Source organism: Streptomyces sp. NPDC059169 (assembly GCF_042755225.1).
Classification (GTDB): Bacteria; Actinomycetota; Actinomycetes; order Streptomycetales; family Streptomycetaceae; genus Streptomyces.
In genome coordinates this window covers 171442-227914 of sequence record NZ_JBHZCF010000008.1, presented here as the reverse complement: position 1 = coordinate 227914, position 56473 = coordinate 171442, and the positions used below count along the sequence as shown (strand labels likewise).

The 56473-nt window shown below is 71.7% G+C and carries 50 protein-coding genes and 3 tRNA genes (2 of these 53 running past the window's edge); 25 read left to right on the top strand and 28 right to left on the bottom strand.

Going from position 1 to position 56473, the window contains the following annotated elements; translation table 11 throughout:
• Both ACFXOM_RS17420 and ACFXOM_RS17415 read left to right on the top strand, forming a co-directional pair.
• Positions 1–437, top strand: the 3' portion of a protein-coding gene (locus ACFXOM_RS17420; protein ID WP_384931285.1) for a YidC/Oxa1 family membrane protein insertase. Its footprint begins 316 nt before the window's first position; only the last 437 of its 753 coding nucleotides appear in the window; its start codon lies beyond the left edge, outside the window; it ends in the stop codon at positions 435–437.
• Between the two features lie 153 nt (positions 438–590).
• Positions 591–1451, top strand: a complete 861-nt coding sequence (locus ACFXOM_RS17415) for a fumarylacetoacetate hydrolase family protein (RefSeq protein ID WP_384944956.1) — start codon at positions 591–593, stop codon at positions 1449–1451.
• A gap of 142 nt (positions 1452–1593) precedes the next feature.
• Here ACFXOM_RS17415 and ACFXOM_RS17410 read toward each other — a convergent pair whose 3' ends face one another.
• Positions 1594–2043: a heme-degrading domain-containing protein gene (locus ACFXOM_RS17410; protein ID WP_384931562.1), complete on the bottom strand. Its 450-nt coding sequence runs from the start codon at positions 2041–2043 to the stop codon at positions 1594–1596.
• Between the two features lie 65 nt (positions 2044–2108).
• The gene (locus ACFXOM_RS17405) at positions 2109–3206 is read right to left on the bottom strand and encodes a Gfo/Idh/MocA family oxidoreductase (protein WP_384944955.1); all 1098 of its coding nucleotides are present in this window, start codon (positions 3204–3206) and stop codon (positions 2109–2111) included.
• 387 nt (positions 3207–3593) lie between these two features.
• Here ACFXOM_RS17405 and ACFXOM_RS17400 point away from each other — a divergent pair, with 387 nt between their 5' ends.
• The 6 genes from ACFXOM_RS17400 to ACFXOM_RS17375 all read left to right on the top strand — a co-directional run bounded on the left by ACFXOM_RS17400 (position 3594) and on the right by ACFXOM_RS17375 (position 9689).
• Entirely contained in the window at positions 3594–4445 is an 852-nt protein-coding gene (locus tag ACFXOM_RS17400; RefSeq protein WP_384931294.1) for a hypothetical protein, read from the top strand.
• Between the two features lie 296 nt (positions 4446–4741).
• On the top strand, positions 4742–6280 hold the full coding sequence (locus tag ACFXOM_RS17395) for an alkaline phosphatase family protein (RefSeq protein ID WP_385038372.1): 1539 nt from the start codon (positions 4742–4744) through the stop codon (positions 6278–6280).
• A gap of 81 nt (positions 6281–6361) precedes the next feature.
• Positions 6362–7144 carry an HAD-IIA family hydrolase gene (locus tag ACFXOM_RS17390; protein WP_384931299.1) on the top strand — a complete coding sequence of 261 codons (783 nt, stop codon included), beginning with the start codon at positions 6362–6364 and terminating at the stop codon, positions 7142–7144.
• Between the two features lie 69 nt (positions 7145–7213).
• Positions 7214–7876: a hypothetical protein gene (locus tag ACFXOM_RS17385; protein ID WP_385038369.1), complete on the top strand. Its 663-nt coding sequence runs from the start codon at positions 7214–7216 to the stop codon at positions 7874–7876.
• A gap of 5 nt (positions 7877–7881) precedes the next feature.
• Complete coding sequence (locus ACFXOM_RS17380) at positions 7882–8553, top strand: class F sortase (RefSeq protein WP_384931305.1); 672 nt, start codon at positions 7882–7884, stop codon at positions 8551–8553.
• A 131-nt stretch (positions 8554–8684) separates the two neighbouring features.
• Complete coding sequence (locus ACFXOM_RS17375; protein ID WP_384931308.1) at positions 8685–9689, top strand: glycoside hydrolase family 6 protein; 1005 nt, start codon at positions 8685–8687, stop codon at positions 9687–9689.
• An 85-nt stretch (positions 9690–9774) separates the two neighbouring features.
• Here ACFXOM_RS17375 and ACFXOM_RS17370 read toward each other — a convergent pair whose 3' ends face one another.
• The 3 genes from ACFXOM_RS17370 to ACFXOM_RS17360 form a co-directional block, all read right to left on the bottom strand.
• The gene (locus tag ACFXOM_RS17370; protein ID WP_384931311.1) at positions 9775–11727 is read right to left on the bottom strand and encodes a galactose oxidase-like domain-containing protein; all 1953 of its coding nucleotides are present in this window, start codon (positions 11725–11727) and stop codon (positions 9775–9777) included.
• Complete coding sequence (locus ACFXOM_RS17365; RefSeq protein WP_384931314.1) at positions 11724–13652, bottom strand: glycosyltransferase family 2 protein; 1929 nt, start codon at positions 13650–13652, stop codon at positions 11724–11726. Before ACFXOM_RS17365 ends, ACFXOM_RS17370 begins: the two co-directional genes overlap by 4 nt.
• Before the next feature lie 369 nt (positions 13653–14021).
• Positions 14022–14095: transfer RNA gene (locus ACFXOM_RS17360), tRNA-Lys, on the bottom strand.
• 151 nt (positions 14096–14246) lie between these two features.
• Between ACFXOM_RS17360 and ACFXOM_RS17355 the strand changes: the two genes are divergently transcribed.
• From ACFXOM_RS17355 to ACFXOM_RS17335, 5 genes are all read left to right on the top strand, one after another.
• On the top strand, positions 14247–15635 hold the full coding sequence (locus tag ACFXOM_RS17355) for a peptidoglycan-binding protein (RefSeq protein ID WP_385038367.1): 1389 nt from the start codon (positions 14247–14249) through the stop codon (positions 15633–15635).
• A gap of 45 nt (positions 15636–15680) precedes the next feature.
• Entirely contained in the window at positions 15681–17249 is a 1569-nt protein-coding gene (locus tag ACFXOM_RS17350) for an SPFH domain-containing protein (protein WP_384931319.1), read from the top strand.
• Between the two features lie 126 nt (positions 17250–17375).
• On the top strand, positions 17376–17963 hold the full coding sequence (locus tag ACFXOM_RS17345) for a lytic polysaccharide monooxygenase (protein ID WP_384931322.1): 588 nt from the start codon (positions 17376–17378) through the stop codon (positions 17961–17963).
• A 26-nt stretch (positions 17964–17989) separates the two neighbouring features.
• Positions 17990–19654 carry an AMP-binding protein gene (locus tag ACFXOM_RS17340; RefSeq protein WP_385038364.1) on the top strand — a complete coding sequence of 555 codons (1665 nt, stop codon included), beginning with the start codon at positions 17990–17992 and terminating at the stop codon, positions 19652–19654.
• 196 nt (positions 19655–19850) lie between these two features.
• A complete protein-coding gene (locus tag ACFXOM_RS17335; protein WP_384931328.1) occupies positions 19851–20342 on the top strand; it encodes a phospholipase in 492 nt (163 codons plus the stop codon).
• 304 nt (positions 20343–20646) lie between these two features.
• Here ACFXOM_RS17335 and ACFXOM_RS17330 read toward each other — a convergent pair.
• The 6 genes from ACFXOM_RS17330 to ehuB all read right to left on the bottom strand — a co-directional run bounded on the left by ACFXOM_RS17330 (position 20647) and on the right by ehuB (position 25196).
• A tRNA-Lys gene (locus ACFXOM_RS17330) sits at positions 20647–20720 on the bottom strand.
• A gap of 135 nt (positions 20721–20855) precedes the next feature.
• The gene (locus tag ACFXOM_RS17325) at positions 20856–21614 is read right to left on the bottom strand and encodes an IclR family transcriptional regulator (protein WP_384931331.1); all 759 of its coding nucleotides are present in this window, start codon (positions 21612–21614) and stop codon (positions 20856–20858) included.
• Between the two features lie 466 nt (positions 21615–22080).
• On the bottom strand, positions 22081–22887 hold the full coding sequence (gene ehuA, locus ACFXOM_RS17320) for an ectoine/hydroxyectoine ABC transporter ATP-binding protein EhuA (RefSeq protein WP_384931333.1): 807 nt from the start codon (positions 22885–22887) through the stop codon (positions 22081–22083).
• Complete coding sequence (ehuD, locus tag ACFXOM_RS17315) at positions 22877–23527, bottom strand: ectoine/hydroxyectoine ABC transporter permease subunit EhuD (RefSeq protein WP_384931336.1); 651 nt, start codon at positions 23525–23527, stop codon at positions 22877–22879. The genes ehuA and ehuD overlap by 11 nt, the downstream gene beginning before the upstream one ends.
• Complete coding sequence (ehuC, locus tag ACFXOM_RS17310; RefSeq protein WP_384931339.1) at positions 23527–24267, bottom strand: ectoine/hydroxyectoine ABC transporter permease subunit EhuC; 741 nt, start codon at positions 24265–24267, stop codon at positions 23527–23529. The genes ehuD and ehuC overlap by 1 nt, the downstream gene beginning before the upstream one ends.
• On the bottom strand, positions 24264–25196 hold the full coding sequence (gene ehuB, locus ACFXOM_RS17305) for an ectoine/hydroxyectoine ABC transporter substrate-binding protein EhuB (RefSeq protein WP_384931342.1): 933 nt from the start codon (positions 25194–25196) through the stop codon (positions 24264–24266). The genes ehuC and ehuB overlap by 4 nt, the downstream gene beginning before the upstream one ends.
• Positions 25197–25396: 200 nt before the next feature.
• Between ehuB and ACFXOM_RS17300 the strand changes: the two genes are divergently transcribed.
• The gene (locus tag ACFXOM_RS17300) at positions 25397–25888 is read left to right on the top strand and encodes a DUF3830 family protein (RefSeq protein WP_384931345.1); all 492 of its coding nucleotides are present in this window, start codon (positions 25397–25399) and stop codon (positions 25886–25888) included.
• A 154-nt stretch (positions 25889–26042) separates the two neighbouring features.
• On the opposite strand, the gene ACFXOM_RS17295 is transcribed toward ACFXOM_RS17300, so the two are convergent.
• On the bottom strand, positions 26043–27476 hold the full coding sequence (locus ACFXOM_RS17295; RefSeq protein WP_384931348.1) for an amidase: 1434 nt from the start codon (positions 27474–27476) through the stop codon (positions 26043–26045).
• Positions 27466–28419: a D-2-hydroxyacid dehydrogenase gene (locus tag ACFXOM_RS17290; RefSeq protein WP_384931351.1), complete on the bottom strand. Its 954-nt coding sequence runs from the start codon at positions 28417–28419 to the stop codon at positions 27466–27468. The genes ACFXOM_RS17295 and ACFXOM_RS17290 overlap by 11 nt, the downstream gene beginning before the upstream one ends.
• A 101-nt stretch (positions 28420–28520) precedes the next feature.
• On the opposite strand from ACFXOM_RS17290, the gene ACFXOM_RS17285 reads away from it, so the two are divergent.
• From ACFXOM_RS17285 to ACFXOM_RS17275, 3 genes are all read left to right on the top strand, one after another.
• Positions 28521–29321: an aspartate/glutamate racemase family protein gene (locus ACFXOM_RS17285; protein WP_384931565.1), complete on the top strand. Its 801-nt coding sequence runs from the start codon at positions 28521–28523 to the stop codon at positions 29319–29321.
• The gene (locus tag ACFXOM_RS17280; RefSeq protein ID WP_384931354.1) at positions 29318–30070 is read left to right on the top strand and encodes a decarboxylase; all 753 of its coding nucleotides are present in this window, start codon (positions 29318–29320) and stop codon (positions 30068–30070) included. The genes ACFXOM_RS17285 and ACFXOM_RS17280 overlap by 4 nt, the downstream gene beginning before the upstream one ends.
• Before the next feature lie 86 nt (positions 30071–30156).
• The gene (locus ACFXOM_RS17275) at positions 30157–31254 is read left to right on the top strand and encodes an LLM class flavin-dependent oxidoreductase (protein ID WP_384931357.1); all 1098 of its coding nucleotides are present in this window, start codon (positions 30157–30159) and stop codon (positions 31252–31254) included.
• 154 nt (positions 31255–31408) lie between these two features.
• On the opposite strand, the gene ACFXOM_RS17270 is transcribed toward ACFXOM_RS17275, so the two are convergent.
• Positions 31409–33334, bottom strand: a complete 1926-nt coding sequence (locus ACFXOM_RS17270) for a putative bifunctional diguanylate cyclase/phosphodiesterase (RefSeq protein ID WP_384944939.1) — start codon at positions 33332–33334, stop codon at positions 31409–31411.
• A 314-nt stretch (positions 33335–33648) separates the two neighbouring features.
• Between ACFXOM_RS17270 and ACFXOM_RS17265 the strand changes: the two genes are divergently transcribed.
• Positions 33649–34914 (top strand): M6 family metalloprotease domain-containing protein, encoded by a 1266-nt coding sequence (locus tag ACFXOM_RS17265; RefSeq protein ID WP_385038362.1) that lies wholly within the window; start codon positions 33649–33651, stop codon positions 34912–34914.
• 185 nt (positions 34915–35099) lie between these two features.
• Here the strand turns inward: ACFXOM_RS17265 and ACFXOM_RS17260 are convergent.
• The 7 genes from ACFXOM_RS17260 to ACFXOM_RS17230 all read right to left on the bottom strand — a co-directional run bounded on the left by ACFXOM_RS17260 (position 35100) and on the right by ACFXOM_RS17230 (position 41558).
• Positions 35100–35173, bottom strand: a tRNA-Lys gene (locus ACFXOM_RS17260).
• On the bottom strand, positions 35164–35832 hold the full coding sequence (locus ACFXOM_RS17255) for a bifunctional DNA primase/polymerase (protein WP_384931365.1): 669 nt from the start codon (positions 35830–35832) through the stop codon (positions 35164–35166). The genes ACFXOM_RS17260 and ACFXOM_RS17255 overlap by 10 nt, the downstream gene beginning before the upstream one ends.
• A 275-nt stretch (positions 35833–36107) precedes the next feature.
• Positions 36108–36461, bottom strand: coding sequence for a hypothetical protein (locus tag ACFXOM_RS17250; protein ID WP_384931367.1), 354 nt, complete (start codon positions 36459–36461; stop codon positions 36108–36110).
• Between the two features lie 83 nt (positions 36462–36544).
• Positions 36545–37879, bottom strand: coding sequence for an AAA domain-containing protein (locus ACFXOM_RS17245; protein ID WP_384931567.1), 1335 nt, complete (start codon positions 37877–37879; stop codon positions 36545–36547).
• Between the two features lie 8 nt (positions 37880–37887).
• Positions 37888–39477, bottom strand: a complete 1590-nt coding sequence (locus ACFXOM_RS17240; protein ID WP_384944938.1) for a hypothetical protein — start codon at positions 39475–39477, stop codon at positions 37888–37890.
• 94 nt (positions 39478–39571) lie between these two features.
• Positions 39572–40708 carry a hypothetical protein gene (locus tag ACFXOM_RS17235; protein WP_384931371.1) on the bottom strand — a complete coding sequence of 379 codons (1137 nt, stop codon included), beginning with the start codon at positions 40706–40708 and terminating at the stop codon, positions 39572–39574.
• Positions 40638–41558: a phosphatase PAP2 family protein gene (locus tag ACFXOM_RS17230; protein ID WP_384931373.1), complete on the bottom strand. Its 921-nt coding sequence runs from the start codon at positions 41556–41558 to the stop codon at positions 40638–40640. Before ACFXOM_RS17230 ends, ACFXOM_RS17235 begins: the two co-directional genes overlap by 71 nt.
• Before the next feature lie 171 nt (positions 41559–41729).
• On the opposite strand from ACFXOM_RS17230, the gene ACFXOM_RS17225 reads away from it, so the two are divergent.
• On the top strand, positions 41730–42326 hold the full coding sequence (locus tag ACFXOM_RS17225; RefSeq protein WP_384931375.1) for a histidine phosphatase family protein: 597 nt from the start codon (positions 41730–41732) through the stop codon (positions 42324–42326).
• Positions 42327–42333: 7 nt separating this feature from the next.
• Here the strand turns inward: ACFXOM_RS17225 and ACFXOM_RS17220 are convergent, their stop codons facing one another.
• Positions 42334–43716 carry a tetratricopeptide repeat protein gene (locus tag ACFXOM_RS17220; protein ID WP_384931378.1) on the bottom strand — a complete coding sequence of 461 codons (1383 nt, stop codon included), beginning with the start codon at positions 43714–43716 and terminating at the stop codon, positions 42334–42336.
• Between the two features lie 283 nt (positions 43717–43999).
• Here ACFXOM_RS17220 and ACFXOM_RS17215 point away from each other — a divergent pair, with 283 nt between their 5' ends.
• Positions 44000–44458 carry a hypothetical protein gene (locus ACFXOM_RS17215; RefSeq protein WP_384931380.1) on the top strand — a complete coding sequence of 153 codons (459 nt, stop codon included), beginning with the start codon at positions 44000–44002 and terminating at the stop codon, positions 44456–44458.
• A 130-nt stretch (positions 44459–44588) separates the two neighbouring features.
• On the top strand, positions 44589–45458 hold the full coding sequence (locus tag ACFXOM_RS17210) for a spermidine synthase (RefSeq protein WP_384931382.1): 870 nt from the start codon (positions 44589–44591) through the stop codon (positions 45456–45458).
• Between the two features lie 62 nt (positions 45459–45520).
• Here ACFXOM_RS17210 and ACFXOM_RS17205 read toward each other — a convergent pair whose 3' ends face one another.
• Positions 45521–46060: a hypothetical protein gene (locus ACFXOM_RS17205; protein WP_384931385.1), complete on the bottom strand. Its 540-nt coding sequence runs from the start codon at positions 46058–46060 to the stop codon at positions 45521–45523.
• Between the two features lie 69 nt (positions 46061–46129).
• Here ACFXOM_RS17205 and ACFXOM_RS17200 point away from each other — a divergent pair, with 69 nt between their 5' ends.
• The 3 genes from ACFXOM_RS17200 to ACFXOM_RS17190 all read left to right on the top strand — a co-directional run bounded on the left by ACFXOM_RS17200 (position 46130) and on the right by ACFXOM_RS17190 (position 49862).
• Positions 46130–46819 (top strand): response regulator transcription factor, encoded by a 690-nt coding sequence (locus ACFXOM_RS17200; RefSeq protein WP_384931387.1) that lies wholly within the window; start codon positions 46130–46132, stop codon positions 46817–46819.
• Entirely contained in the window at positions 46816–48222 is a 1407-nt protein-coding gene (locus tag ACFXOM_RS17195; protein ID WP_384931390.1) for a sensor histidine kinase, read from the top strand. The genes ACFXOM_RS17200 and ACFXOM_RS17195 overlap by 4 nt, the downstream gene beginning before the upstream one ends.
• Positions 48223–48377: 155 nt before the next feature.
• Positions 48378–49862, top strand: a complete 1485-nt coding sequence (locus ACFXOM_RS17190) for a cellulose binding domain-containing protein (RefSeq protein WP_385038359.1) — start codon at positions 48378–48380, stop codon at positions 49860–49862.
• An 88-nt stretch (positions 49863–49950) separates the two neighbouring features.
• On the opposite strand, the gene ACFXOM_RS17185 is transcribed toward ACFXOM_RS17190, so the two are convergent.
• The 5 genes from ACFXOM_RS17185 to ACFXOM_RS17165 form a co-directional block, all read right to left on the bottom strand.
• Entirely contained in the window at positions 49951–50790 is an 840-nt protein-coding gene (locus tag ACFXOM_RS17185; protein WP_384944935.1) for an alpha/beta fold hydrolase, read from the bottom strand.
• Entirely contained in the window at positions 50784–52184 is a 1401-nt protein-coding gene (locus tag ACFXOM_RS17180; protein WP_384931399.1) for a GH1 family beta-glucosidase, read from the bottom strand. Before ACFXOM_RS17180 ends, ACFXOM_RS17185 begins: the two co-directional genes overlap by 7 nt.
• A 64-nt stretch (positions 52185–52248) precedes the next feature.
• On the bottom strand, positions 52249–53100 hold the full coding sequence (locus tag ACFXOM_RS17175) for a carbohydrate ABC transporter permease (RefSeq protein ID WP_384944933.1): 852 nt from the start codon (positions 53098–53100) through the stop codon (positions 52249–52251).
• Positions 53097–54137: a carbohydrate ABC transporter permease gene (locus ACFXOM_RS17170; protein WP_384931405.1), complete on the bottom strand. Its 1041-nt coding sequence runs from the start codon at positions 54135–54137 to the stop codon at positions 53097–53099. The genes ACFXOM_RS17175 and ACFXOM_RS17170 overlap by 4 nt, the downstream gene beginning before the upstream one ends.
• On the bottom strand, positions 54134–55447 hold the full coding sequence (locus tag ACFXOM_RS17165; protein WP_384931408.1) for an extracellular solute-binding protein: 1314 nt from the start codon (positions 55445–55447) through the stop codon (positions 54134–54136). The genes ACFXOM_RS17170 and ACFXOM_RS17165 overlap by 4 nt, the downstream gene beginning before the upstream one ends.
• A 222-nt stretch (positions 55448–55669) precedes the next feature.
• Here ACFXOM_RS17165 and ACFXOM_RS17160 point away from each other — a divergent pair, with 222 nt between their 5' ends.
• Positions 55670–56473: the 5' portion of a LacI family DNA-binding transcriptional regulator gene (locus tag ACFXOM_RS17160; protein WP_384931411.1), read on the top strand. It continues 279 nt past the right edge of the window; the window shows 804 of its 1083 coding nt (coding positions 1–804); the start codon lies at positions 55670–55672; the stop codon falls past the right edge of the window.

Sequence of the window (56473 nt, the reverse complement as noted above, 5' to 3'; positions counted from 1 at the left end):
CCTTCCTCCTCATGTACCACCTGTTCTCCAGCGGGGGCACCAGTGGCGAGGCGACCGGACTCCTCGGCCACAGCCTGCTCGCCGCCCCGCTCGGCGACCGTTGGGCGGACGCCCTCGCGGGCGGCGGGGTGCTGGGCCCGGCCGGGCTCGTGTACCTCGCGCTGTTCGGGATCGTGGCCGCCGTCGCCACGTTCACGTACGGGCGGACCAAGCGTCAGCTGACCGCCGCTGACCCCGGCGCGCTGCAGCAGCTGCCGGGCATGGCCACGGTGACCAAGGTGATGCCGCTGCTCTCGTTCGCCACGCTCGTCACCGTGGCCGTCGTCCCGCTGGCCGCCGCCCTCTACGTGGTCACCAGCACCGTCTGGACCGCGGTGGAGCGGACCTTCCTCTACCGGGATGCTCCGGCCGTCGCGGCCACGGCGACGACCGGCTGACGTCCACTGGGCGAACAGGGCCTTGCGGGTCGCCCCGACGTCGTGGAAGATCGGCCAGACCTCCGATGCTGCACCTCCGACGAAGCCGCACCTTCGCCCTGCCCACGGTGGGACCCCTCAGCCGGGAACCGCCTCGACCTCAGGGAGAAGACGATGAAGCTGCTGCGTGTCGGTACGGCGGGGGCGGAGCGCCCCGCGCTGCTCGACGGCGACGGTGTCACCGTGCGGGACCTGTCCGCCCTGGTGACGGACATCGACGGCGACCTGCTCGCCGACGCCGCCGCCCTCGCACGGATCGGACGGGCCGCCCGCACCGGCGAGCTCCCGGTGCTCGACACCGCGGGGCTGCGCATCGGGCCGCCGCTGGCCCGGATCGGCAAGGTCGTGTGCATCGGGCTGAACTACCACGACCACGCCGCGGAGACCAGCGCGGCGACCCCCGCCGAGCCGGTCGTCTTCCTCAAGGCGCCGGACACGGTCACCGGGCCGTACGACACCGTGCTGGTGCCCCGCGGCAGCACGAGGACGGACTGGGAGGTCGAGCTCGCGGTGGTCGTCGGGCGCACCGCCCGCTACCTGGAAACACGGGAGGAGGCCCTGGCGCACGTCGCCGGCTACGCGGTCGCGCATGACGTCTCCGAGCGGGAGTTCCAGATCGAGCGCGGCGGCACCTGGGACAAGGGCAAGAACTGCGAGACCTTCAACCCTCTGGGGCCCTGGCTCGTGACGGCGGACGAGGTGCCCGACCCGCAGGCGCTGTCGCTGCGGCTGTGGGTCAACGGGGAGCTGAAGCAGCACGGTTCCACCGCGGACCAGATCTTCCCGGTGGCCGAAGTGGTGCGGTACGTGAGCTGGTTCATGACCCTCTACCCGGGCGACGTCATCAACACCGGAACGCCGGCGGGCGTCGCGATGGGGCAGCCCGACCCCAAGCCGTACCTACGGGCCGGGGACGTCGTCGAGCTGGAGGTCGAGGGGCTCGGACGGCAGCGGCAGCGGCTGGCGGACGCTTGAGCCGCCCGGTGCCGTCGCCGCCCGGGTAACCGCGGGAGGCGCGGGCGGGCGCACCGGTCCCGGCGCTGTGCGCGGCGGTGGCGGGGACTCGTTGCGGAGAGGAGCCGCGGAGGAGGTGCGGGGGATTCACCCCCTCCGCGGCTCAGGTGGCGACGAGGCGCTCGAGCGCCTCGACCACCAGCCCGTGGTCCTCGGCCTGGGAGAGGCCGGAGACGGTGACCGTGCCGATGACGCCCGCGTCGGCGATCCGGATCGGGAACGAGCCGCCGTGCGCCGCGTACCGGTCGGGATCGAGGCGGGAGGACTCCTCGAAGGTCGTGCCCTTGGCACGGAACCTGCTGCCGACGAGCAGCGAGCTCTCGCCGTAGCGCTCGACCACCCGCCGCTTGCGGTCGATCCACGCGTCGTTGTCCGCCGACGTGCCCGCCAGCGCGCAGTGGAAGAGCTGGTGGGCACCCCGCCGGATGTCGATGGTGACCGGGGCCCGCCGCTCACGGGCGAGCTCGACGAGGATCGAGCCGAGCATCCAGGCGTCGTCGTGGGTGAAGCGCCGCAGCGCCAGGCGCTGCTCCTGGATCTCCAGGGCGGCGATGTCGGGGGTTCCGGCGGGCGCGGAGTGGGGAACGGCCGGACGCCTCGGGGAACGCGTGCCGCCGCTCACCGGTCGAGCTCCACCGTGGCGCCCAGCCGTGCGGAGCGGCGTGCGGCTTCCAGGACGTCGAGCGCGTCGGCCGCTTCGTGGGCGGTGACCGGGGGCGGGGTGCCGTCGCGCAGTGCTCGGGCGACCGCTGCGTAGTACGCCGGGTAGTCGCCCGGAAGGGTCGGCACGGGCCGTCCGCCGCCGGTCAGCGGCGACTCCCCCGAGCCGATGCGGCCCCACGACGCCTCCGGCTCCGCGCCCCACGGCTGACCGAAGGCGGGGCGGCGGCCGTCGCGCAGCGCGGCTTCCTGCGGGTCGAGGCCGTACTTCACGTAGCCGGCGGTGGAGCCCAGCACCCGGAAGCGGGGACCGAGCTGGGCGGTCGTCGCGCTGACGTACAGGTGCGAACGGACGCCGCAGGCGTGGGTGAGGGCGATGAACGTGTCGTCGTCGGCCTCGGCTCCGGGCCGGCGGACGTCGGACTCCGCGTACACCCGGACCACCGGACCGAAGAGGACCAGCGCCTGGTCGACGACGTGGCTGCCGAGGTCGTAGAGGAGACCGCCGATCTCCTCAGGGGCGCCGGACTCGCGCCAGCCGCCCTTGGGCTGGGGCCGCCAGCGCTCGAAGCGCGATTCGAAGCGCTGGACCTCGCCGAGTTCGCCGTCCGCGAGGAGCGCGCGAAGCGTGAGGAAGTCGTTGTCCCAGCGGCGGTTCTGGAAGACGGAGAGGAGCAGGCCGCGGTCGCCGGCGAGGGCGGCGAGTCGGCGTGCTTCGGCGGGGGTTCCGGCGATCGGCTTGTCCACGACGACCGGGAGACCGGCTTCGAGGGCGGAGGTCGCGACGGGGACGTGCGTCTTGTTCGGGGATGCGATCACGATCAGGTCGAGCTCGTCGGCGCGCTCCCACAGCTCCGTGGGCGAGGCCGCGAAGCGGATTCCCGGGGTCTCGGTGCGTGCCTGCTCCCGGCGTTCTTCGTTCGAGGTGACGACCGTGTCGAGCACGAGGCCCTCGGTGGCGGCGATGAGAGGGGCGTGGAAGACGGAGCCCGCGAGGCCGTAGCCGACGAGTCCGACGCGGAGGCGGGACCCGGTGGGGATGGCGGTGCCTGTCATGCGCCCCACTTAAGCAACACTGTTGCCAAAGTGCAAGCGGTGGACCCGCTCCGCGGACGTCGGACGGGACCGTGCGGCGATCGGAGGTCGGGGCGGTGCCGCACCCGATCACTCCGCGCACCTCGGGCACCCGGGCGGACGGGTCGGCCGCCGGACCGGACGACCCGCTCGGCGGGCGGTACCCGCGCGGGCCCCGGCGGCGCGGTGTGGTGGAGGGCGCCCCGCCGACTGTGCTCCACTGCCTCCGGCGCGCCCCACCGCTGCGCCAAGAGTGCGTATTTGTGTGATTGTTCGGCCGTCTGGGGGCGTGCCGGGAGGGGTGGAGGTCCGTGTCGTGGCAGCGTCGGGAACGACGACGCCCACGCCCGTGATCTCAGAGGTTCTTCCATGCGCCTGCGCCCCGTCCTCGCCGCCGGAGCCGTCTCGGCCGCCCTCGCACCGGTCATCCTCGCGGGCCAGCCCCCCGCGCGCGTCGCAGAACCGCCACCGTTCGCGCGCGCGGCCCCGGGGGCCTCAGCCCTCCCCGTCGCCGCCACCCAGCAGCCGAGCTGCGGCGACGCGCGCTCCACCGGTTTCCCCATCTCCACCAAGGTGTTGACGGGGCCGGTCGAGTACCGGGCCGGCGCCGGTGCCCAGGAGTTCACCGTCGGGCTGACCAACACCACCGCAGGGGCCTGCCGCAATGTCCACCCCGTGGTGGTGCTCACCGGACGGGACCAGGCGCTGGCGCCCGACCACATCCGCATGGAGTTCTACGACGGGGCTGCCGGAACCTGGCGGCCCGTCGTCCTCGTGCCGACCGATCAGGGTGAGGCCGTCGGAGCCTTCGGTGCGGAGCCGGGAACGGGTTTCGCGGGCTTCGCCCTGGCCGGCCACGAGGTCGTGACCGTGCGGGTGCGCCTCGCCTTCCTCGCGGACGCCCATCCCGGCTCGGTGGTCGCCAACGCCGCTGTCGTCCAACGGCGCGGCGCGGACGGCGACTGGGTGGGGGAGTCCGACGACTACCGCTTCAGCGTCATCGCGGCCGGTGCCGCCCCCCGGCCCAGCACGTCCTCCCGCGAGCCCAGCGGGGACCCCGACGGACGGCGCACGCCTCCGCCGGCGCCCCACGAACTCGCCGCGACCGGTATCGCCTCCCGATATGCGATCGGGCTCCCGGTCGCCGCCTGTGCGCTCCTCATCGGGGCGGTGGCTCTCCGCTCCGCGGCCCGCCGCTTCCGCTCCGGCGGCTCTCACTGACCGCTGCCCCGACGGCCGGAGGATTCCGCCGGCGTGCCGGGGCCGTGCCCGCCCACGTGCCCACCGTCCGCATCCGGCTTCGCGGCGGCGAGTCGGGAGAACCACTCGCAGGCCGCCACCGGGGATCCGCCGCGGATCACCGAGAGTTCACCGTACGCCCCTGGCGCCCCACGGGAACGTCGCGGTAGATACGGGTGTGGAGCGCACCCAACGCCTTTTCCTGCACAAGGTGTTGGGCTGTCCCACGGCACGCCAGGCACCAGGCACGTACCCCCGACACCCTCCCGGAGGACCCGATGCCGACCCACGGCGTACACCGCCGCGCCCTGCTCGCCGCAGGCGCGGCGACGGCCGCAGCCGCCGCCACCGGAACACTCGCCACCGCCGCACACGCGGCCGCCCCGACCCTGCCCGACGGCACCAGCAAGGACAAGGTGCTGGTCATCGGCATGGACGGGCTCCGCCACGACCGCATCGACGCCGCCGACGCCCCGAACCTCAGGGCGATGATGGCGAACGGCACCTACGGAACGTCCCTGCTCTACGCGCACCCCATGGCCCGGACCTCCTCCGGGCCGGGTTGGTCGACCATCTCCACCGGTGTCTGGCCCGACAAGCACGGTGTCCGGGACAACACCTTCATCGGCCGCAACTACAGCCGCTACCCCGGTTTCCTGGCCCGCCTCGCCCAGGTGCGGCCCGAACTGTCCACCTACGCCGCCGTCGACTGGAAGCCCCTGGACACCCAGGGCACCGTCACCGCCGGCGCCGACGCCAAGCTGGTCCTCGACGGTGATGCCGGCGGCTACGCCGGGCACGACGCCACGATCGCCGCCGAGACGGAGTCGGTGCTGCGGAACCAGAACCCGGACGTGCTCTTCGTCTACTTCGGCAACACCGACGAGGTCGCCCACAGCGTCGGCACGGGCCAGAAGTACCTCGATGCCATCGCCGTCCAGGACGGCTACGTGGGGCGCCTCCTCACGGCGATCAGGGCCAGGCCTTCGTACGCCACCGAGCGCTGGACCGTCATCGTCGCCACCGATCACGGCCACAAGGACGCGGGTGGCCACGGCGGCAGCTCCATCGAGGAGCGCAGGACGTTCGTACTCGCCCAGGGGCCCGGCATCGCTGCGGGCGCCCGCCCACTCGACACCCGCCTCGTGGACGTCGCCGCCACGGTGTTCAAGCAACTCGGCGTGGTTCCGGACCCGGACTGGGGCCTGGACGGCAAGCCGGTCCAGGAACGCTCCGCGGACCCCTTCGACGCCCTGGAGCCGTCGTTGACCGGCAGGGTCGACGAGGCCGGCATCCCCGCGTCCGTCCTCGGCTTCACGCACACCGCCCCCCGCGGCTGGTCCGTCATCAACAACGCGATGGGGACCGGCGGGGTGACGGAATGGCGAGGCTGGTCCTTCGCCACCGACGAATTCTGGTCCCGCACCCAGCGCGACCAGTGGCGCGAGCTGAACGTCCGCGCCCGTGGTGTCTTCGCCGTCGCCGACTCCGACGAGTGGGACGACAGGGCGAACTCGGGCGGCTACGACTCCACGCTGGTCAGCCCGGCCTACGACGTGACCGGCCGGGACGGCGTCACCCTCGCGTTCACCACGTTCTACCGCCAGGAGGGCAGGCAGACCGCACAGGTCCTGGCCTCCTTCAACGGTGGCACGCCGACCGTGGTCAAGAGCTACACCCGGGACGTGGTGTCACAGCCGCAGGAGGTCACGGTGCCCGTTCCGGCCGGTGCTTCCAGCGTCGGCTTCCGCTTCCGCTACACCGGGGCCAACAACTGGTACTGGGTCCTCGACGGGGTCAACGTGACGACCACCTGACTACGCTGGGGGGCGCCGGTACACCGTTGTGGCGGCGCCCCCAGCACATCGCACGATCGCGTACGGCAGGAGTCCCGCTTCATGGCAGAGCGCAAGCCGATCGAATCCTGGCTCACGGACATGGACGGCGTCCTCATCCACGAGGGCGTTCCCATTCCCGGTGCGGACGCCTTCATCACGAGGTTGCGGGAGTCCGGCACACCGTTCCTCGTCCTCACCAACAACTCCATCTACACCGCGCGTGACCTGCACGTGCGGCTTTCCCGCATGGGCCTGGACGTGCCGGTGGAGAACATCTGGACGTCGGCGCTGGCGACCGCCCAGTTCCTGGACGACCAGCGGCCCGGTGGCACGGCCTACGTCATCGGCGAGGCCGGGCTGACCACCGCCCTGCACGACATCGGGTACGTCCTCACCGACCAGGAGCCCGACTACGTGGTCCTCGGGGAGACCCGCACCTACAGCTTCGAGGCACTCACCAGGGCCATCCGGCTGATCAACGACGGGGCGCGATTCATCGCCACCAATCCCGACGAGACCGGCCCGTCCGCCGAGGGGCCCCTGCCCGCCACCGGTTCGGTGGCCGCACTGATCACCAAGGCCACGGGCAAGGCACCGTACTTCGTGGGCAAGCCGAACCCGCTGATGATGAGAGCCGGCCTCAACGCCATAGGGGCCCACTCGGAGACGAGCGCGATGATCGGCGACCGGATGGACACCGACGTGCTGGCCGGGCTGGAGGCGGGAATGGAGACGTTCCTCGTGCTCACGGGCGTGACCACCCCTGCGGACATCGAACGCTACCCGTTCCGCGCGTCCAGCGTGGTCGACTCCATCGCGGACCTGGTGGACCGCGTGGTCTGACCCGTCCGGGGCATCCGGAGATGCGAGATCGGGCGGAACGAGTGAATCTGCTGGTACAGGAGGTTCACAATGCGTTCAGTTCTGATTGCTCTCCGTATGGCGGGGGCGGGCGCCGGCGCGCTGGTGCTGGCCACCGCCGGGGTCGTGCACGCCATCGAACAGGACGGGCAGGCCCGGATCCGGGTCCCGGCCGCCCCCGCCGCCTCCGCGGGCGGCCTCGGGGGCCCGGAGCAGCAGCCCGAACCGTCGCAGCGGCCGGACCGCGAGCAGCAGGGTCAGAACCAGGACCGGCAGAGCGGTCAGAAGCAGGAGCAGGACCGGCAGAAGCGGGAACAGGACCGGCAGAAGCAGAAGCAGGAAGAGGACCGCCAGAGCGGCAAGCAGCAGGACAGGGAGCACCAGACCGGTCAGCAGGACCAGGGCCGGGACCGTCAGAGCGGCAAGCGGGACCACGAGGACCAGGGCGGGGACCAGGGCCGCGAAGACCCGGATGACGAGCAGGACGACACGGATGCCTCCGACCCGGAGGCGACCCCGCACGCCCCGGTGCGGGCCGGCGGCGGCGGTGCCGCAGCCGAGCTGGCGGCGGCGCAGAAGGCCAAGTCCGAGGAAAGCCGAGGCCCCGGGACCCCGCACACCGTGATCGGCCTCGTCCTGGCGGCGGTGGCGGCGGTGACCGTGGCCTTCCGCAGCGCCGCCCGCCGCCGCGTCGGTTCGGGCGACGAGGACTGAACGCCGTGTCCTCCTCCGGTGGACGCAAGCCCGGCGGCGGACGCCGGCTGACGGGTGTGGCCTGGGCGGTCCTGCTGCTCGGCCTGTGGTTGTGGGGGCGCGGTGCCGGTGAGGGGCCGCGTGGCGCCTCCGCCCCGACGACCGGTGACGTGGCCGCGGTGGGCCGTCCCCTCGGCGTGCCCCTGCCCCCTGCGCACGCCCCCCTGCGGCCCGCCCTGCCCAGCAAGGTGGAGATTCCGTCGATCGGGGTCACCGCCCCGGTCGTGGCGCGCGGCCTGGACACGACCGGCGCGGTGGATCCGCCGCCGTACGCGACCCCGCAGACGGTCGGTTGGTTCGGCCCCGGCACCCGGCCCGGCGCAGCGGGCACGGCACTCTTCGTCGGACACGTCGACACCACGTCCGAGCCGGCCGTTTTCTACACCCTCAGTGCGGCCCAACCCGGGGCGAAGATCAAGGTGACCCGGGCGGACGGCTCGGTGGCCGTCTTCACCGTCGACGACGTCCAGGTCGTCAGCCGCGAGCGCTTCGATGCGCGGAGGGTCTACGGGGCGCGGCAGCCGGGTCGAGCGGAGCTCCGGCTGATCACGTGCGGTGGCACCTACGACAAGGCAAGCCATGCGTACACGGCGAACGTGGTGGTGTCCGCCTACCTGACGGACGCCAAAGGGGTCTGACGCCGCGGCCCCTGTTACCGCGCCCTTCCGGACGCGTATGCCAGGATGGAATCGGCCGGCCTCGTCCGGTCGGGCGGGGCAGCCATGGGGGGTGGCTCCGCCACAGCACAACATGCACCAAGGGGGAGTGGATGTACGGCAGTTACGTCGGGCGTACTCGCTGGGCGGCGGTCGTGGCGGGAGCCGCACTGCTGGTGGCGGGGTGCTCCTCCTCCGGTAGCGACGGGGAGAAGCCGACCGTCAAGCAGCAGCCGAAGGCGAAGGACCCCTTCTGGGTCAACCCCGAGGGGAACGCGGCGAAGCAGGTGTCCGCGTACCTCGAGGACGGGAACAGCAAGAACGCCGACCTCATCAAGAAGATCGCCGAGCAGCCGGTAGGCGAGTGGATCGGTCCGGACGATGCGGAGGAAGAGGCGAGGGGCTTCACGGAGGCGGCGAAGAAGGCCGACCGCGACGCCCTGCTGGTCCTCTACAACATTCCGCACCGCGACTGCGGACAGTTCTCCAAGGGCGGTGCCGCAGACGGCGACGCGTACCGGGAGTGGGTCGACAAGGTCGCCAAGGGCATCGGGGACCGTCGCGCGACGGTCGTCCTGGAGCCGGACGCGGTGCTGCACCTCGTGGACGGCTGCACGCCCGACGAGTTCCACGAGGAGCGCTACGACCTGCTGAAGGGTGCCATCGAGCGACTCAAGAAGCAGCCCGCGACGAAGGTCTACCTGGATGCGGGCAACGCCGGTTGGTCCCAACCGGACTCCCTCTTCGAGCCGCTCAAGTGGGCGGGCATCGAGAAGGCCGACGGGTTCGCGGTCAATGTCTCCAACTTCCAGACGACGCAGGCCAGCAAGGACTTCGGCCGGATGCTCTCGCCCAAGGTCGGCGGGAAGCACTTCGTGATCGACACCAGCCGCAACGGCAACGGGCCCTACACCCAGGGCGATCCGAAGGAGAACTGGTGCAACCCGCCGGGCCGCGCGCTCGGCGAGACCCCCACCACGAAGACCGGCGATCCGCTGGTCGACGCCTTTCTGTGGGTGAAGCGACCCGGCGAGTCGGACGGCGACTGCAAGGGCGGCCCGAAGGCCGGCGCCTGGTACCCGGAGTACGCACTCGAACTGGCCCGCAACACCAAGTAGGTCCGGACGTACGACGAAGGGGGTGCCCCCACCGTGGTGGGGGCACCCCCCTCTCGTGTTCCGTGCGTCGCGTCCCGGCCGGGACTCAGGGGATCTCGACCCAGACGGCCTCGGAGGGCGTGCCCTTGTCGTCGGTCACGAACATCATGTACCAGCCGGAGGGGACGAGCGCGCGGTTCTTCGGCACGGTGACCTGGAAGCCGTCCGCCGTCTTCTTCACGTCCAGCGCGATCGAGCGCTGCTCGACGTCCGTGACGTGTGTGACGGCACTCGGGCGCATCAGCTTCGCCGTCTTGATCTCCGCCGGCCGCGGGCTGGAGAACGTGCCCGTTCCGCCGCGCGCGATCTTCTTCGGTCCGCCGGTGATCTGCGGGCGCGAACTGCGGTACAGGTAGGGCGGCGTGTAGATCTCGATCCGCTGCTCGAAGACGCCGGGCTTGGTGTTGGCCTCGTCGGCGAAGAGCGAGTCGGAGCCGAAGATCATCACACGGCCGTCGGGCAGCAGTACCGAACCCGAGTGGTAGTTGCGACCCACTCGGGGGTCGGCGACCCGCTTGTACGTCCCGGACTTCGGGTCGTACGTCCGCGCCTGCAGGATGTTGGAGGCGCTCCGCCCGCGGTAGTCCTCGGATCCACCGGTGACCAGGATGTGGTCGTCCGGCAGCAGCGAGGCGCTCGGGTAGCGGGTGCCCTTCTCCAGGGTCGGGCCGTCCTGGAAACGGGGGTTCGCGTCCTTGAGGTCGACGAGCCGGGACTTCTCGCTGGATTCCTCGGACTCACCGACCCCGCCGCCGCCGATGACCATGAACTTCTGGTCCTGGGCGGGGGGCAGCATGACGGTCGCGGAGGTCTCCATCTTGTCCGGGTCGCTCAGCCCCGGGATCTTCTGGAACTTGTTCGTGTCCAGGTCCCAGATGCCGGGGTCGCGGCCCACATCGGCCGGCCCGTACCCGGCGTTCGAACCGGAATAGAACAGCTTTCCGTTGTCCATCAGGAAGATCGCCGGGTACGTCGGGAAGCGCCGCTCGATCCCCGTGTACTCCCACTTCTTCGTCTTCGGGTCGTAGATCTCGTCCTTGCCGGGGACGATCTGCCCGATCTCGTCCAGGCCCGAGAGCGCGAGGACCTTGCCGTCCTTCAGGTGGGTGAGCGTCGGGTACCAGCGGGCCTCGTTCATCGGGTCGACGGTGATGTACTTCTCCGCGACCGGATCGAACTCGAAGGCCTCCCTGATGCCCTGGAAGTCCTTCTTGTCCAGGGCCAGCTTCTGGGCGATGCCGTAGACGTTGCGGTTGTCCGAGCCCTTGAGACCGTGGATGCGGTAGTTGTCCTCGGTGCCCGTCTCGTACGTCTTCCCGGACTTCGCGGCCTCGACGTAGATGCGGCCGAGGCCCGCCTCGGTGCGCAGGAACTTGCCGGTCTTCTTGTCGAAGACCTTCTTCGCCTTCTCGACGAGCAGCGAGTCCTTGGTGATGAAGGTCTTGCCGTTCTTCTTGCCGGTGAACTTGGTGCCCGCAGGCAGCGTGATCGGCTTGTCCGGGTCCTCGTTGTGGACGATCATCAGGCCACCGGCCTTGGTGACGTCACCCTTCAGTTTCTCGTACTGCTTGGTGCCGCCGGCCACCAGCAGCTTGCCGTCTGGCAACTGGGTGTGCCCGGAGCAGAACATGTCCTTGGGCGTGGGTATCAGCTTGAAGTCGTTGGTCTTCGGATCCCACAGCACCGACTCGAACTTCTTCGCGTCGAAGTTCTTCTGGTTGTTTCCGGAGCCGGCGATGAGCAGCACCTTGCCGGTGTGGAGCAGTGCCGCGTGGATCGAGTTGACCCTGTACTCGGCCGGGATGTCGAGGAAGTCCCAGTGGCCGTTCTCTGCCTTGTACTCCGGCTTGTTGATCGTGTACTCGTGGTACTGGTCGGAGCCGTACCTGTAGAGGGCGGGCCCGTTGAAACCGGTGATCACTGCCACGACCGCCACGCCGATCAGGACTCGCCGGGCCCGGTTCTTGCGGTAGTTCGGCCGGACGGGAAGGGTGCTCATTTCTTACGTCCCCCAAGGGCGATCTGCATGGTCTGGTCGGCGGGAGCCCAGTCGGGCTGAGCCTGTGGGTCGTGGGCGGTCTGCTCCGCGCCGCCGGAGGTCTTGGCGCGGCGGCGCCCCTTGCGCTTCTTCTTCTCCTCACGGATGGTCCAGCGCCAGGCGAAGATCGGCGCTGCGGTGATGAGCAGGGCCAGGCTGGCCCAGGTGATCATCGCGGGGTGGTCGTGCCCGAAGAAGAACGCGGAGACCAGAGACCCGCCGAAGACCAGGATGAAGAAGAGGTGGATGCGGAAGGTGCCGAAAAGGGTGTCCGGACTGGACGAGTCGCCCTTGGGGGTCACCACGAAGCCGCTCTTGCGCCGCAGTGCGGCGTCCATCAGGGAGCGGGCGTAGATCGGCGCGGACAGCGCGGACATCACCATGCCGGCGAGGCCGCCGGAGCCCTCGGGCTCGTGGGGAGAGACGTTGTGGCGGCGGTTCCAGATGTAGAGGCCGATCTGCAGTGCGGAGGCGTTGCCGTACAGCATCATCCAGATGACCGGGTCGATCTGCACGCCCGAGGCGCCCATCCCGAGGAACAGGGCGCAGCTCAGTGCGGCCAGGATCCAGTTGAGGGCGGACATCGGATAGAAGATGATCATCATCGTGTAGTTGAAGAGCTTGCCGGGCGGCAGCGTCCCGAAGCCCTTCCAGTACTGCTTGAGGATCGTCTCGTAGGTACCGCGGGACCAGCGCAGCTGCTGGGTGAAGAAGTCGGTCCAGGCGGTGGGGCCCTCACCGACGGCCAGCACGTCCGGGGTGTAGACCGAGCGCCACTTGTTGCCGCTCTCCGGGTTGCGGGCGCGGTGCATCTCGAAGCCCGTCGCCATGTCCTCGGTGATCGAGTCGTACAGACCGCCGATCTGCTTGATGGCCTTGATACGGACGGCGTTGGACGTGCCGACGAACATCGGGGCGCCGTACCGGTTGCCCGCGCGCTGGATCAGGGCGTGGAAGAGGAACTGCTGGGACTCGGCGGCCTTGGTGACGAAGGTGTCGTAGTTGCCGTACACCTGGGGGCCGATGACGAAGCCGACGTCCGGGTCGCGGAAGTACCCGAGCATCCGCTCCAGGTAGTTCGGCAACGGCACGTGGTCGGTGTCGACCGAGGCGAAGAAGTCGTACTTGTCGCCGTGGGCGTCGAGCCAGGCGTTGTAGTTTCCGTGCTTGGTCTTGGCGCGGTGGGCACCCGTGGGCTGGTTCCACTTGGCTATGCCCTTGCGGGAGAAATGGTGCACGCCGAGGCGCTCGCAGACCGCCTTCACCTCGGGGTCGTTGCCCTCGTCGAGCAACCAGACGTGCATCAGTCCGCGGTGGCGGATCTTGACGGCGGCCTCCAGGGTCTTCGTCACCATCTCCAGGGGCTCCTTGCCCGGCACGAAGGAGGTGAGGAAGGCGACCCGGGTACCGGACTCAGGCACGACGGGCACGGGGTCGCGGGCGACCAGGGTCGCGTGCGCGTTCGACAGGACGTTCATCGTGCGGAAGAGCTCGATCAGGCCGATCGAGACGAGCATGACGGCGTCGAGGACGAGCAGCAGGTCGTCCTTGAGGTTCGGGTCGCGCTCCGTCCAGTGCTGCGGCTGCATCAGCCAGACGAAGAGGCCGAGCGAGACCAGCGGCGCGGCGCCGAGGAGCAGGGCGGCCCGCACCCGGTGCGGCTCCTGCGAGATGAGCGACCGGTACTGGACCTTGTACGGTCTCGACGCATCGGGCTGGGTGAGCGGACCGGCGAGCCGGCTGTAGTGCTCGTAGTCGTATCTCGGTAGGGCCTTCTTCTGGCGAAGCCTGTGGCCGCCCGTCCGGAGCTGCGGGGGAACCCGAAGCTGCGTGGTCCGGGAAGGGTCGTCGTCCTGCTGCCGGGCGCCGTTCGGCGTCGACGTCATGGTTCATCCCCCCGCACGCCTGCTGGCTGCGTGATCGTTCGGTCGTGTCGGTCCGTACCGGGGCTCCCCTTGGCCAGCCGGGCCGGACACCAGTGGCAGGCCACCGTCCGCGTAGACATAAAACGATGGTCTTCCGGTTGCATCATGCCGGTCGCGGTCTCGGTTGGTGAAACGGGGACCCCCGCCCCACGGCCGGAGCAACCGGTGCATCCCCTCCGCTGCCCCCAATTGCAGGAGGCGGATGCCCCATTGGAACCACTGGCTCCAGGATAGGTTCCATGAACCGGCTCGTTGATCGCAAGGGATTCCCCTGTGTACGGAAAGCGACCGAAGCCCCCCCACCGGTGGTGAGAGGGCTTCGTTGCTGCGTGCGCCGCCAGGGACTCGAACCCCGGACCCGCTGATTAAGAGTCAGCTGCTCTAACCAACTGAGCTAGCGGCGCTTGCTGACCCGGGGAACTCTACCCGACTCCGGAAGGGCTCCCGACCATTTCCTTCGCCGCACCGGCCTGTCGGATGGTCGTTTTTTAACGTTGCTCCGTCAAAATGCGTTTTGTCATGACGGATGAGTCCGGTGAGTCGGAAGGGAAACGGATGAGCGTTCCGGTGTTCGAGGAGTACGAGCCCGGCGACTGCGCCTGCTCCGGCTGCGTCCGCCAACGGCGCGCCCGCGCCCGGGGACTTCCGCTGCGGGAAGGGAGCCGCCCCGCAGCGCGCGGAGCCCACCGCGCGCTCGTTCTGATCACCGCGGCAGGGATGCTGGGCAGTGGGTGCGCGGGCGTGCTCGCCCCCTCCGCAGCGGCCGACTCCGCGACGGCCGGCCCCGAGGCCCGCGCCTCCGTAGGCGCCCGGGTGGCCGCGGACCGACCGGGTGATCCCGAGGACCCCGAAACGGACACCCCGCAGGGCGGCCAGGGCCCGCTGCACGGACTTCCCGCGCCCGGTCAGACCGGAGGACAGGCCGTACTGCCCAAGACGACCCGGACCGCCATCATCAACCGGGCGAAGAGCTGGGTGGCGGCCAAAGTGCCGTATTCCATGACCGAGTACTGGTCGGACGGTTACCGCCAGGACTGTTCGGGCTATGTCTCGATGGCGTGGGGCCTCGCGAGCAACGAATGGACCGGGAGCCTGGCCAACTTCGGGGTGCGGATAGACCGGAAGGACCTGCAGCCCGGCGACATCCTGCTGTTCCACAACCTGACCGATCCGGCGAAGGGATCGCACGTCACGATCTTCGGCGGATGGACCGACTACACCCACACGTACTACGTCGCCTACGAACAGACGAAGCCGTCCACCCGGAAGAGGGCCACGCCGATGGCGTACTGGACCAACTCCAGCAGCTACGTGGCCTACCGCTACAAGGGTCTCGTGGGCGGTACCACCACGGGCCTCCCCGCCGCCACGACAACGACAGCGACAGTGGCCGCGACGGCGACGGCGACGGCGGCCGGGGCCTTCTACCCGGGCCGGAGTGCCTTCCTGCCCGGCGCCGTCAACCGGTACGTTGCCCAGCTCGGCCGGTTGCTCGTGGAGCGCGGTGCGAAGAGTTTCTATGGCCAGGGACCCGACCCGCGCTGGGGCGAGGCCGACCGGCGGGCCACCGCGGAGTTCCAGCGAGCCCAAGGCTGGACCGGTGCGGAGGCGGACGGTACCCCCGGACCGGACACCTGGCGCCGCCTGGTGAACGGCACGGGCAAGGACATCCCACGCGCCGGGGCGGTCCGGGCGGCCCGCACACCACCCGCATACCCCGGCGGGGGGAGCTTCGGGCCCGGCCGGTCGAACCCCCACATCGAGACGCTCGGCCGGCAGTTGGCCGCACGCGGCTTCGGCAGGCACTCCGCCGCCGGTCCCCGGCCGCTCTGGAGCGAAGCGGTCCGCCGCAACGTCGAGGAGTTCCAGCGCGCCCAGGGCTGGCGGGGCGGCGCGGCCGACGGAATCCCGGGTCCCGAGACCTGGCGACGACTTTTCCCATGATCTACGACCTTGATGTGCACCGACCTCGCGAGGAGGCGACTGACGGTGACCCCCACGACCCCCTACTCCGAGGACCCGCCGGGTCCGCCCATGCCCCTCACCCGGCTGACGGCCGCGTCGGTCTCGGTCCGGCAGGCGGGGCTCCCCGCGCTGGGTTCGCCCGGCGACCTCGGCGACCTCGGCGATCCCGCCGGCCAGGACGGCGCGTTCGATCCGTTCGGAGGCGGGCAGCCCCACGCCGGGGGCCCCTACGAGGCCGGAGGCGTGTACGGCGCGCTGGCGGTGCCGCCGGAGCCGGGCGTCGAGGCCGGGCCGCGGACCCGCGCAGGTGACGACGGGACGGCCACCGGCCCGGCGGCTGCCGACCCGCCGGCCGGTACCTCCACGACGACAGCGACCGGAGCGGGTGGCGGAGCGTCCGGTCAGCCCGCTTACGAACGCCAGCCGAACGGCCGCAGGACCGTGGTGATCGGCAGCGAGAACACCGGTTCGATCCCCGTGCACCTGCTCTTCCGTGACGCTTCGGGGGCCGCGGTCGAGCCCGGCGGCCGTCCTGCCGGGAACGCGGGCACGGACGACGAGGACGACGGCGGGCCGGACACCGTATTCATGGCGCGGGTGACCGTGCCCGCCGGGAGGCAGGCCCCGGCCGCCGTCATCACCGCGCGCACTCGCCCGGTGCCGGCAGCGGATCCCCGGCTGAATGAGCGTCCGGGGCCGGTCCTGCCCGGCTGGACGGCCCTGGTCGCCGGTCTCGTGGCCCTCCTCGGGTGCGCGGCCGTGCTGCACTGGGCGGGGGCCCTGCCATCGGTGCTGACCGATCTGGTCGGCCTTCCGGAACGGTCGTACCACGGCGTCGGCTTCGGCCGGTGGGGCCTGCTCGCCGTCGGAGTGGTGCTCGTGCTGTTCGCCCTGGGCGGGCTCTGTCACGGCAGGGCGGGCAGCGCATGGGTGCTGACCCTGTTCGGCGAGTACCGCGGGAGCGTGCGCCGCACCGGTCTCATGTGGGTGAGCCCGTTGCTGCTGCGCAGAAGGGTCGACGTGCGGCTGCGGCACTGGCGCAGCGAGCCGATGCCGGCGGTCGACGCGCAGGGCACTTCGCTCCAGGTCGTCGTCCTCGTCGTGTGGCGGGTCCGTGACACCGCCCGGGCGCTCCTCGCCGTCGCGGACCACGAGGCGTACCTGCGGGAGCAGGTGGAATCGGCGTTGAGCAGGGTGCTCTCCCAACTGCCCGCCGACGCCTCTCCCACGGGCTCGGACGCCTTCGTCCACGAGCTGCAACCAACGTTGCGCAACGCCGAGGCTGTCGGGGACGCACTGACGAAGATCCTCGTCGCCGAGTGCGCCCCGGTGGGCATCGAGGTGTTCTCCGTCCAGCCGACGAGCATCGAATACACCGCGGAGGTGGCCGCGGCGGTGCGTCGTCACCGGATCGCGGCGATCGAAGCCGGACGGCGGGAGATCGTGCTGACGTCGGTGGTGGACGCGGTGGAAGAGACCATGCAACGGCTCACCGCGCGCGGTCTCGCGGAGTTCGACGACTACGAACGGAAGGCCCTCGTACGGGATCTGACCGTGGCGTTCTGTTCCAGGACGGGTGGCGTCGAGGTGTAGTGATTGGTCTGGACATGTTCAACGTTCGCCCATAATCTGGGACTTGGTCTAGACCTGAATGCGTACGACCGCACGGGCGCGCAGCACGGCTCACAGAACTCCCCCACGTTCTCCAGGAGCGACAGCATGCGACAGCGAATAGGCGCGGCCGTGGCCGGCCTCGCGGTGGCAGGGGCGTCCCTGCTCGCCACCGGCAGTGCCAGCGGCCACGGTTACACCGAATCCCCGATCAGCAGGCAGAAGCTGTGTGCCACCGGAACCGTGACGAACTGTGGCGAGATCCAGTGGGAACCGCAGAGCGTCGAGGGGCCCAAGGGCTTCCCGCTCGCCGGACCCTCCGACGGGACGATCTGCGCGGGCGGCAACAGCCGCTTCGCGCAACTCGACGACCCGCGCGGCGGAGCCTGGCCGGCGACCCACCTCACCGCGGGTGCCAGCCACACCTTCCGGTGGCAGTTCACGGCTCCCCACGCGACGACCGACTTCAGGTACTACATCACCAGGAACGGCTGGCACCCCGACCAGCCGCTCACCCGGGCCGCCCTCGACCCCCAGCCGTTCCTGACGGTCCCGTACCACGGCCGGCGGCCGCCCTACGCCCTCGCCCACACCGGGACCCTCCCGGTGAAGTCCGGCCGCCACCTGATCCTGGCGGTGTGGACCGTGCACGACACCGGGAACGCCTTCTATGCCTGCTCGGACGTTCTCTTCTGACGAACCATCAGCTATGGTGCGGCGCCATGGGGAGCACCACGACCGTCGCGGAGCTCGTCCGGCGCCAGTGGGACGACCACGGGACGGGGCTGAGGTACGAGGGACTCGTCCTCAGCCACCACCAGGTCGCCGCAGGTGCCGCCGCACGGGCGGCACTGCTCACGGACCTGCTGCCCCGGGGAGCGGAGCCGCACCTCGGGGTCCTGCTCGACAACACGCCCGAGTTCCCGCTCTGGCTCGGCGCGGCGGCCCTCGCCGGGGCCGCCGTCGCCGGCCTCAACCCGACGCGTCGCGGTGCCGACCTGGCCCGGGACGTCGTCCACACCGACTGCCGGGTCCTCGTCACCGAGCGCGCCCACCTGCCGCTGCTCGACGGCCTCGACCTGCCCGGCGTGCGGGTGCTGGTGACCGACGGTGACGACTACGCGGAGCTCCTCGCGCCCTACGCCGGTGCGGAGCCGGGCGACGCCGCGCTGTCCACCGTGGGTCCCGGCACCCGGATGTTGCTCTACTTCACCTCGGGTTCGACCGGCGCGCCCAAGGCGGCGATCTGCAGCCAGGGTCGGCTGGCCGCGGCGGGTGCGTCACTCGCCTCGCACTTCGCCGTGCGATCCGACGACGTCCACTACGTATGCATGCCGATGTTCCACGGGAACGCGGTCATCGCCGACTGGGCGCCCGCGCTCGTCGCCGGAGCGCAGGTGGCGCTCCGCCGCCGCTTCTCCGCCACCCGGTTCCTCGACGACGTACGCACCCACGGGGCCACCTACTTCACCTACGTCGGGCGGGCGGTGCAGTACCTGCTCGCCACTCCCGAACGCCCCGACGACCGGGACCACCGGCTGCGGCTCGGATTCGGCACCGAAGCCGGGGCCGTGGACGCGGCGCGCTTCGAGAAGCGCTTCGGCGTACGTCTGGTCGAGGGCTACGGCTCGTCCGAGGGTGGCGCTGCGATCCAGCGCAGCGCCGGCACACCGCGCGGCGCGATCGGCAGGGCCGCGCCCGGTGACGACCTCGCGGTCGTGGACCCGGAGACCGGACGGGAACGTGCGGCGGCCCGCTTCGACCCCGCGGGCAGACTGCTCAACGGGGACGAAGCGATAGGGGAGCTGGTCAACCGAGGCAGCAGTCCCTTCGAGGGCTACTGGCGCAACCCCGAGGCCGACGCGGCGCGCCGCCGTGGCGGTTGGTACTGGACCGGTGACCTCTTCTTCCGCGACGCCGACGGCTTCCTGTACTTCGCCGGACGCAGTGACGACCGGCTGAGGGTCGACAGCGAGAACCTCGGGGCCGCAGTGATCGAGAACATCCTGGCGCGCTGGGAAGCGGCGGCGGGCGTGGCGGTGTACGCCGTCCCGGACCCGGCCGCGGGGGACCAGGTGATGTGCGCGATGGCGCTGCACGGGGGCGTCGCCTTCGACCCCGTGGCCTTCGGGGCCTTCCTGGACGCCCAGTCCGATCTGGGGACGAAGATGCCGCCCCGGTTCGTCCGTGTCGTCGCGCACCTTCCGGTGACGGCCACCGGCAAGATCCATCGTGTGGGGCTGCGCCGGGAGGGCTTCCGCTGCGACGACCCCGTCTGGTGGCGTCCGTGGGGTGCGGGCACCTACCGCCTCCTGACGGGCGAGGACCGGGCAGGACTGGACGAGGACTACCGGCGCCACGGCAGGGAGGACCTGCCGGGCCGGTGAACCCCGTGCGTTGCGGCCGGTCACTCGGCGGCGCGTCCCCGCTCCGCACGGAGCTACGGAAGTTCACCCGCGGCTCGCGGTCCGTGCAGCCGGATCCCGGCGTCCGCGGACGGGACGCTTGGCGAGGCGTCCGGCACGGGTGTGACGTGCCCGGCCTCGTCCGATCCGATTCCCGCTCCGTCCGGAGGTCCCGCAGATGCGTCGCCGCCCCGCCCTCGCGCTCGCAGCCGCCGTTCTCGCACTACCGGTCGTCCTCTTCCCCGCCGGGACCGCCGCGGCAGTCCCGGCCGACAAGCCCCTGGTCCTCGGCTCCTGGACCGGCACGAGCAGCGGAAGTTACCGATCCTGGTGGTCCGCCCGTCAACACCGTGCCGCCTGGCACGCCTACGGTTTCGACTGGTCCACGGACTACTGCTCCCACGCACCGGACCGCCCCTTGGGATTCCCCTTCCGCAAATCCTGCGCCCGTCACGACTTCGGCTACCGCAACTACAAGGCCGCGGGAACCTTCGCCGCGAACAAGACGAGGCTCGACTCGGCGTTCCACGCGGACATGAAGCGGGTCTGCGCCGGCTACGTCCGTGCCCGGCGGTCGTCCTGCCGGGCGACGGCGCGGTTGTACTACGAGGCTGTGCGCGCGTTCGGCCACACCCCGCTGATCGACGGCGGCGCACGGAGCACCCCCTGACCTGGACGCCGCGAGGCCGCTCCGCGTGTGCCGTGGGTGGCTGCGCGCCTGCGTGAGGGCCGGTGGCTCGCCGGGAGGCACGGCGGGTGCCGCCGGACGGGAGGGTGACGCACATCACGGCTGCCGGTTGCCCGGGGGAGTCCGGAGTGGGGCCCCGGAGCCGTACTGTGCTTCCCGGCACCGGTGGGGCGTGTCACCGCGCGCGTCTCTTGTCCGCTCGCGTCCGGCCGCGATGCCCGGGGCGGATGAGGGCGGAAACGCCGGAAGGCCGCCCGCTCAATGCGGGTGGCCTTCCGTGGAGTTGTGCGCCGCCAGGGACTCGAACCCCGGACCCGCTGATTAAGAGTCAGCTGCTCTAACCAACTGAGCTAGCGGCGCGGGTTGCCGTTCTCGCCGCTCTCGGCGGCTGACGACGGAAGTAATACTACCCGGTTCCGCAGGGTGCTCCCGACCACCGGCCGGCGGCCTGACCGCTCCTCGTGCCGTGAGGGGCGAACGTCGTCTGGTGGGGGATTACAGGGCCAGCGACAGCACGACGGGGGCAGCCCGGCGGTTCAGCGTGTCCGCCGCGGCGCGCAGCCGGTGCGCGTGCTCGATCGGCAGCGAGAGCGCCAGGCAGCCCACGGAGGCGCCGGCCGTCAGCGGCACGGCGGCGCAGACCGTGCCCACCGCGTACTCCTGAAGGTCGAGCACCGGAACCGTGGGCGGCTGACTGTCCAGCTTGGAGAACAGCACCAGCTCGTTCGTGATCGTCCGGGAGGTCAGTCGGGCGATCTTGTGGCGAGACAGGTGGTCGCGTCGGCCGTTCTGGTCGAGCTGGGTCAACAGGCACTTGCCGACCGCGCTCGCATGCGCCGCCGAGCGGAAGTCGACCCACTCGTTCACCTTGGGCGTGCGCGGGCCGTCGGCGAACTGGGTGATCTTGACCTCGCCGTCGATGTACCGGCTGATGTAGACCGCGGCACCCACCGAATCGCGCAGCTCGGTCAGGGTCTCCTGGAGCTTCCGCTCCAGTGCCTCGCGCCGGGTGGCACCGGAGCCCAGCAGGACGAGGGAGTCGCCGATCACATAGGCGCCGTCGCCCACCTGCTCGACGTAGCCCTCGCGGCGCAGCATCAGCAGCATGGACGCCAGGTGGCCGGTGGGCAGCCCGGTCTCGCGGGCGATCTGGACGTCGGTCACCCCGCTGCCGTGCCTGGAGATCGTTTCCAGCACGCGCAGCGCGTATTGCACCGAATGGAACGGCGCGGTCGGCTCGGGCTTCAGCGCCACGGTTTCCCCCTACCAGGTTGTGACCGCAAGCTTCTCTATCACGATAGCCGCCAAGAACCGCCCACGGGGCGGCTGTTGGCGAGAAATATCGCGTACTGCGGATCGTTGGTCTGGGGTCATTCTCCAGGCATATGCCAGTGTCAGCATCATAGTTCGCTGGAACGTTCCGGTTCCGCAAAGGCCCTGGCCCGGGGCCGGACCGGACGGAACGGACTGTGCGGCTCGTCGCCCGCGGCAGGCTGCCGCCACGGTGGCACCTTCCGGCCACCCGCGCGCCTCCGGCCACCCGCGCGCCTCCGGCCACCCGCGCGCCTCCGGCCGCCAGCCGGCCGGCCGGGCCGCGGGACGCACGCGTGCACTCCGCCCTGCCCGGTCGTGCCCGGCCGCCGATCCGCCCGGCGGTGGCAGCGCTCCGCCCCGGCGCCGCACGCGCGCGAGGTGTACGGCCGTGCACGACCGGGCGCTCCTAGAGGACGGCGCTCAGGAAGTCCCGGGTCCGCTCGTGCTCCGGCGAACTGAAGATGTCCGCGGGTGCTCCCGATTCGATGATCCGGCCCTCGTCGAACATCAGGACCTCGTCGGATATGTCCCGTGCGAAGTTCATCTCGTGGGTCACGCACACCATCGTGATGTCGGTGCTCTGGGCGATGTCGCGCAGTACGTCGAGCACCCCCGAGACCAACTCGGGGTCGAGTGCCGAGGTGACCTCGTCCAGCAGCAGCACCTGAGGGCGCATCGCGAGGGCCCGGGCGATGGCGACCCGCTGCTGCTGCCCGCCCGAGAGCTGGCTGGGGTACGCGTCACAACGGTCCCCGAGCCCCACCAGGCCGAGCAGTTCGCGGGCCCGCTCCTCGGCCTCGTCCTGGGAGAGGCCGAGGACGTGCACCGGGGCTTCGGTGACGTTGCGCAGGACCTTCATGTGCGGGAAGAGGTTGAACTGCTGGAACACCATGCCGATGTTCTTGCGCACCTCCCGGACGTGTTTGTCGCCGGCTGGGACGAGCTTTCCGTTTCTCTCCTCGTGACAGAGGTGCTCGCCCCCCACGGTGATGGTGCCCTCGTCCGGCTTGATCAGGGTCATCAGGAGCCGGAGGATCGTCGTCTTGCCGGAGCCGGAGGGGCCGATCAGCGTCACGTGCTTGCCCGGCCGCACCGAGAAGCACAGGTTGTCGAGCACGGTGTTCCCGCCGAAGCGCTTGGTCACGTTCTCGAAGCGGATCAGCTCGTCGCGGGCGTCTTCGGGGCGGGCGGGACGGAGGGTGTCAGCGGACAAGGCGGCGCTCCAGGGTTCGCATGAGAAGGGATGCCGGGTACGAGATGGCGATGAAGGCGACGCCGACGACGGTGAGCGGTTCGACCGTCAGGAACGTCTCGGAGGCGAACTGGCGCGCCTGGCCGAGCATTTCCATGACGCCGATCACGAAGATCATCGGCGTGTCCTTGAGCATCGCGATGACGTAGTTGCCCAGTGCGGGCACCACGCGGCGGATCGCCTGGGGCAGGATCACCGCGCCCCACGTGCGGGTGCGCGGCAGGCTGAGCGCGGTGGCGGCCTCCCACTGACCCTGCGGGACACCGTCGATCCCCGCCCGGTACACCTCGGCCGTGTACGTCGAGTAGTGCAGGCCGAGGCCGACGACACCGGTGGCCATCGCGCTCAGGGTGACGCCCCATTCCGGCAGCACGTAGTAGAGGAAGAACAGCTGCACCAGCAGCGGCGTGTTGCGCACGAACTCGGTGACGGCGGTCACCGGCCCCCGCACCAGGGCCGAGGGCGAGCGCTGGGCAAGGGCCCACACCAGGCCGAGGGTGAAGGCGACCAGGGCCCCCAGTACCAGTGCCTGCAGGGTGACGAACAGCCCGTCCCAGAACCGTGGCATGAAGTCGCCGACAGCGGACCAGTCCCACGTCATCAGCTCTCACCTCCCGTACGCGCGGTGAGGCCACTCGGCCGGCGCCCGCCCAGGCGGCCGGTGAGGCCGGGGCGGCGCACGGGCTGCTGACCGAGACCCGCCTTCGCCCGTCGTTCCAGCACGCGCATCCCGCGCGTCACGGCGAAGGCCAGGACGAAGTACATGACGAGGACGATCGTGTAGACGGGGGCGCTCTCCCCGGTGGCGTTGCGCACCAGCGCGCCGCCGAAGGCGATGTCGGCGACCCCCATGACCGAGACCAGGGCGGTGCCCTTCAGCAGCTCTATCAGCAGGTTGGTGAAAGGCGGGACCATCTCCGGCCACGCCTGCGGCAGGACGATCTTCCGCATCTGCTGGGCGGGGGTGAAGCTGAGCGCGACGCCTGCTTCGCGCTGTGCGGGGGCGACCGCCCTGACGGCGCCGCGGACGATCTCGGAACCGTACGCGCCGTAGGTGAGCCCCAGGGAGAGGACGGCGGCCCACATCGGAACGAGCTGCCAGCCGAAGCCCAACGGCAGCACGAAGAAGATCCAGAACATCAGGATCAGCGCCGACGTGCCGCGGAATATCTCGAAGTACGCCCCGGCGACGAAGCGCACGGCCCGTAGCCGGTGTATTCGGGCGAGGCCGACGGTGAAGGCGACCACCGCGGCGAGTGCGGCACTGAGTACGGTCAACTGGACCGTTATCCACACCCCTTTGAAGAGGAGTTCCCACAAACCCCAACTGATTTCACTCATGGCGCGCACTTCTCCCTGGCGGTGATGGTCGTCATCTGGTCCTTCGCGAATCCGAAGGGCTGCATGATGGCGAGGAGCTCACCGCTCTTCTTGAGCTTGTGCAGCTCGCGGTTGAAGGCGTCCCGGAGGGCGGTCTCGGGGCTGCGGAACGCGAACCCGCCGACGTCGACGACGGGCTCGCCGTCCACGTACGGAGTGACCTCGCCGGTCGCCTCGGCCTTGGTGGTGCCGGTCTCCTCGACGACGTTCCGCACGGTCACGGCCGTCCCGACGAACACGTCGACCCGTCCCTGCTCGACGGCCAGCAGCCCGGCGAGCTGGTCGGGCAGGGTCGTGATGTCCTCGACGCCGGCCTCCTTGGCGTAGTCGATCTCCGCGTAGCCGACGCCGGTCGCCATGCGCGCCCCGGTCCTCGCGACGTCCTTGTAGGTGTGCAGGTTCTTCGGGTTGCCCTTGCGGACCAGGAACGCGTCGAGCATCTGGTACTCGGGGTCGGCGAAGATGACCTGCTCGCAGCGCTTGGGGTTGATGTACATTCCGGCCGCGACGACGTCGAACTGCAGGGAGTTCAACCCCGTGATCAGCGAGCCGAACTCGGTGGCGAACGGCTGGACGTTCTCGACGCCGAGTTCCTTGAAGATCCGCTTCGCGATGGCCGGGGCGGACCCCGTCATCTCGCCGTCCTTGCCGATGTAACCGTAGGGCTGTTCGCCCGCCAGACCGAGCCGCACGGTCTTCTTCGCGCGCAACTGTTCCAGTAGGTGTCCGCCGTCCCCCGCGTCGGCGGTGGCCACGCGGCTGCAGGCGCTGGTCGTTCCGACCGCTCCCACGGTTCCGAGCGCGGCGGCTCCGGCGAGCAGCGTGCGCCTGCGGAGTCCGGATCTGCCGGGGGTTCCTGACGTGATCTCGTGTGCCTGTGGTGGAGCCATGGGCGCGCGGCTACCCGAACCCGACGCGGATATGCCGTTCGTTTCCAGCCCCGTACGCATCTCCGCAGCGAGCGGGAAGAACCCGTCCGGCCCGCCGCCCGCGGAGTGCCGCCCCGTTAGAGAGGCGCCCCGATGGGCAGGGGCAGGTAAGCGCGCCGCGCAGGCGGTGCCGCTTCCGGCCGAGAGCGCAGGGAGAACGGGTGAACGACCGATACGTGGAAGTCTCGCTCGACGAGCGCGGTGTGCGCTGCACGGCGAAGCTCCTTGCCGACCGGGCGCCGCAGACGTGCCGGGCGGTCTGGGACGCGCTGCCGCTGGGCTCGGACGTCTACCACGCCAAGTACGCGCGCAACGAGGTCTACGCCCTGTTCCCGGGCTTCGCGGAGCAGGAGCCGCCGCTGGAGAACCCCACGGTGACCCCGATCCCCGGCGACCTCTGCTACTTCACCTTCAGCGGCGCCGAGTTGGCCACCGCGGCGTACGGCTACGACCGGGACGTCTCGCGGCCGGTCACCGTCGACCTCGCCCTGTTCTACGAGCGCAACAACCTGCTGATCAACGGTGACACGGGCTGGGTCCCCGGCACGGTCTGGGGCACGGTCGTCGACGGTCTCGACCGGATGGCCGAAGCCTGCCAGGACCTGTGGCGCGCGGGCGCGCGGGGGGAGACGCTCAGCTTCCGGCGCCTGTGACCGACCGGCGTGAGCCACCGGAGACCCGCTCCGGGACGGCGAGGAACGGTCCGCGGCACGCACGGCCGGGGCCCGTCGCCCGCGGCGTCCGCCGGCCCGGGCACGACGGCCCGGACCCGAGCCGAAGCCGCGCCCGGTACCGCCCGCCGGGGTGCTAGGGGAGCCGCGGCGGAGGGATCGTCGCCGCGCCCGACTCGTACAGCGCGTGTGCCGTGCGCAGTACCAGCGCGTCCCGGTGCCGCGCCGAGATCAGCTGCACTCCGATCGGCAGCCCGTCCTCGTCCACCCCGCAGGGCACCGTCGCGGCGGGCTGTTGGGTCAGGTTGAACGGGTACGTGAACGGCGTCCACCCCGTCCAGCGGCGGTGGCCGGAACCGTGCGGCACCTCCACGCCCGCCTCGAACGCGGTGATCGGCAGGGTCGGCGTGACCAGTAGGTCGTAGTCGGTGTGGAACCGGCCCATGCGCCGGCCCAGCGCCATCCGTACGTCCACCGCGGTCAGGTAGTCCAGCGCCGACGCCCGTGCACCCTGCGCACAGACCTGCCGCAGCCCCGGGTCGAGCAGCTGACGCTGCTCCCGGCCGAAGTGCTGCACCAGCCGGGCCGCCCCGCTGAACCACAGGGTGTGGAAGGCCTCCACCGGGTCCGCGATGTCAGGGTCTGCCTCCTCCACGTACGCGCCGAGCTCCGCGAGCCGCTCCACGGCGCCCCGCACGGCCGAGGCGACCGCGGGAGCCACCGCCACCTGACCCCCGAGCGACGGCGAGTACGCGACGCGCAGCCCTTTCACCCCGTCGGCCAGCGTGGCGCTGGTGTCGGGCGCGGGGGCGAGCTGCGACCAGTCCCGCCAGTCCGGCCCGCCGAGCACGTCGAGCAGCAGCGCGGCGTCGGCGGCATCCCGCGCCATCGGCCCGGCGTGGGACAGCGTCCCGAAAGGGCTCGCCGGGTACAGCGGGATCCGGCCGTACGTCGGCTTCATGCCGAAGACACCGCAGAACGCCGCGGGGATGCGGACGGAGCCGCCGCCGTCCGTCCCGACGGACAGCGGCGCCGCTCCGAGGGCGATCGCCGCGGCGCTGCCACCGCTGGAGCCACCTGCCGTGCGCGACGCGTCGTACGGGTTCCGGGTGATCCCGCTCAGGGGCGAATCGGTCACTCCCTTCCAACCGAACTCGGGCGTGGTGGTCTTGCCGACGAGCACCGCGCCCTGCTCCCGCAGCCGTGCCACGGCGGGAGCGTCTTCGTCCCAGGCGGACGCCTCAGGACGGACGGTCCTGGACCCGCGCAGCGTGGGCGCACCGGCCTGCAGCAGGACGTCCTTGACCGTCACCGGGACCCCGTCGAGCGGACCCAGCGGCTCCTTCCTGCGGCGGCGTTCGGTGGCCGCCTCCGCCTGGGCCAGCGCCCCTTCGCCGTCGATGCGGACGAACGCGTTGGTCAGCTGCTGTGCCGCCGCGGCACGGTCGAGGACGGCATCGACCACCTCCCGCGGAGAGAATTCCCCCCGCTCGTAGCCGTCGACGAGGCGACGTGCGGTCATGGCGGTCGGGTCGGCGGGTCCGGTGCTGGTGTTCGGCTCAGGTGTCATGGGTGGGGACGTACCCACGTTTCTTGTCGACCACGTTCGGTAGGGGTTCCCCCGCAACCCACCGTTCGAACATGTCGACGAACTGCTCACTCAGCCGGTCCCGCCAGCCGACCGTGTCACCGCTCATGTGCGGGGAGACGATCAGGCCGGGCGCGTCCCACAGCACGCTGCCGGGACCGAGCGGCTCCTCCTCGAACACGTCCAGGGCCGCTCCCGCGATCCGCCGACCGGCCAGGGCGGCGAGCAGGTCGGCTTCCACCACCAGCGCCCCCCGTCCCACGTTGATGAACCGTGCCGAGGACCGCATCAGCGCGAAGCGGCGAGCGTCGAACATCCGACGCGTCCCGTCCGTCAGCGGCGCTGCGCAGACGACCCAGTCGGCGCGGGCCAGCAGCAGGTCGAGGTCCTCCTGGCCGTGCACCCCGGCGCGCGCGGTGCGTCCGGTGACGGCCACGTCCACCCCCAGGGCCCGCAGGGTGCGCGCGATCGCCTTGCCGATCGGGCCCGCGCCGACGACGACCGCACGGCTGCCCGCGACCGGCAGGCCCTCGCGGTGCCGCCAACGCCGCTGGCGCTGTAGTTCCAGTGTGCCCGGGAGGTCCTTCGCCATCGCCAGCACCAGGGCGGCCACGTACTCCGCAATGGGCTCGTCGAAGATCCCCCGGGCATTGGTGAGGACCGTGTCCGAGGCGGCGAATTCGGGGGAGAGAAGCAGGTCCACCCCGGCGCTCGGGGTGTGCACCCAGCGGGGCCGCCGACCGGAGCCGGCCCAGGCCCGGCGCACCGCGTCGGAGGTGAAGTCCCACACCAGCAGGGCGTCGGCGCGCGGCAGCTCGGCGGCGAGCGAGCGCTCGTCGACGTACCGGATGTGGGCCCGGTCGGCGAGCCGGTCGAGGCGCGGCGGAGGCTCCGCCCTGAGCACCAGAAGAATCGGGACGGACATCGCACGGAAACCGTTTCTGAACGTCTGACATGTACGGATTGACCCACGCTGGCAGCCGAACCTACCGTCGTCAACAGGACGTAAGGGGGCTTGTGGTGAGTATGTCCCTCGATGTTTCCCTCCTGGGCGGACCGGCTCCGCAGCGGGGGGTCGGCGTGGTCGCCCCGTTCGACTTCGCACTGGACCGGGAGCTGTGGCGATGGGTTCCCGACGACGTGTCGCTGCACCTGACCCGAACGCCGTACGTGCCCGTCGAGGTCTCCCTCGATCTGGCCCGGATCGTCAGCGAGCACGAGACCCTCGGTGAGGCGGTGCGTGCGCTGGCCGCGTCCGAGCCCGAGGCGATCGCCTACGCCTGCACGTCGGGCAGCTTCGTGGGCGGCCTCGCCGGGGAGCGCGCCATGTGCGAGGCGATGGCGCAGGCGGGGGACGTCCCCTCGCTCACCACGTCGGGTGCCCTGCTCGAAGCCCTCGACGAACTGGGCGTCCGTCGCATAGCACTGGTCACCCCCTATACGGAGTCGGTCACCCGGGCGCTGGAGGAGTATCTGGGTGAAGCTGGGGTAACGGTCACGGACCGCGCCTTCCTTGGGCTGACCCGGCACATCTGGAAGGTGCCGTACCGGTCCGTGGTGGACATGGCGCGGCGGGCCGTGGTGGGCGCGGCCGACGCGCTCTTCATCAGCTGCACCAACCTGCCGACGTATGACGCGATACCCCAGCTGGAGGCGGAACTGCGCATGCCGGTGCTCTCCGCGAACCAGGTGACGATCTGGGCGGCGCTGCGCAGGATCGGCGTGTACGCCGTCGGCCCGTACCAGGCTCTGATCATGGACTCGACGCCGCACGCTGCGGCGTCGGGCGAGACCCCGCAGCCCGAGGAACAGGAAGGCTGGACATGACGACCGTCGGACTCCTCTACCCGGGACACTCCGCCGAGGACGACTACCCCAGGATCGCGGTCCTGCTGGACAGTGACATCCGGCTGCCGCTCTTCCACACGGACATCGGCGAGGACGCGCACCGGGAGGACGCGCTGGTCGCCATGGGATCGGCGGAACGGCTCGCGGCCGGTGTGGAGGAGCTACGGCTGGCCGGAGCGGAGTCGTTGGTGTGGGCCTGCACGAGCGGGAGTTTCATCCGCGGCTGGGACGGCGCCCAGGAGCAGATCCGGCAGCTCGCCAAGACGGCGGGGCTGCCGGCGTCGAGCACGTCGTTCGCCTTCGTCCACGCCGCCCAGGAGTTGGGGGTCACCCGGGTCGCGGTGGCGGCGACGTACCCCGAGGATGTGACGGCGGCGTTCACCGACTTCCTCGGGGCGGCCGGCGTGGAAGTCACCTCGGCCACGGCGAGCGGCATCGTCACCGCGGCCGAGGTCGGTGGGTGGGAGCGCGAGGAGGTGCTGGAGCTGGCCCGTGCCGGGAACGACCCGCGCGCCGAAGCGGTGCTCATGCCGGACACCGCACTCCACACGGCTGCCTACCTCGCCGAGCTGGAGGGGGTGCTGGGCAAACCGGTCCTCACGGCGAACCAGGTCACCGTGTGGGAGGGGTTGCGGCTGGCCGACCGCAAGGCGTGGGCGGAGGCGTTGGGCACCCTGTTCGTCCGGCCCGACCGGGAGCGGTCGGAGTGGCAGCCCGAGCGGGCCTGAGGACTTGCGCAGGGGACCGGGAATAAGCGGAGATGCCCTCCTGTTAGCTTTCCGAGAGATCAGGACCTGACAGGAGGGCACCACTCGTGGAGACAGCGGACGCAGGCGACGGGATCAGGGGCGCGGCGCGTGGAGGCGCCCCCGTCGCGTTGTCGGTACTGGACCTGGTGACCGTCGGCAGCGGCCGCACCGCCACCCAGGCCCTGCGGACCAGCGTGGACATCGCCCGGCTCGCCGAACGGCGCGGCTACCACCGCCACTGGGTGGCGGAGCACCACTCGATGCCCGGCGTCGCCTCGTCCTCCCCCGCGGTGATCCTCGCTCATCTCGCCGCCCACACCGAACGGATCCGGCTCGGTTCCGGCGGAGTGATGCTTCCCAACCACGCGCCCCTGGTGATCGCCGAGCAGTTCGGCACCCTGGAGGCACTCGCGCCTGGCCGGATCGACCTGGGGCTGGGCCGCGCACCGGGAACGGACGGTGCCACGGCCGCGGCCCTGCGCCGCAGCGAAGCCCCTGACCGGGGTGGCGACGACTTCCCCCGGCAGCTCGCCGAGTTGACCGGCTTCCTGGACGACGACTTCCCGGACGGCCATCCCTACGCGCGCATCCACGCCGTCCCCGGCCCGGTGCAGGCCACCGCACCCGGCGGAGTCCAGTCCACGGCCCGGCCGCCGATCTGGCTGCTCGGCTCGTCGGGCTTCAGCGCCCGTCTGGCGGGCGTACTCGGGCTGCCCTTCGCCTTCGCGCACCACTTCTCGGCACAGCACACCGTCCCCGCACTCGATCTCTACCGGGAAAGCTTCCGCCCCTCTGCCGTACTGGACGCCCCCTACGCCCTGATCGGGGTCTCCGCCCTGGCCAGCGACGACGCCCGCGAAGCCCGCCGCCAGGTCATGACCGGTGCGCTGTCGATGCTGAGGCTGCGCACCGGTCGCCCCGGGCTGATCCCCACGCCGGAGGAGGCCGAGGCGTACGCCTTCGACCCGTGGGAACGGGAGTTCGTGGACGGCTGGCTCGCCAACGTCGTCCACGGCACCCCCGACGAGGTGCGCGTGGGCCTTGACGAGCTGCAGAAGCGCACCGGCGCCGACGAGCTGATGATCACGAGCAACGCACACGACGGTGGGGCGCGCGTGCGGTCCTACGGGCTGATCGCGGACGCGTACGGACTGCCGGAATGACGCGTACGGACTGCCGGAACGACGTCCGGGAAGGCCGGGTGGGGCCGGGTGGCGATCGACCGAGGCCCCGGGACTTGCGGCCTGCGGTCGGGACGGGACGGGGCCGGCGCGGTCGCGGCGGGTGGCGCGGACCGGAGCCCCGGTCCCGGCCGGCTCACACCGCCAGCGGGCTGACCCCGATCATCCCGTCGATGCGCTCCGGTGCCACGGCGCGGGAGTACAGCCAACCCTGGCCCGTGTCGCACCCGATGCGGCGCAGCCGTTCGGCCTGGCCCGCCGTCTCCACGCACTCCGCCGTGACGGTCAGACCGAGGCGGTGGGCGAGCTGGACCATGGCTTCCACGATCGTCTCGTCGGCCGGATTCGGATGGGTCCCGTCGTCGTAGCGGAAGCCGCGGACAAACGATCCGTCGAGTTTCAGCACGGACACCGGGAGCCGGCTCAGGTAGGCGAGATTGGAGTAACCGGTCCCGAAGTCGTCGATCGCGATCCGGACCCCCATGTCGCTCAGCGCCTGGAGCGCCTGGAGCGGGCGCCCCGCCGAGCCCATCACCGCGGACTCGGTGAGTTCGAGCTGCAACAGGTGCGGGGCCAGATCCACCTCCGCGAGGATTCCGGCGACGTCGGCGACCAGGTCGGAGTCCCACACCTGGCGTACGGCGACGTTGACGCTGACGAAGATCGGTGCTTCGCCGGGGTGGTCCGTCTGCCACTGCTTGGCCTGCCGGCACGCGGTCCGCAGGATCCAGCGGCCCAGCTGCACGATCGACCCGTCCTCCTCGGCCAGTCCGATGAACCGATTCGGCGCCAGCGTGCCGAACTGCGGATGGTTCCAACGGACCAACGCCTCGACGCCGCGCACCGCCCCGTCCGCCATGCACACCAGCGGCTGGTACTCCAGCGCGAACTCCCCGCGCTCGACGGCGGGCCGGAGCATCGACGAGAGCGCCTGCCGGGTCATCCGGTGGGCGTTGCGTTCCGGGTCGAAGAGGGTCCAGCGTGCCTTGCCGTCCGCCTTCGCCCAGTACAACGTCGTGTCGGCGTCCTGCATCAGCCCGGTCGCGGTCGTCCCCTCGGCGGCCCGCTCGACGACCCCGATCGAAGCCGAGACCGACAGCCGCTGGCCGGCCAGGTCGAACGGGACCTGGAGCGCGGCCAGCACGGACCGTGCCAGGTCGGCGAGCTGCTCCGTACCGGTGGAGTCCTCGACCAGGACGGCGAACTCGTCGCCGCCGAGCCGGGCCACGAGGTGGCCGCCGCTGCGGGCGTGGCCGGCGGTGTTCGCGCAGTCGGTGAGCCGGGCGGCCACGGCGGTGAGCAGCCGGTCGCCGACGCGGTGGCCCAAGGTGTCGTTGACGGCTTTGAACCCGTCGAGGTCGAGGTAGCACAGCCCGATCCGGCCCGTGCCGGCGTGCTGGTAGGACGACGTCTCCAACGCGGACGAGAGCCGCTCGAAGAACAGCGTGCGGTTGGGTAGCCGGGTCACCGGGTCGTGCATCTGGAGGTGACGCAGGCGCCCCTGGAGCTCCCGCCGGTCGCTGACGTCGGCGATCGAGAGCAGGACGCGCGGACTGTCCGGCACGGATGTGACGGACACCTCGGCCCAGATGGAGCGGCCGTCGGCGTGCTTGAGCCGCCGCGTGCAACGGAACCGTGAGCTGCATCCGTGCAGCACCTGGCGGTAGGCGTGCCGGGTGCTGCCGTCGGACGTGAGGTCGACCAGATCGGCGGCTGACCGCCGGTGCAGAGCGGCGGGCTCGGTGCCCAGGAGCGCGGCGAAGGCGTCGTTCACGCTGACGACGACGCCCTCCTCGTCGACGACCGCCATGGCGAGCTCGGCGGCGTTGAACGCCGCTCGGTAGTCGCGCAGTTCGGCACTGTTCGGCCGGTGCCCCGTGGCGCGCGCGCCGGTCCCGCGGGTCTCGTGGGCCGGGTGATCCGCGGTCCGCGCCAGGTCGGACTGCGGGCGGTCCTGGGCAGCGGTCGGTGGGGCGGCTGGATCACGCTCCGTGATGGACGGCCGGGCGGTCCCGGAGGTGGCGACGGCCGCCTGACCCGGTCCTTTCGTGTTTCCGCTCACCGCTCGCTCCCGCAGGGCAGTCGTGTCGTTCAGGTCTGGTCGGGGCCGGAAAGCCGGGAAAGTGTGCCGATCATAGAGGCTGGCCGGGTGGCCGTTCCAGCGTCCTGACGGTGACGAGGAGCACGGGAAGGTCCAGACCGATCGTTTCTGCGCACCTATGGCCCTGGCCAGAGCCCTCGTGATCGGTTGTGACTTTCTGTGAGCCATCGGGGTGTCGTCCCATCTCACCCGGCCGGGGCAGCGGAACAGTGCGAATTGTCCTAAAAGCGCACAAGCTGGGTGAGGCGCCCAGCATTCCGCAGCCGGAGGTCGACGTGGAGGGTCAGCAGACGCAGCCGGGATCACCCGACGGGGTGGAACGGCCTCGCCTGCGCGCCGCGGCGGCCGCCTTGACGTCCCTCGCGGCCGTCGCCGCCACCTCGCTCGTGGCCGGGCCGGCCGTGGCCGACACCTCGGCGGTACCCTGCGCACTGCCCCGCACGGCGGCCCACCACTCCCTGGGCCTGGACAGCTGGAACACCGCCTACCCGCGGCCTGACCGCAACCTCGACGCGGTCATGATCTTCCTGTCCTTCCCGGACTCCAGCCCCCTGACCACCCCGGCGGAGCTGGCCGCCGACCACTTCCCGGCCACGTCCGACTTCTTTCGTCGGGCGTCGTACGGGAAGTTCCTCCTGCGGGCCCATCCCCTGCGGCAGTGGGTGCGGATGCCGCAGAAGTCGACGGCGTACCGGATAAAGCGCGACTGGGACGCCGATCGGCGCTCCGCTTACCTACGGGACGCGATCGCCGCGGCCGATCCACTGGTCGACTTCTCGCGCTACGACGTCGTCTACCTGGTCGCCGACCCCGACGCTCCCGGCGTCGACTCCGATGCGACGAAGGTCGTCAACTTCGACCAGCCGGTCCGTGCCGACGGTGCCGACCTCAAGCGGGCGGTCACCGTCTTCGAACGGCACCCCCCCGACCGCAACGTGCTCGCACACGAGACCGGCCACGTCTTCGACCTGCCGGACCTCTACCACCGCCCGGCGGACGGCAAGGGTGACTGGGACACCCACGTGGGCGACTGGGACGTGATGGGCAGCCAGTTCGGCCTCGCCCCCGAGCCCTTCGGCTGGCACAAGTGGAAGCTGGGCTGGCTGAACCGATGGCAGGTGCGGTGCGTGGCGGGGCCCGCCGATCGGATGCTCACCCTGGAGCCGCTCGCAGCGGCGCCGGCCCGCGGCGCGTCGGTCGGCACCCGACTCGCGGTCGTCAGGACCGGTGCGAACACCGCCCTGGCGATCGAGGCGCGCAGCGCGACCGGCAACGACCGGGACATCTGTACGGAGGGTGTACTCATCTACCGCGTGGGCAACGAGGCGGCGTCCGGGGGCGGTCCCGTCCAGGTGATCGACACCCATCCGAAGACCGAGGCGTGCTGGGACGAGTCGGTCTACCCGCCCTTGGCGGACGCGCCGCTGGGGGTCGGGGAGACGTTCACCGTGAAGGAGGACGGGGTCCGGGTGGAGGTGGCGGACCGCACGCCCACCGGGGCGTGGAACGTGAAGATCACGACGGCCGTGCCCCGTCGGTGAGGCGCTCGGGGCGGGTGGCGGGGGCGCCCTCGCCGTTCCGCCGTGGTGGCCGCGTCCGGTCGCGGACCCCGGTGGGCGGAGGGCGGCCACTGGGCCCCGGTTCCGGGTGCGGGCCTGGGCACGGGGCCCGTGTCCCCGGGCGCACGAAGAAGCCCCCCGCTTCCGCGGAGGGCTTCTTCCGTCTGTGCGCCGCCAGGGACTCGAACCCCGGACCCGCTGATTAAGAGTCAGCTGCTCTAACCAACTGAGCTAGCGGCGCCTGCTGACGTCGTAGACATTAGCACCCTGATCCGCGGGAGGAAAAATCGATATACGGACCGCCGCGGCAGCGGTCGACCTGGCGGCGCGCACGCAGGCCCACAGCAGCACTTCCGGCCCGGGCAGCCAGGGCTGCCGCGTGTCGGGCGCGACCATCCAGCGCGGGACCGGCGCGCCCTCGCGGGGGGCGGTGGCCGGGGCGACCGGGGGAACGGTGATCGCGTCCCCGGCGCCGTGACAGATCAGCGGGGGCACGGCACTGCCCCACTGCTCCCACGCGAGCAGGGACGGCAGGCGCTGGGCGGTGCCCGGTGCGGCGAAGAGCAGTGTCCGGCCGCGGTGACAGGCGACTGGTCCCGAGCCGGGCCCCTGTGACCACAGGCGGTCCAGCATCCGCCGCCCGAAGATCGCGGGCACGTTCACGACGTCGAAGACCCCTCCGCACGGCACGACGGCGGGCACGGTCGGTCGGGCCTCCCAGAGGGCGAGCGTGGAGCGCGGGGAGGCGCTGGCGGAGGCGAGCCAGTCGACGCCTGCTGCGGTGATCCGGTCGGCGTGGTGCCGGCCGTCCTCCCGGAGGGGACCGAGGAGGTCCTGGCGGTGCTCGTCCTCGTCACCCGCGGGGCTCAGGGGGATCTCGTCTCGCAGCCATACGGTCATGCCCTACGTCTACCGAGAGTCAGTGTCCGGTGCCTGCGAGTTGCGGGAAATCCGGACGCGGCGGGGTAGGAGGGAGTATCTTGCGCACCGCATATGCCATCCGTGCACTCGCCGGTGCACCCGTGCGGGGACGAACCCGTGGCACCGGGCCGGCCCACCGGGGCACGGGCACGGCGGAAGCCGCAGGTCGGGTTGCGGTCGCTGCCGATCCCGCCCCGGCTCGCTCGGGACCCGAGGCGCCGTTCGTACGACGGCCGCCCCCGGCTCCGACCGAACTACTTCGCGGAGGTGGGATCAGGGCCGCGAAGGAGGTCCCGGCCGAAGTCGATCATGCGCTTCGCGTAGTCCTCGCTCCACTCGGCCCGCAGGGCGATGTCCGTCGCGGTCAACCGGTCGAACCGGCGAGGATCGGCGAGCTGGGCTGCCGCAATGGCCTGGAACTCCAGTGCGCGGTCCGTCGCCGCCTGGAAGGCCAGGGTCAGTTCCGTGGCACGGGAGAGCAGTTCCCGGGGATCCTCTATCGATTCCAGGTCGAAGAAGTGCTCCGGGTCGGAGGCGGCCTCCGAGGGCTCGAAGAGCAGCGGCGCAGGCCGCATCCGCCGCTCGCTCCGATCCGACGACTCCGCCATGCGCGTCTCCTCCTCGTCGTTCCGACCACCCCCATTGTCGCGCCCCGCACAAGTGCGCCCGGGAGGGAACGGGCCGCTCCACCCTACGGCCGCCACGACACCCTGTGACGGGACAGGTGGTCCATTGTGGTCATCATCGCTTCCCAGCCGTCCGGGAACTTCACCGTGACGCCCAGTTGCACCGGCTCCGTCGACGGATGCTCGTCGAGGAGTTCCGCCACCCCCGCGCGGCAGACCACGATGCACGCGTGACGATGGCGCGAGGTCAGCACGCAGAGCCTCCCCGTCTCCAAGTGGAAGGCCGTCGCGTCCGGGCGTCCCGACAGCGGATGCAGCACGACCGTCACGTCGAACTCCCGTCCCTGCAGCCGGTTCGCCGTGTCGACCGCCACCCCGCACACTCCCAGCTCCGCGAGCGCGGCCCGGACCGCCGCCGCCTGGTCGCGGTGCGCGGTGCCGACGGCGACCCGATCGGGAGTGACGGCCAACGGCTCCGTCGAGCGCTCGGACACCGAGGCACCGCCGCGTTCCAGCAGCCGTCGGACCACCCGGGCCACGGCCCGCACCGCTTCCGGGTCGGTGCGCGGCGTGTGCCGGGCGGGCAGCTCCAGCAGCCCCCAGCCCGAATCCGCGGCCACGTCCAGCACCCGGTCGCAGGCCGTGCCATCGGAGGGGACACCGAAGGCCAGCCGCCGGTCACCGGCTCCCGTACCGCTGCGGAAGGGCGTGTACGGGTAGAAGGCGCCCGACACGAGCGGGGCCGCGGACGCCGGCAGCCGCCAGGAGACCGGCAGTCGGTGCTGCGGCAGGTCCGGGTTGTGCGCCAGCAGGGTGGACACCGCGCTCGCCGACGGGTCGTACGACAGCCCCGCCCACTGCTCGGCGCCGACCACCGAGAACGGGTCGAGCTGGCCCGGATCCCCGACGAACAGCGCCCGCTCGAACAGTCCGGCGACGGCGAGCAGCGCATCCGAGCGCATCTGGTACGCCTCGTCCACGATCGCGTGCCGCCACGGATCGACGCCCTTCACGTGCGCCCACTTGGCCGCGGTCGAGATCACCACGTCCAGTCCCGCGAGATCGCCCGCCTTCGCCGACGTGCGCACGTTCGCCAGCCCGTCCAGCGCGGGGTCGTACGGGGCCGGGTCGTTGCTGTGCAGCCGTCCGACGGGCAGCTCGGGCTCCTTCTCCGCGAGCCGCAGCACCAGGTCGTCCACCTGGGCGTTGGTCTGGGCGACGACCATCAGGGGCCGACCGGCGGCCGCCAACTCGCGAGCCGCGCGTACCACGAGGGTCGACTTGCCCGCGCCGGGCGGCGAATCCACGACGACGCCGCGCGACGTGCCGCTCAGGGTGTCGTCGAGGATCGCACGGGTGGCCCGGGCCGCCTCCCGGCCCGGGTCGAACAACGTGGTCACGGTGCTGTTCACAGCAGGTCCTCCGGGGTGACGGGATCGGGTCCCTCGGGCGCGTCGGACCGCGGCGGCCCGCCGTGCGTCCACGGCGTCTCCGCCGGGTCCGGCAGCTTCGGCCCGCTCCTCTGGTCGTGCTCGAACAGCGTCCAGGCGATCCGGTCGCCCTTCTCCGGAACGGACCCCTCGGCCGGGTGCTTCGAGCGGCCCATCCGGTCCAGCAACCGCACCACCAGCGAGCCGTCCTCCGCGTAGCGGACGAACTCCGCCGACTGTGGTCTGCCCTCCAACGAGCGGTACACCTTCACGCCCGCGCCCAGGTGCGGCCGGTCGTCCGTGCGCACGCTCACCAGCGGACGGGGCGAGGGCCGCTTGGATTCCGACCAGGCCGGCACCACCTCGGTGACCTCGCCGACGAAGGCTTCGCCCGCGAGTCGCCGTCCCGCCAGGACCAACGGATCGTCCAGCGCCTCCTGTGCGTCCACCTGTGCCTGCGCCGTCTCGCGCGCCGCCAGCTTCTGCGCGGCGGTCACCGCGTCGTCCCGGCGTGGCTGCGGGGGCTCGCCCGCCCGCACCCGGTCCCGGTGACCGGTGAACGACCAGCGATCGCGGGTCCACCGGTCGGCGCTCCGCTGCCCCTCCGGCAGGGTCCGCAGCAGGTCGAGCCCCTGCCACACGGCGTCCCAGGTGGGCTTGAGCACCCCCGCGAGCAGGCCCCGGATCTCCCGCTCGGCCGTCGTCAGCCGGGTCAGCTGCTCGTCCGCCGCCGCGCCGTCCTCCGCCGCGGCGAGGGCCTGGCGCGCCCGGTCGTACCGTTCGATCGCAGGCGCCAGCAGCTCGTTGTCGAACGCGGGGTCCGTGGCAGGACCGGCCGGTGGGCACACCAGCTGCCCCTCCGGGTCACGTTCCAGCTCCGCCCGCAGCGCGGCCTGCACCCCCGACACCCCTGCGGGCGGATCCACCCAGGCGAGCAGTGCTCCCAGGTGCTGGTCCTCCAGGTGGGACTGGCCGGTCGCCCAGTGCCTGGCCAGCAGGTCCGTCATCGACAACAGGAGCGAGGAGCCGGGCACCCGCGCCCGCTCGCCGTAGTGGGTCAGCCATCGGCCGAGCAGCGGTACCCGCGGTGGTGCCGGATGGGGCGCGTCGGGGTCCTGCTCCGCCGTGCGCCTGAAGCGCATCGACCGCCCCAGGAGCCGCACGAAATCGATTCCGGGCCGACTCGGCACGATCAGTTGAGGGGCGTCGGTGCACAGCTCGACCTCGACCTTGGTCCGCTTTCCCGTTGCCGGGTCCGTCTCACTGCGTTCTGCGGGTTCGACGGATTCCGCGTACCCGTCCAGATAGGGCAGGATCGCCTCCGCCAGCTCGGCGAGGAATCCGAAGCGCAGGTCCCGGTCCCGGGGCTGTGCCACGGTCAGCAGCCGCGGCGCGTCCCGGTCGGTCCCCACGAGTGCTCCGAGCGGTGCACCCGCCTCACCGGCGGTCGTGAGCGGTACGAACACGAGCGGCCGGTCCGTGAGATGACGGTGCCGCACGGTGGCGAGCGGCTGGGCCCGGCCGGTCTCGACGGCCTCCAGCCGCGCGAGGGTACTGATCAGCGACACGTGTCCCTCCTCGCGCGCCCGCAGGCGTGAGGAGCCCGGTGCGCCGTGCGGGCGGTACGACCGGCCCCGGTCGCCGTCCCGAGCACCCCGGCCATCAGACGCTCCCCCGTCCCGCGCGGGCCGCGTTGAGCGCCTCGGCCCGGAGCTCGGCCGCCCTGCGCAGTGCGGCGACCGCCGGGTCCGCCGGGTCGCCCGACGCACCGCGGGCGGCCGCCAGTACCCCGGCGACGTCCGTCAGCCCGCCCAGTTCGCCGCGCACGCCCCGCCCCAAGGCCTCGACGGCCCCCGTGGCGCGCGCCCGTTCGCGGCAGTGGAAGGCGAGCTCGCAGGTGGACAGGCATTCGGGGGCGTACGCAGCGGGGACCGAGGCGACCGCGGACGAGAGCTCCGCCGCGGAGCACGTCGCCACGTCGAAGGTCACCCCCTCGGGCAGGACGGCCGCGATGTCCTCGACACGCGTCAGCCGGGCCAGCTGGCGCCGGGTGACCGACAGCTGCTTGCGGACGTCGACCACCGACGCGGAGGGCAGGTTCGAGAAGTCCTTCGGGCAGACCAGCAGCACGGAGTGGGCCACGGAGGCCCCTTCCGCCAACGCCGCGACGCGCTCCAGCGCGAGGACGTACACCGCGGCCTGCCGCGCCGCCGCACCGACCTTCGACGCGTCCGCAGAACCGTCGACCACCGGGAAGGACTTGATCTCCACGACCGTCCACCGGCCGTCCGGATGCACCACGACCGCGTCCGGCTCCAGGTACGCCGGTGAGCCGGCCACCTCCAGCGCCACCATCGGGTGGTCGAGCAGGGTCCACCCGCCCGCGGCGGTGGCCTCCCGCAGGGCCAGTGCGGTACGCGCCGCGCGCCCATGCGGCCCGGCCGCGGTGAGATCGGGGACCAGGGCCGCCCGCGGTTCTTCGACGCCGAGCAGCTTCAGCAGCTCCGTACCGCCGTCGGCCTTGACCCGGGCCTCGAACGCGTTGCCGCGCATGAAGGCGAACTGGGACTGGCCGAAGGCGGCGGGCGAGCCCAGAGCGCGGGCGAGCGCCGCCTTGTCCACACCGGCGCCGTCCAGCAACGCCCGTCGCTGGCAACCGGGATTGGCGGCGAGCGCCGCCAGGGCGCGCGCATCGAGCGGATGCGGCGCGGCGGACGTGCCGCGCAGCTCAGCGAGTCGCTGCCGGAGAGCCGTCGCCGGCGCCTGTGGAGGAGGTCCGCTGTCCAGGGATGTGCTCACCCGCGGAAGTCTTGCATCCGCCACTGACAGCCGGGACACCGTCCTCGGTTCCCGTCGTCCCCTCGACCGTGGCCCGCTGCTGTCGGCGGGCCGTTGCGGACCGCAACGCGATCCGGTCCGTGCACCGCACCGCCGGCCGGGAGAGCAGCATTCCCGCCCCCATCACGGCGGCCCCTGCCACCGCGTCCAGGAAGTAGTGGTTCGCCGTCCCCATCACCACGAGCGCGGTGACCAGGGGATACGCCACGCCCATCGCCTTCGTCGGGAGCCCGCGGCCGTACCGCCAGAGCATCACCCCGCACCACAGCGCCCAGCCGACGTGCAGGCTCGGCATCGCGGCGAACTGGTTCGTCATCCCGCCCAGCCCCCGGGGCGCGCTCGCCTCCTCGCCCCACCAGCCGTACGCGCTGTAGTGCGCCATCGTGTCGGTGAAACCGAACCCGGCGCCGAGCAGCCGTGGGGGACACGTCGGCAGCAGAGTGAAACCGACGAGTCCGAGGAGGGTGGAGACCAGCAGCCAGGCCCTGGCCGCCCGGTAGTGCGCAGGGCGCCTGCGGAACAGCCAGACCAGGATCGCCGGGGTGACGAGGTAGTGCAGCGAGGCGTACGCGAGGTCGGCCGGTACGCCGAGCGCGCCGTTCGCGGTGAACAGCCGGTTGAGCGGGTGTTCGGGGTCGAGCCCGACGGCGTCCTCGATCCGTAGGATCGCCAGACCGTTGCCGACCGCCGTCGACTCGTCGCCCCGGGCGAGCAGCCGGCCCGCCGTGTACGCGGCGTAGACCACGACGACGAGCCACAGTTCACTCCACCAGCGGAGCCGGGGGACCCCGCCCAGGGGCGCGCTCGTCATCCGGACGTTCTCCCTCTGGCTCTTCCCGCGGATCGTGGCCACCGGCCGCTTTTCACCGTACGGCGTACAGAAAAGGCCCGGCCCACCGCCCCCGACCCACCCGGGCGCGCCGGAGCCGTCCGGGAAGCCGCCCGGCGGTCGCCGCCCGTTCATCTGGGTGATGATGGTCGTATGGCACCGCACATACTTCTCGTCCGGCACGGTCAGACCGAGTGGTCCCTGCAGGGCAAGCACACGGGACGGACCGACATCCCCCTTCTGGACGAAGGCCGCCGCGGCGCGAAGCTGGTGGGGGAGAGGCTGCACAGGTCTCCCTTTGACGGACTGCCCGACGCGGAGGTCCGCACCAGCCCGCTCGCCCGCGCCCGTGAGACCTGCGAGCTCGCCGGTTTCGGCGACCGTGCCCAGGACTGGGACGCCCTGATGGAGTGGGACTACGGCACATACGAGGGCATGACCCAGGCCGAGATCCACGCGGTCGATCCCGATTGGTTCATCTGGCGCGACGGCGTCCCCGACGGGGAGACCATGGCCCAGCTCGCCGCCCGCGCGGACGGGATCATCGAATGGGTGCGCTCGGCCGACCGCGACGTGCTGGTCTTCGCGCACGGCCACATCCTGCGCGTCCTCGGCGCCCGCTGGCTGGGCGAGGACGTCTCCTTCGCCGCCCGCATCTCCCTCGACCCGACCAGCTTCTCCGTGCTCGGCTGGGCCTACGGCGCCCCGGCGCTGTCACGCTGGAACGACACGGGCCACCTGGGCACCTGATCGTGCCTCAGACCGCGGCCGTGGCGGTCCGAGCCGCGTAGCGGTCCAGGAAGCCGGCGACGCCCTCCGCCTTGCGGCGGGGCACCATCACCCGCGCCGTACCCGCGAGCATCGCGCGGATGCGCGAGGACTGCACGTCGCGGTCGAGGAGGTCGAGGACCTGCCCGGCGACCGCCGCCGCCTCGGCGAGCGAACCCGCGCGGGCCAGGTCGGAGGCCAGCTGGGCCCGGTACAGGGCGAGGTTGCGGGCGAAGTGCGGGTCCTGGAGGGTGACCGCGCGATGTGCGTGGCGGGCGGCGCGGGTCCAGTCGCCCAGGGCCGACCAGCACTGCGCCTCCAGGGCCTGGAGCTCCGGCTCGCCGAAGAACGACATCCACTCCGGGTCGGCGTCCGAGGGCCCCCGCCCGAAGAGCACGTGGGCTCGGGACAGGGCTCGCTCGCATCCGCTGCGATCGCCGAGCCCGGCCCGGGCGCCCGCCTCGCGGAGGCTGAGCAGCGCCAGCAACCGGGACGATCCGAGCCGACCGCCGGCCAGTTGCCCCGCCTGGGCGGCGCGCACCGCCTCCCGGTGCCGGCCGGCGTCCCTGGCGAGGAAGGACGAATTGCAGAACGCATGGGCCTCGAGCGCCGGGTCGCCGGCGACGCGCGCCGTCGCCAGGGCCTCGGCGTAGTGCGAACGCGCGTCGTCGAAGCGTCCCGAGTCGTGGGCCAGCCAGCCGACCGAGATGGCCAGCTCGCCCGCACCCGCCGCGAGCCGCCCGGCGAGGGAACTCCGGGTGGTGGCCCCGGCGTCGAGCAGGGCGTACGCGGTGCGCAGCGGTTGGGCGGCGCGCTGGTACAGGCCGTCCGCGCCGTGTCGGTCGTCCAGGAGCCGGATCTGGCGCACCGCCGTTTCGACGGCGGTGACCTCCGGCTCGCCGATCCGTTGCCGTGGCACGTCCGTGCGGAGTGCTTCGGTGCCGGACGGGGAGCCGAGGCCCAGGGATGCGGTCGCCACCGTGGCGGTGCCGCCGGTCATGAATGCGCGACGCAGCACGTCGCTCTCCTCGTTGCTGTCGTAGGTGCTGTTGGTGCCGTCGGTACCGAGGTACGGACCAGGGCGCGGTGGCGTTCGGCGCCGCGCCGCCCCGCCCCGTACTTCCGCACGTGCCGCGAAACCCAGGTCCGCCAGGGTCCTGCCGGGGAACATGTGCAGGAAGACGCGTTCGTAGGCGTAGTTGGGGCAGCGGATCTCCCCCGCCTCCACCCGCCCGACGTACCGGGCGTCGCAGGCGACCTGCTCGCCGATCTCCCGTGCGGCCCTGCGGACGAGCGCGGCGAACTCCCCGGGCGACCGCTGTCCGCGCAGCCGCCGGAAGGCGAGGTTGGGAACTGCCCGTGACGACGCCATGGCCGAGCCCTCTCCTGGTACCGCTGGTACTGCCGCAGCTTTCCGGGTGTTTCCCCGGACCTGATGCTCCGTGCTCCGGCGGGGCACGAAAGTACCTGCTGTGACGGGTTGGACACACGGCGTTTGGCTACAAACGGGATATCTCACCCGCGATCCGCCATGAACTGCCATCCTTTGCGGCGGCGCGCCGCCGTAGCCGTTGACGCGGCCGGGCGTTGAACCGTGCGGGCACACGGTGGGTGTTCCCGCTCGGCGAGGAGGGGTTCCCTTGTTGGAGGTCGGCATGGAGACCGGCAGTGGCTCGCGGACGAGTGCTCAGCACCTGCCCACCGAGGAGCGCAGCGCGGTGCCGGACGCGGGCGGGAGGGTCCGCGGGGAGCCGTGCGACCTGGTGACCGTACCGGCCCGGCAGGGACTGGAAGCCGTGGACATCCTCCGCCGCGGCGGCGTCCCCGCGGTCGGTCCGGTGCTCCTCGACGGCAGCTGCGACACCCTCGGTTTCCTCGTGCCGCCCGGCACCGCGGCCGGCTGGGACGTGCCGGGCAGCGCCTGCACACAGACGTCGGGCCGTGGGCTGCGGCTCTCGGACGGGCCCGACGCCGGGGGGGACCCGGTCTCGGGGGCGGGCTGGCTGCTCCCGCCAGGTGACGCCGGTCCGGTCACCGACCCGGTTGTGCTCCGCGAGGCGCTGGGCGAGGCGGCCCGACTGATCGAGGCCGCGGACAGCATCCAGTTCCCGTAGCTCCGGTCCCGGCCGTCGGCTCCCGCCCCGGCCGTCGGCCGCGACCGGTGGTCCAGGCCCGCCCGGCGCCCGTTCCCCCTCCGAGGCTCCCGGCGGCATGCCTCCGGGGCGGCCCCGCGATAATGGCGGTGTGGCACGGAACAAGCAGCGTGGACGGCGGTCGACGGCCGAAGCCGTCGTCGAGCCCGTGGACGGCGGGCTCGCCGAGCTGGTGCCCGACCGGGACCGGCCCCGGGCCTGGACGCTGTTGATCGACGGGGCGCCCCAGTCCCATGTCGACCTCGACGATCCCGCACTGCTCACCTTCGAGTACCAGCGCCGACTCGGCCACGTCATCGATCTCGCCGCCCCCTCGGGACGGCCCGTGCACGCCGTCCACCTCGGTGGCGGCGCTTTCACCCTCGCGCGGTACACCGCCGCCACCCGTCCGCGCTCCACGCAGCAGATCGTCGAGGTGGACGCCCCGCTGGTCCAGCTGGTCCGCTCCCGGTTGCCGCTCGACCCCGGGGCCCGGATACGGGTCCGCTCCACCGACGCCCGCGCCGGTCTCGGCAAACTCCCCGACGGCTGGGCGGACCTGGTCGTCGCGGACGTCTTCAGCGGCGCCCGCACCCCCGCCCACCTGACCACCGCGGAGTTCCTCACCGAGGTGCGCCGGGTGCTGAAACCCGGCGGGACGTACGCGGCGAACCTCGCGGACGGTCCGCCGCTCACGCATGTGCGCGGCCAGGTCGCCACCGCCGCCACCGTGTTCCCCGAACTCGCCCTCGCCGCCGACCCGGCCGTACTGCGCGGCCGTCGCTTCGGCAACGCCGTACTCCTCGGGTCCGACCGAACGCTGCCGGTTTCCGAGCTCACCCGCCGGATCGCGAGCGACCCCCATGCCGGACGCGTCGAACACGGGCGTGCCCTGGCGGACTTCACCGGAGGCGCCGCGGTGGTCACCGACGCTGCGGCCGAGCCCTCCCCCGTACCGCCGCCCGGGGTGTTCCGCGCGTAGCGGGCGGGAGCGTCCGCGCGCAAGGGGCGTCCGGGCGGACGCCCCCACGGGACCGGGACCGCTCAGCGCTCCTCGATCTGGACGAGCGGCGGATGGTCGTTCCAGGTGCAGAAGACGTCGTTCTCGTGGCCGTCCCGGGAGAACGTCACCCGGATCCACGTGGGTTGCTTCCACACCTGCATCGTCCAGCCCGGCGACGGGGTGGCCGAAACCAGCTCCGCGTCGCTGGATCCGATGTCGAACGCGACCCGGCCACCCTCCACCGCGTAGCTCTTCACGCTCCCCGAAGGCGGCGGTGCGGAGGGGCTCGTGCGGCGGCCCGGGCTGCTGCGCTCGGGGGACGGCGAGGGCGAGGTGGTGCGGCTGGGCTCCGGCACGGGGGAGGCGGACGCCGACGGCGACGGCACCCTTGGCGTCGACGAAGCCCGGGACGGGGAGCCCTGCGTGGTGCGGTTGTCCGTGGTGATGGGCAGCGCGCGCGGAGGGTCGTACGCCGTGCCCGCCATCACCGTGTGCACACCCCACCAGGAGAACGTGACCGCCGCGCCCGTGGCGAGCGACCACGCCATGGCGTGAACGAGACCTCTCCGCATCCCGGCCATACTGCACCACGCTCCCCGGGCTTGTCCCAGAGGGGACCGCGTTACTCCGGATGGCGTACGGTGCCGCCCATGGCAAGTGTGCTCGTGGTCGAGGACGACCAGTTCGTGCGCTCCGCCCTCATCAGGCACTTGACCGAGGCCTCCCACACCGTACGGAGCGTCGGGACGGCCCTGGAGGCGCTGCGTGAAGTGGCCCATTTCCGGTTCGACGTGGTCGTTCTCGACCTCGGTCTGCCCGACCTCGACGGCGCCGAGGCGCTGAAGATGCTGCGCGGCATCACCGACGTTCCGGTGATCATCGCCACGGCTCGGGACGACGAGACCGAGATCGTGCGGCTCCTCAACGACGGCGCTGACGACTACCTCACCAAACCGTTCTCGGTGGAGCACCTGTCGGCCCGGATGTCCGCCGTGCTGCGCCGGGCCCGCGCCGTCACGGGTGATGCCCCGCCCAGCAGGCTGATCCAGGTGGGTGGGCTGTCGATCGATCCGCTGCGACGCCAGGCCGAGCTGGACGGCAGCCAACTGGACCTGACCCGGAGGGAGTTCGACCTGCTCGCCTTCCTCGCAGGGCGGCCGGGCGTCGTCGTGTCGCGCCGCGAGCTACTCGCGGAGGTCTGGCAGCAGGCGTACGGAGACGACCAGACCATCGACGTGCACCTGTCGTGGCTGCGGAGGAAGTTGGGCGAGACCGCCGCTCGCCCCCGGTACCTGCACACCCTCCGGGGGGTCGGGGTGAAGCTGGAGCCGCCGCAGTGAGATGGGCGCTGGTCAAGGTGTGCGTGGCGGTCACGACCATGGTCGTGATCGCCTTCGCGGTGCCGCTCGGGCTGGTCATCCAGGAGATGGCGAGGGACCGGGCGTTCTCAAACGCCGAACGACAAGCAGCCGCCATCGGCCCGACGCTCTCCATCACCACCGACCGGGACCAGCTGGAGCGGGCCGTGGCCTCCACCCAGGCAGGGGCGGCGAACCGGATGGCGGTGCACGTGCCCGCCTCAGACGAGACGGGCGGCCAAGAGCTGGAGATCGGCAGTCGGCGGGCCGTGATGAAGGACCTGAGGACCACGCAGCAGCTCGGCCGCGCATCCACCGCCGAGGTCCCGGGCGGCTCCGCGCTGCTGCAACCCACCGCGCTCAGCTCGGGGAAGATCGCCGTCATCGAGGTGTTCGTCCCGGAGGGCGAGGTCAGCAACGGCGTGACCACGGCCTGGCTGATGCTGGCGGGCGTCGGGGCGGCACTGATCGTCGGCTCGGTCGCGGTCGCCGACCGGCTCGGCGTGCGCATGGTCCAGCCGGCACAGCGGCTGGCCGGCGCCGCGCACGACCTCGGTGAAGGCAAGCTGGGCGCACGGGTCCCCGAGGAAGGGCCCACCGAACTCCGTTCTGCCGCAGTCGCGTTCAACTCCATGGCGGACCAGGTCGTCCAACTGCTGGCGAACGAGCGGGAGCTGGCCGCCGACCTGTCGCACCGGCTGCGCACACCACTGACGGTGCTCCGGTTGAATGCCGCATCGCTGGGCACGGGGCCCGCCTCCGACCAGACCAGGGCCGCGGTCGAGCAGCTGGAACGTGAGGTCGACACGATCATCCGCACGGCGCGGGAGGCGAAGCCGCAGACCCAGGCAGCCGGCCCGGGAGCGGGCTGCGACGTGTCCGCCGTCGTCCGCGAGCGCATGGAGTTCTGGTCGGCGCTCGCCGAGGACGAGGGGCGCAAGGTCCGGCTCGCCGGGGTGGACCGGCCCGTGCGGATCCCCGTGGCCAGGCCCGAACTGACCGCGGCGCTCGACGCGTTGCTCGGCAACGTCTTCCGGCACACCCCGGAGGGCACGGCCTTCTCGGTCGACGTGCACAACGGCGACGACGCCGTGATCGTGCTGGTGTCGGACGCGGGTCCGGGCATCGCCGATCCGGAGGCGGCACTGGCCCGTGGCAACAGCGGTGCCAGCCACGGTTCGACGGGCCTCGGGCTGGACATCGTCCGACGGGTCGCCGAATCGACCGGCGGTGACCTGCGCATCGGCCAGTCGGTGCTCGGGGGCACGGAGGTCCGCATCTGGATCGGGCTCGGTGGCGAGTCCCGCCCGCAGGGACGGCTGGGGAGGCGCACGGAGCGCCGCAGGAAGGGCGGCGTGGGCAGCCGTCGGGGCGCAGCGGACTGATCTCCCCGCAGGGGCGAACCATAATCGCCGCCGATGCGTTCCTTAAGTGCGCCCTAAGAACAGCAACCGCCACCCGGTTCGCGGTGTTTGCCCGATCCCGTGGGGCTAGCGTGCTGCTTCATCCACCCCCACTCCGTCATACAGAGGCAGGCACGATGGGCACCAGCACGCACCGGCGCCGGGCGAGCGGCAGGACCAGGGCGGTGGGCGCCGTCGTCGCCGCCGCGGTCATCGGCGGTGCCGCCTTCGCGCTCACCGGTACGGCGCAGGCGGCCGCGGTGGGCGCCGCGTACACGCGGACCAGCTCCTGGGAGGGCGGCTACACCGGGCAGTACGTCATCACCAATGACACCGGCGCGGTGCAGTCGGGCTGGAACCTCGAATTCGACCTTCCCGAAGGGACGAGACTCAGCTCGCTGTGGAACGGTGAGCACACGGTCAGCGGGCGGCACGTCACCGTGAGGCCCGCGCACTGGAACGAGGACCTGGCGCCCGGTGCGTCCGTCACCGTCGGCTTCGTGACCGCGGCGAGCGGCCAGCCGGGCGATCCTTCGGGGTGCTTGATCAACAATGCCGTGTGCACGGCCGGTGGGGGATCAACTCCGCAGCCGACCGGGCGGCCGACCGGCCGGCCCACGCCCGGCTCCACCCCGGCCCCGACGAAGACTGCGAACCCGACCGCCACGACCGCGCCCACGCGGACGACCACCCCCGCGCCGACCGCCACCGCCACACGGCCGACGGCAGCCGGGGCGAGCTTCGCCCCCTATGTCGACACCTCGCTGTTCCCGGCCTACGACCTCCTCGACACCGCGGCCAAAACGGGGGTGAAGGACTTCACCCTGGCCTTCGTCACCTCCGGCGGCGGTTGCGCTCCGCTCTGGGGAGGCGTCACCGGCCTCGGCGACGACACGGTCGCGTCGCAGATCAACGCCTTGCGCGCCAAGGGCGGCGACGTCCGGGTGTCCTTCGGCGGCGCTGCCGGCCACGAGCTCGCCCTGAACTGCTCCTCGCCGGAAGACCTCGCCGCGGCCTACGGCAAGGTCGTCGACCACTACGAGCTCACCAAGGTCGATTTCGACATCGAGGGCGCCGCTCTGCCGGATACCGCGGCCAACTCCCGTCGCGCGCAGGCGATCGCCGAGCTCCAGAGGGAGCACCCCGGCCTTGACGTGTCGTTCACGTTGCCCGTGATGCCCGAGGGCCTCACCCAGCCCGGGGTCGACCTGCTCGCCGACGCGAAGAAGAACGGCGTGAGGACCTCTGCGGTGAACATCATGGCGATGGACTACGGTCCTGCCTACAGCGGCGACATGGGCGACTATGCCGTCCAGGCGGCCACTGCCACGCAGGCGCAGGTCAAGGGTGTGTTCGGACTCTCGGACGCGGCAGCCTGGAAGTTGGTCGCCGTGACGCCGATGATCGGTGTCAACGATGTCGCGGTGGAGGTCTTCACCCCTGACGACGCCACCCAGCTGGTCGACTTCGCACGGTCGAAGGGCATCGGCCGGCTGGCGATGTGGTCCTCGGCACGCGACAGGCAGTGCCCGGGCGGTGCGAAGAACGCCGCCGATCCGACCTGCAGCTCCATCCTCCAGGAGCCGCTGGCCTTCACCAAGGCCTTCGCCGCCCGTTCGTGACGGCAGCGACCACCCAGCTCCCCCACCCGCGCGCCCCGACCGGTTCTTCCCCCCATCCGGTCGGGGCGTGTCCTTTGCGGCCCCCCGCCTACCGGCCGGGCGCGACCGTCCCGCCCAGCACGGCGGTCCGGAACCCCCCGGGGTCCTCGACCCACGGCATGTGGCCCGCACCACCGAGCACGATCCGCTCGACGTGCGGCAGCGCCGATTCCAGGGAGTCGACGGCCGAACGGGGGCGGATGTCCAGCGCCCCGTCCACGATCGTCACGGGGACCCGCAGGGCAGCGCACTCGGCGGTCCACCGCTGGGTGCCGAGGGTCCCGGACAGCTCCGCGGCGATGGTGCGGTTGCAGTCGACGTTCACGCCGTACCAGGGCGTGGCCATCCGCGCGGCTTCCTGCAGGGCGCGGTCGACGTCGGGGAACTCCACCGACCATCGCAGGACGCAGGACTCCCGCTCCTCCGTCTCCGTCAGGGGCCGGCCCTGCAGGGCCTCCCACCGCTCACGATGGGGGCCGAGGCCGCGCGCGAAGGCGCGGCGGTACGCGGGGTGCCAGCCAGCATCGGGGCCGATCCCCGTCCCGGACACGTACACCAGCCGTGCCACGCGATCAGGGTGCTCCAGTGCGTACCTCAACGCCAGCGTCGCCCCCCACGAGTGGCCGAGCAGCGCCATCCGCTCCAGGCCGAAGTGCCTCCGCACGGATTCCAGGTCAGCCACCGAGCGGGCGAGCGAGTAGGGTCCGCGGCGCTCGGAGCGGCCGCAGCCGCGCTGGTCCCACCGGTACACGGCGGCCCGGTCGGCGAGCTGTCCGGCCACCTCGCGGAACATGTCCCACAGGCCGGGGCCGCCGTGGCACAGCACGAGCGGCTCGCCCCTCCCCGTGCGCTCGGCCCACAGCCGTACCCCGTCGTCGGTCGTCAGCAATCTCCCAACACCCCTGTCCTGGCCAGCTCCCCGTACCAGCGGGCGCTGGACTTCGGGATACGGGCCTGCGTGTCGTAGTCGACGTACACGGCGCCGAAGCGCTTGCCGTAACCGTAGGCCCATTCGAAGTTGTCCATCAGGGACCAGAGGAAATAGCCGCGGACGTCCGCGCCGTCGGCGATGGCGCGGTGCACGGTGGACAGGTGACCGTGCAAGTAACGGATCCGGTCCGGGTCGTGGACGGTGCCGTCGGCGGCCGGCACGTCCGGGTAGGCCGCCCCGTTCTCCGTGACGACGAGCGGCAGCCCCGGTACGTCGCTGGTGTGGCGCATGAGCAGCTCGTACAGCCCGCTGGGGTCCACCGTCCAGCCCATGTCGGTGACTTCGCCGGGCGGCTGGTGGAAGGCGACGCGGTCGGCGCCGGGCCACGGGGAGTGCGCAACGGTGCCGGGACCGTCCGTCACCGCCCGGTCGCCAGCGGGGACGGAGGACACGACGGACGGTGAGTAGTAGTTGATGCCGAGCGAGTCCAGCGGGTGGTGGATGACGGCCGGATCGTCGTCGCGGACGAAGGACCAGTCCGTGAGGTGTGCCGTGTCCGCGAGCAGGTCCTCGGGGTACGCGCCGTGCAGCATCGGACCGCTGAAGATCCTGTTGGCCAGGGCGTCGATCCTGCGCCTGGCGTCCAGGTCCGCCGACGACCGCGTTCGGGCCCTGACCGCGCTGGGGTTGAGGCTCACCGACAGGTGCGCGCGCGCCGGCAGGACACTGCGCAGCGCCTGCGCGGCCAGCCCGTGGCCGAGGTTGAGGTGGTGCGCGGCGCGCAGTGCGGCCACCGGGTCCGTGCGCCCCGGGGCGTGCACGCCCGAGCCGTAGCCGAGGAAGGCGCTGCACCAGGGCTCGTTCAGTGTCGTCCAGCGCTCCACCCGGTCGCCCAGCGCTTCGGCGACGATGCGCGCGTAGTCGGCGAACCGCCGGGCCGTCTCCCGCTGCGGCCAGCCGCCCGCCGTCTCCAGTTCCTGTGGCAGGTCCCAGTGGTAGAGGGTGAGCACCGGCGTGATGCCGTGCTGTAGCAGGTCGTCGACGAGCGCCCGGTAGAAGTCGAGGCCGCGCTGGACCGCCGGGCCACGCCCGGTGGGCTGGACCCGGGGCCAGGACACCGAGAAACGGTACGCGTTGACCCCGAGGTCCGCCATCAGCCGGACGTCCTCGGCGCGGCGGTGGAAGTGGTCCACGGCGACGTCGCCCGTGTCCCCGTTCCGCACCTTGCCGGGACTGTGGCTGAACGTGTCCCAGATCGACGGCGTGCGGCCGGCCTCCCGCACCGCGCCCTCGATCTGGTAGGCGGCGGTTGCAGTGCCCCACAGGAAGCCGGGCGGAAAGCTGACGGGCATGGAGGACTCCCAACGTGTGCGGGGATGCGGAGGTGACGCCGTGAGGAGGAGAGGGCGACGGGGGTCAGCCCTTGACGGCGCCCTGCATGATGCCGCCGACGATCTGCCGGCCGAAGAGCACGAAGACGAGGAGCAGCGGAAGGGTGCCCAGCAGCGCACCGGCCATGATCACCGACTGGTCCGGGATGTAGCCGCGGCCGAGTCCGGTCAATGCCACCTGCACGGTGGGGCTGCCGTTCTGGGTCAGGGCGATGATCGGCCAGAAGAAGTCGTTCCAGGCCATGACGAAGGTCAGCATGCCCAAGACCGCCATCGCGGGCCGCGCCGCCGGGAGGACGACGTGCCAGATCACGCGCCAACTGTTCGCGCCGTCCGCCCTGGCGGCCTCGACAAGTTCGGTGGGGAGCGCTTGGACCAGGTACTGCCGCATGAAGAAGACACCGAAGGCGCTGACGAGCGTGGGCAGGACGACCGACTGCAGCCGGTCGGTCCAGGACAGTTCGGCGACCAGCATGTACAGGGGCACGACGCCGAGTTGTGGCGGCACCATCATCGTGCCGATCACGAGCAGCATGAGGAGGTTCTTGAACCGGAAGCGGAGTTTGGCGAAGGCGAAACCGGCGAGGGTGGAGAATGCCACGGTCCCCGCTGCCACCGAGCCCGCGACGATCGTCGAGTTGAGCAGTGCCACCCCCATGTTGGCATCCGCCCAGGCGATCTCCAGGTTCTGGAGGAGGTTCCCGCCGAACCAGAAGGGCGGGGGAGTCTGCGCCAGCCTCGTGGTGGTGCGGGACGCGGCGACCGCCGTCCACACGAGCGGGAAGAGGGACCCCATCGTGAACACGATCAGCACGGCGTAGGTGATCCGCCCGGCGTGCAGCTGGCGTCCGGCCGAGGAGCGTCGCTTCGTCGTCACGTCGGCCGTCCTTCCGTACCGGCCTGGAGCCGGCGGGCGAACAACCGGTTCACGACGCCGATCACCAGCAGGAGGAGGAACATCGTCCAGGCGATCGCCGAGGCCCGGCCGAGGTGGAGGTTCACCCAGCCCTGCTCGTACATGTAGAGCCCGAGCGTCTGGAACTGGTGGTCGGCGCCGCCGTTCGGCACCGCGCTGCCGTTGAAGAGCAGCGGCTCGCCGAAGAGTTGGGTCGCCCCGATCGTCGAGACCACACAGGTGAAGAGGATCGTCGGGCGCAGCGAGGGAACGGTCACGTGACGGAACTGCTGCCAGCGTGAAGCGCCGTCCAGCGCTGCCGACTCGTACAGGTCGTGCGGAACCGCCTGCATCGCCGCCAGGTAGATCAGCGCGTTGTAGCCCGTCCAGCGCCAGATCACGATCGTCGACACGGCGAACTGCGACGTCCAGGAGCCGTTCTGCCAGTCGACCGGACCGATTCCGATCGCCCCCAGGGCCCAGTTGACCATCCCGTAGTCGCGGCCGAAGAGCAGGACGAACACCAGGGTCGCGGCAGCCACCGACGTGGCGTACGGAGTGAGCACGGCGACCCGGAAGAACGCCGAGCCCCGCAGCCGGTAGTTGAGCAGGTGCGCGACGCCCAGGGCGATGAGCAGTTGCGGCACCGTGGACATCAGCCCGATGGTGAAGGTGTTCCCCAGCGCGTTCCAGAAGAACGTGTCCTCCAGTAGCCGGGAGAAGTTCCGTACTCCCACCCACTGCATGTCCGTCGGCGCGGTCAGCTCCACCCGGTGCAACGAGGCCCAGCCGGTGTAGAGCAACGGGAAGAGCCCGAACGCCGCGAAGAACACGAAGAACGGTGCCACGAAGGCATAGGGGCTCCACCGTACGTCCTGCCGGTACCGGCGACTGCGTCGGGCGCGACGCCGCGCCCCGCCGTAAGGGGCCTGGAGCCGGGGGCCCGCCGTGCCCCCCGTCCCCTGGGACCCTAGGGCGGAGGGCACGGCTCCTGCCGTACCGGTCGCGGGCCCGCTCACTGGTCGAGCGCGTTGTCGATGGCCTTCACCGCGGCGTCCCAGCCCTCCTGCGGGGACCGGCCCTTCTGGTCGACCTGCAACATGCCGACGTCCGCGAGGTTCTGGGCGATGACCAGGTCCTTCGGCCCGACGATCGTCACCGGGACACCCTCGGCCGCCCGCGAGAAGATGCGGCCGATCGGGGCGTTGCCGAAGTACGCGTGCCGGGCGTCGGAGACGGTGGGCAGCGCGTAGGCGGCGCTGGCGCTCGGGAAGCTCCCGCGCTCCTCGAAGAGCTTCGCCTGCTGTTCCGGTGCCGTCAGCCAGGCGGCGAGCTTCGCCGCCTCGGCCTTGTGCGTGCCGGCTTCCGGGACGACCAGGAACGATCCGCCCCAGTTGCTGGGGCGGGGTGCCGCGGCGACGTCCCACGTGCCCTTGCCGGCAGCGCCCGCCTTGTCCTGGATGTACCCGAGCATCCACGCGGGACAGGACACGGTGGCGAACGTGCCGTTGGCGTAGCCCTGGTCCCAGGCGGGCGTGAACTGCTGGAGCCTGGCGGTCAGTCGCCGTGTCGCGAAGGCGGCGGCGATGTCCCAGGCATCCTTCACCGCCGGGTTCGACTTGTAGACGAGACGGCCGTCCTCGTCGTAGAACCGCTTGGCACTCCCGCCGGTGATCGCGGCCAGCACACCGGAGGCCGAGTCCACGAACGCCGTGTCTCGAGGGGCTTTCGCCCGGTACCGCTCGCCCACCGCGAGGTACGCGTGCCAGTCGCCCGCCCAGAGACTGCCGACGGACTCCCGGTCGGTGGGCAGCCCGGCCGCGGCGAACAGGTCCTTGCGGTAGCAGATGCCCTGCGGCCCGATGTCGGTGCCCAGTCCGACCGTCTTCCCCTTCCCGTCGGTGGCCTGGGCCCACTTCCAGGGCAGGAAGTCGTCCTTGCGCACGCCGTCCGTCCTGCCAAGGTCGAGCAGCTTGTCGGCCTGGGTCGCCGTGATCTCGGCGATGTTGTTCACTTCGACGGCCTGGATGTCGGCGAGGCCGCTCCCGCTGCCCAGGTGGGTGAGCAATTGCGGGTAGTAGTTCTCGTTGCGCTCGATGGAGGTCTGCTTGATCTCGACCTCCGGGTGGAGCTTCATGTACGCGTCGTAGAGCCCGGCCTCTTTGAGTCCGAACGCACCGAAGACTCCCACCGTGATCGTCGTTCTGCCGTCCTTGCCGCTCCTTGCGCCCGAGGCGCCGCCCGGGGGCTCCCCTGCGTCGTCGGCGCAACCGGCGAGCAGCGCGGCACCGAGTGCTGCGGCGGTCACGAGGATTGCGGTCCTGCGCATGGCGTCCTCCTTGTCCCCTGACGTGCCGACCCCGGGCAACTGGCTTGGCGCGCGCGTTCGTTGAACCATGCGGCTCGGGCGGGGAACGTGCGGGTCGTGTAAGGGCGAGGTACTGTGGGAGCGCTCCCATACGTGATGTGTTGAAGGGTCGCGGCTCCCCGGAGGGGTGTCAAGGCGCCCGGCGCGTATTGTTCTCGGCCACGGGAGACCGGGGAGGCGGACATGGCGGATCGCCGTGGAGCACCTCGTGCGGGCGGCGCCGCCCGCACCGGGAGCAGGAGTTCGGGGCGCGGTGCGGGCAGACCCACCCTCGAGGAGGTCGCGGCGCGCGCCGGCGTGGGGCGCGGCACGGTGTCCAGGGTCATCAACGGCTCCCCGCGGGTGAGCGACGAGACCAGGGCCGCCGTGGAAGCCGCCGTGGCCGAGCTCGGGTACGTACCCAACCGAGCGGCTCGCGCGTTGGCCGCCAACCGCACGGACGCCGTCGCGCTGGTCGTGCCCGAGCCGGAGGCCCGCTTCTTCGCCGAACCGTACTTCTCCGACATCGTGCGCGGTGTCGGCGCGGTCCTCTCCGACACCGACATGCAGCTGCTGCTGACCTTCGCGGGGTCGGACCGCGGGCGGCGCAGGCTCGCCGACTACCTGGCGGCCGGGCGCGTCGACGGCGTGCTGCTGGTGTCCGTACACGCCGACGACCCGTTGCCGGAGCTGCTGGAGCAGCTCGGCATCCCGACGGTGATCAGCGGCCGCCGCTCGGCTGACGAACCGCTCGCCGCAGTCGACTCCGACAACACCGAAGGGGCCCGCGCCGCCGTGCGCCACCTCCTGGCCGGGGGGAGGCGTGCCATCGCGACGATCACCGGGCGCCTCGACGTGTACGGCGCGCAATGCCGCCTCGAGGGCTATCGGGAGGCGCTCGCCGCGGCGGGCGTCGGTCCCGACGAGCGGCTGATCGCGCCCGCGGACTTCACCGAAGAGGGCGGCCGTCGCGCCATGCGGGACCTCCTGGAACGCCGCCCCGCCCTG

Bases quoted from the DNA above. Each gene is read 5' to 3' on its own strand.
- ACFXOM_RS17415 (WP_384944956.1), top strand. From the start codon at position 591: ATGAAGCTGCTGCGTGTCGGTACGGCGGGGGCGGAGCGCCCCGCGCTG.
- ACFXOM_RS17405 (WP_384944955.1), bottom strand. From the start codon at position 3,206: ATGACAGGCACCGCCATCCCCACCGGGTCCCGCCTCCGCGTCGGACTC.
- ACFXOM_RS17400 (WP_384931294.1), top strand. From the start codon at position 3,594: ATGCGCCTGCGCCCCGTCCTCGCCGCCGGAGCCGTCTCGGCCGCCCTC.
- ACFXOM_RS17395 (WP_385038372.1), top strand. From the start codon at position 4,742: ATGCCGACCCACGGCGTACACCGCCGCGCCCTGCTCGCCGCAGGCGCG.
- ACFXOM_RS17390 (WP_384931299.1), top strand. From the start codon at position 6,362: ATGGCAGAGCGCAAGCCGATCGAATCCTGGCTCACGGACATGGACGGC.
- ACFXOM_RS17385 (WP_385038369.1), top strand. From the start codon at position 7,214: ATGCGTTCAGTTCTGATTGCTCTCCGTATGGCGGGGGCGGGCGCCGGC.
- ACFXOM_RS17375 (WP_384931308.1), top strand. From the start codon at position 8,685: ATGTACGGCAGTTACGTCGGGCGTACTCGCTGGGCGGCGGTCGTGGCG.
- ACFXOM_RS17370 (WP_384931311.1), bottom strand. From the start codon at position 11,727: ATGAGCACCCTTCCCGTCCGGCCGAACTACCGCAAGAACCGGGCCCGG.
- ACFXOM_RS17365 (WP_384931314.1), bottom strand. From the start codon at position 13,652: ATGACGTCGACGCCGAACGGCGCCCGGCAGCAGGACGACGACCCTTCC.
- ACFXOM_RS17355 (WP_385038367.1), top strand. From the start codon at position 14,247: ATGAGCGTTCCGGTGTTCGAGGAGTACGAGCCCGGCGACTGCGCCTGC.
- ACFXOM_RS17345 (WP_384931322.1), top strand. From the start codon at position 17,376: ATGCGACAGCGAATAGGCGCGGCCGTGGCCGGCCTCGCGGTGGCAGGG.
- ACFXOM_RS17340 (WP_385038364.1), top strand. From the start codon at position 17,990: ATGGGGAGCACCACGACCGTCGCGGAGCTCGTCCGGCGCCAGTGGGAC.
- ACFXOM_RS17335 (WP_384931328.1), top strand. From the start codon at position 19,851: ATGCGTCGCCGCCCCGCCCTCGCGCTCGCAGCCGCCGTTCTCGCACTA.
- ehuD (WP_384931336.1), bottom strand. From the start codon at position 23,527: ATGACGTGGGACTGGTCCGCTGTCGGCGACTTCATGCCACGGTTCTGG.
- ehuC (WP_384931339.1), bottom strand. From the start codon at position 24,267: ATGAGTGAAATCAGTTGGGGTTTGTGGGAACTCCTCTTCAAAGGGGTG.
- ehuB (WP_384931342.1), bottom strand. From the start codon at position 25,196: ATGGCTCCACCACAGGCACACGAGATCACGTCAGGAACCCCCGGCAGA.
- ACFXOM_RS17295 (WP_384931348.1), bottom strand. From the start codon at position 27,476: ATGACACCTGAGCCGAACACCAGCACCGGACCCGCCGACCCGACCGCC.
- ACFXOM_RS17290 (WP_384931351.1), bottom strand. From the start codon at position 28,419: ATGTCCGTCCCGATTCTTCTGGTGCTCAGGGCGGAGCCTCCGCCGCGC.
- ACFXOM_RS17285 (WP_384931565.1), top strand. From the start codon at position 28,521: ATGTCCCTCGATGTTTCCCTCCTGGGCGGACCGGCTCCGCAGCGGGGG.
- ACFXOM_RS17280 (WP_384931354.1), top strand. From the start codon at position 29,318: ATGACGACCGTCGGACTCCTCTACCCGGGACACTCCGCCGAGGACGAC.
- ACFXOM_RS17255 (WP_384931365.1), bottom strand. From the start codon at position 35,832: ATGACCGTATGGCTGCGAGACGAGATCCCCCTGAGCCCCGCGGGTGAC.
- ACFXOM_RS17250 (WP_384931367.1), bottom strand. From the start codon at position 36,461: ATGGCGGAGTCGTCGGATCGGAGCGAGCGGCGGATGCGGCCTGCGCCG.
- ACFXOM_RS17230 (WP_384931373.1), bottom strand. From the start codon at position 41,558: ATGACGAGCGCGCCCCTGGGCGGGGTCCCCCGGCTCCGCTGGTGGAGT.
- ACFXOM_RS17225 (WP_384931375.1), top strand. From the start codon at position 41,730: ATGGCACCGCACATACTTCTCGTCCGGCACGGTCAGACCGAGTGGTCC.
- ACFXOM_RS17220 (WP_384931378.1), bottom strand. From the start codon at position 43,716: ATGGCGTCGTCACGGGCAGTTCCCAACCTCGCCTTCCGGCGGCTGCGC.
- ACFXOM_RS17215 (WP_384931380.1), top strand. From the start codon at position 44,000: ATGGAGACCGGCAGTGGCTCGCGGACGAGTGCTCAGCACCTGCCCACC.
- ACFXOM_RS17205 (WP_384931385.1), bottom strand. From the start codon at position 46,060: ATGGCCGGGATGCGGAGAGGTCTCGTTCACGCCATGGCGTGGTCGCTC.
- ACFXOM_RS17200 (WP_384931387.1), top strand. From the start codon at position 46,130: ATGGCAAGTGTGCTCGTGGTCGAGGACGACCAGTTCGTGCGCTCCGCC.
- ACFXOM_RS17190 (WP_385038359.1), top strand. From the start codon at position 48,378: ATGGGCACCAGCACGCACCGGCGCCGGGCGAGCGGCAGGACCAGGGCG.
- ACFXOM_RS17180 (WP_384931399.1), bottom strand. From the start codon at position 52,184: ATGCCCGTCAGCTTTCCGCCCGGCTTCCTGTGGGGCACTGCAACCGCC.
- ACFXOM_RS17165 (WP_384931408.1), bottom strand. From the start codon at position 55,447: ATGCGCAGGACCGCAATCCTCGTGACCGCCGCAGCACTCGGTGCCGCG.